Origin of the sequence: Pseudomonas sp. SCB32, assembly GCF_009189165.1 — a bacterium.
Lineage (GTDB): Bacteria > Pseudomonadota > Gammaproteobacteria > Pseudomonadales > Pseudomonadaceae > Pseudomonas.
Map to the genome: position 1 here is coordinate 3,154,876 of NZ_CP045118.1, position 57,514 is coordinate 3,212,389.

Annotated in this window: 50 protein-coding genes and 1 pseudogene (2 of these 51 running past the window's edge); 25 read left to right on the forward strand and 26 right to left on the reverse strand. The window is 66.0% G+C overall.

The genetic code is table 11. The features are described 5' to 3' along the window. The 8 genes in view from GA645_RS14580 to GA645_RS14615 are tightly spaced (at most 36 nt apart) and all read right to left on the reverse strand, a layout consistent with a single transcriptional unit that may run on beyond the window. Positions 1–657: the 5' portion of an SDR family oxidoreductase gene (locus GA645_RS14580; RefSeq protein ID WP_152223729.1), read on the reverse strand. It extends 261 nt beyond the left edge of the window; only the first 657 of its 918 coding nucleotides appear in the window; it begins with the start codon at positions 655–657; its stop codon lies off the left edge, out of view. A gap of 31 nt (positions 658–688) precedes the next feature. Beyond that, positions 689–1,843 (reverse strand): acyl-CoA dehydrogenase family protein, encoded by a 1,155-nt coding sequence (locus tag GA645_RS14585; RefSeq protein ID WP_152223730.1) that lies wholly within the window; start codon positions 1,841–1,843, stop codon positions 689–691. Between the two features lie 10 nt (positions 1,844–1,853). Beyond that, positions 1,854–2,657, reverse strand: a complete 804-nt coding sequence (locus GA645_RS14590) for an enoyl-CoA hydratase/isomerase family protein (protein ID WP_152223731.1) — start codon at positions 2,655–2,657, stop codon at positions 1,854–1,856. Between the two features lie 3 nt (positions 2,658–2,660). Next, positions 2,661–3,407 (reverse strand): 3-oxoacyl-ACP reductase FabG, encoded by a 747-nt coding sequence (gene fabG, locus GA645_RS14595; protein ID WP_152223732.1) that lies wholly within the window; start codon positions 3,405–3,407, stop codon positions 2,661–2,663. Positions 3,408–3,417: 10 nt separating this feature from the next. After that, entirely contained in the window at positions 3,418–4,563 is a 1,146-nt protein-coding gene (locus tag GA645_RS14600) for a thiolase family protein (protein ID WP_152223733.1), read from the reverse strand. After that, on the reverse strand, positions 4,560–4,958 hold the full coding sequence (locus tag GA645_RS14605; RefSeq protein ID WP_152223734.1) for an OB-fold domain-containing protein: 399 nt from the start codon (positions 4,956–4,958) through the stop codon (positions 4,560–4,562). Before GA645_RS14605 ends, GA645_RS14600 begins: the two co-directional genes overlap by 4 nt. A 15-nt stretch (positions 4,959–4,973) precedes the next feature. Beyond that, complete coding sequence (locus tag GA645_RS14610; RefSeq protein WP_152223735.1) at positions 4,974–6,173, reverse strand: acetyl-CoA C-acetyltransferase; 1,200 nt, start codon at positions 6,171–6,173, stop codon at positions 4,974–4,976. Positions 6,174–6,209: 36 nt separating this feature from the next. Continuing rightward, positions 6,210–7,364: a CaiB/BaiF CoA-transferase family protein gene (locus tag GA645_RS14615; protein WP_152223736.1), complete on the reverse strand. Its 1,155-nt coding sequence runs from the start codon at positions 7,362–7,364 to the stop codon at positions 6,210–6,212. 225 nt (positions 7,365–7,589) lie between these two features. Between GA645_RS14615 and GA645_RS14620 the strand changes: the two genes are divergently transcribed. The 15 genes and pseudogenes from GA645_RS14620 to GA645_RS14690 all read left to right on the forward strand — a co-directional run bounded on the left by GA645_RS14620 (position 7,590) and on the right by GA645_RS14690 (position 25,334). Beyond that, positions 7,590–10,421, forward strand: coding sequence for a LuxR C-terminal-related transcriptional regulator (locus GA645_RS14620; protein WP_152223737.1), 2,832 nt, complete (start codon positions 7,590–7,592; stop codon positions 10,419–10,421). 88 nt (positions 10,422–10,509) lie between these two features. Beyond that, on the forward strand, positions 10,510–11,337 hold the full coding sequence (locus tag GA645_RS14625) for an enoyl-CoA hydratase/isomerase family protein (RefSeq protein WP_152223738.1): 828 nt from the start codon (positions 10,510–10,512) through the stop codon (positions 11,335–11,337). 139 nt (positions 11,338–11,476) lie between these two features. Further along, positions 11,477–12,616, forward strand: a complete 1,140-nt coding sequence (locus tag GA645_RS14630) for an acyl-CoA dehydrogenase family protein (RefSeq protein ID WP_152223739.1) — start codon at positions 11,477–11,479, stop codon at positions 12,614–12,616. A 19-nt stretch (positions 12,617–12,635) separates the two neighbouring features. Then, on the forward strand, positions 12,636–13,823 hold the full coding sequence (locus GA645_RS14635) for a lipid-transfer protein (protein WP_152223740.1): 1,188 nt from the start codon (positions 12,636–12,638) through the stop codon (positions 13,821–13,823). 17 nt (positions 13,824–13,840) lie between these two features. Continuing rightward, a complete protein-coding gene (locus tag GA645_RS14640) occupies positions 13,841–14,281 on the forward strand; it encodes a MaoC family dehydratase N-terminal domain-containing protein (RefSeq protein WP_152223741.1) in 441 nt (146 codons plus the stop codon). Positions 14,282–14,292: 11 nt separating this feature from the next. Then, positions 14,293–14,712 carry a MaoC family dehydratase gene (locus GA645_RS14645; RefSeq protein ID WP_152223742.1) on the forward strand — a complete coding sequence of 140 codons (420 nt, stop codon included), beginning with the start codon at positions 14,293–14,295 and terminating at the stop codon, positions 14,710–14,712. An 11-nt stretch (positions 14,713–14,723) separates the two neighbouring features. Further along, a complete protein-coding gene (locus GA645_RS14650) occupies positions 14,724–15,548 on the forward strand; it encodes an SDR family NAD(P)-dependent oxidoreductase (RefSeq protein WP_152223743.1) in 825 nt (274 codons plus the stop codon). A 67-nt stretch (positions 15,549–15,615) separates the two neighbouring features. Continuing rightward, on the forward strand, positions 15,616–17,595 hold the full coding sequence (locus tag GA645_RS14655) for an alkyl sulfatase dimerization domain-containing protein (protein WP_152228115.1): 1,980 nt from the start codon (positions 15,616–15,618) through the stop codon (positions 17,593–17,595). 86 nt (positions 17,596–17,681) lie between these two features. Then, on the forward strand, positions 17,682–19,193 hold the full coding sequence (locus tag GA645_RS14660; protein ID WP_152223744.1) for a wax ester/triacylglycerol synthase family O-acyltransferase: 1,512 nt from the start codon (positions 17,682–17,684) through the stop codon (positions 19,191–19,193). Positions 19,194–19,266: 73 nt separating this feature from the next. Next, complete coding sequence (locus tag GA645_RS14665) at positions 19,267–20,703, forward strand: DUF3336 domain-containing protein (protein WP_152223745.1); 1,437 nt, start codon at positions 19,267–19,269, stop codon at positions 20,701–20,703. 144 nt (positions 20,704–20,847) lie between these two features. Next, entirely contained in the window at positions 20,848–22,641 is a 1,794-nt protein-coding gene (locus GA645_RS14670; protein ID WP_152223746.1) for an acyl-CoA dehydrogenase, read from the forward strand. A gap of 335 nt (positions 22,642–22,976) precedes the next feature. Next, positions 22,977–23,390, forward strand: a complete 414-nt coding sequence (locus GA645_RS14675) for a hypothetical protein (protein ID WP_152223747.1) — start codon at positions 22,977–22,979, stop codon at positions 23,388–23,390. Between the two features lie 154 nt (positions 23,391–23,544). After that, the gene (locus GA645_RS14680) at positions 23,545–23,724 is read left to right on the forward strand and encodes a hypothetical protein (RefSeq protein WP_152223748.1); all 180 of its coding nucleotides are present in this window, start codon (positions 23,545–23,547) and stop codon (positions 23,722–23,724) included. 178 nt (positions 23,725–23,902) lie between these two features. Further along, positions 23,903–24,576, forward strand: a pseudogene (locus GA645_RS14685) (polysaccharide lyase family 7 protein). A 161-nt stretch (positions 24,577–24,737) separates the two neighbouring features. Beyond that, positions 24,738–25,334 carry a GNAT family N-acetyltransferase gene (locus GA645_RS14690; protein ID WP_152223749.1) on the forward strand — a complete coding sequence of 199 codons (597 nt, stop codon included), beginning with the start codon at positions 24,738–24,740 and terminating at the stop codon, positions 25,332–25,334. On the opposite strand, the gene GA645_RS14695 is transcribed toward GA645_RS14690, so the two are convergent. The 10 genes from GA645_RS14695 to GA645_RS14740 form a co-directional block, all read right to left on the reverse strand. Next, positions 25,321–26,247 (reverse strand): NTP transferase domain-containing protein, encoded by a 927-nt coding sequence (locus GA645_RS14695; RefSeq protein WP_152223750.1) that lies wholly within the window; start codon positions 26,245–26,247, stop codon positions 25,321–25,323. The two genes, GA645_RS14690 and GA645_RS14695, sit on opposite strands and share 14 nt — an antisense overlap. A 166-nt stretch (positions 26,248–26,413) precedes the next feature. Then, positions 26,414–27,928: an aldehyde dehydrogenase gene (locus GA645_RS14700; protein ID WP_152223751.1), complete on the reverse strand. Its 1,515-nt coding sequence runs from the start codon at positions 27,926–27,928 to the stop codon at positions 26,414–26,416. Positions 27,929–27,946: 18 nt separating this feature from the next. Then, entirely contained in the window at positions 27,947–28,978 is a 1,032-nt protein-coding gene (locus GA645_RS14705) for an aminoglycoside phosphotransferase family protein (RefSeq protein WP_152223752.1), read from the reverse strand. 4 nt (positions 28,979–28,982) lie between these two features. Continuing rightward, a complete protein-coding gene (locus GA645_RS14710; RefSeq protein ID WP_152223753.1) occupies positions 28,983–29,327 on the reverse strand; it encodes a cupin domain-containing protein in 345 nt (114 codons plus the stop codon). A 161-nt stretch (positions 29,328–29,488) separates the two neighbouring features. Continuing rightward, positions 29,489–29,854 (reverse strand): cupin domain-containing protein, encoded by a 366-nt coding sequence (locus GA645_RS14715; protein WP_152223754.1) that lies wholly within the window; start codon positions 29,852–29,854, stop codon positions 29,489–29,491. Then, positions 29,847–31,133 (reverse strand): glycosyltransferase, encoded by a 1,287-nt coding sequence (locus GA645_RS14720; RefSeq protein WP_152223755.1) that lies wholly within the window; start codon positions 31,131–31,133, stop codon positions 29,847–29,849. Before GA645_RS14720 ends, GA645_RS14715 begins: the two co-directional genes overlap by 8 nt. Positions 31,134–31,167: 34 nt before the next feature. Next, on the reverse strand, positions 31,168–32,247 hold the full coding sequence (locus GA645_RS14725) for an ABC transporter ATP-binding protein (protein ID WP_152223756.1): 1,080 nt from the start codon (positions 32,245–32,247) through the stop codon (positions 31,168–31,170). Then, positions 32,240–33,046, reverse strand: coding sequence for an ABC transporter permease (locus GA645_RS14730; protein WP_152223757.1), 807 nt, complete (start codon positions 33,044–33,046; stop codon positions 32,240–32,242). The genes GA645_RS14725 and GA645_RS14730 overlap by 8 nt, the downstream gene beginning before the upstream one ends. Then, positions 33,039–33,911: an ABC transporter permease gene (locus GA645_RS14735; protein ID WP_152223758.1), complete on the reverse strand. Its 873-nt coding sequence runs from the start codon at positions 33,909–33,911 to the stop codon at positions 33,039–33,041. The genes GA645_RS14730 and GA645_RS14735 overlap by 8 nt, the downstream gene beginning before the upstream one ends. Before the next feature lie 97 nt (positions 33,912–34,008). Continuing rightward, the gene (locus tag GA645_RS14740) at positions 34,009–35,058 is read right to left on the reverse strand and encodes a spermidine/putrescine ABC transporter substrate-binding protein (protein ID WP_152223759.1); all 1,050 of its coding nucleotides are present in this window, start codon (positions 35,056–35,058) and stop codon (positions 34,009–34,011) included. A 188-nt stretch (positions 35,059–35,246) separates the two neighbouring features. Here GA645_RS14740 and GA645_RS14745 point away from each other — a divergent pair, with 188 nt between their 5' ends. The 3 genes from GA645_RS14745 (at position 35,247) to GA645_RS14755 (ending at position 38,209) form a co-directional block, all read left to right on the forward strand. Beyond that, complete coding sequence (locus tag GA645_RS14745) at positions 35,247–36,179, forward strand: GntR family transcriptional regulator (protein WP_152223760.1); 933 nt, start codon at positions 35,247–35,249, stop codon at positions 36,177–36,179. Positions 36,180–36,276: 97 nt separating this feature from the next. After that, on the forward strand, positions 36,277–37,563 hold the full coding sequence (locus GA645_RS14750; protein ID WP_152223761.1) for a glycosyltransferase: 1,287 nt from the start codon (positions 36,277–36,279) through the stop codon (positions 37,561–37,563). A gap of 94 nt (positions 37,564–37,657) precedes the next feature. Next, the gene (locus tag GA645_RS14755; protein ID WP_152223762.1) at positions 37,658–38,209 is read left to right on the forward strand and encodes a GNAT family N-acetyltransferase; all 552 of its coding nucleotides are present in this window, start codon (positions 37,658–37,660) and stop codon (positions 38,207–38,209) included. A gap of 40 nt (positions 38,210–38,249) precedes the next feature. Here GA645_RS14755 and GA645_RS14760 read toward each other — a convergent pair whose 3' ends face one another. Next, a complete protein-coding gene (locus tag GA645_RS14760) occupies positions 38,250–39,176 on the reverse strand; it encodes a cation diffusion facilitator family transporter (RefSeq protein ID WP_152223763.1) in 927 nt (308 codons plus the stop codon). 356 nt (positions 39,177–39,532) lie between these two features. Next, positions 39,533–40,993: a serine hydrolase gene (locus GA645_RS14765; RefSeq protein WP_152223764.1), complete on the reverse strand. Its 1,461-nt coding sequence runs from the start codon at positions 40,991–40,993 to the stop codon at positions 39,533–39,535. 200 nt (positions 40,994–41,193) lie between these two features. On the opposite strand from GA645_RS14765, the gene GA645_RS14770 reads away from it, so the two are divergent. Continuing rightward, the gene (locus GA645_RS14770; protein WP_178119550.1) at positions 41,194–42,144 is read left to right on the forward strand and encodes a LuxR C-terminal-related transcriptional regulator; all 951 of its coding nucleotides are present in this window, start codon (positions 41,194–41,196) and stop codon (positions 42,142–42,144) included. A 399-nt stretch (positions 42,145–42,543) separates the two neighbouring features. Continuing rightward, the gene (locus GA645_RS14775) at positions 42,544–43,428 is read left to right on the forward strand and encodes a DMT family transporter (RefSeq protein WP_152223766.1); all 885 of its coding nucleotides are present in this window, start codon (positions 42,544–42,546) and stop codon (positions 43,426–43,428) included. Here the strand turns inward: GA645_RS14775 and GA645_RS14780 are convergent. The 3 genes from GA645_RS14780 to GA645_RS14790 all read right to left on the reverse strand — a co-directional run bounded on the left by GA645_RS14780 (position 43,421) and on the right by GA645_RS14790 (position 47,760). Next, positions 43,421–44,761 carry an MFS transporter gene (locus GA645_RS14780; RefSeq protein WP_152223767.1) on the reverse strand — a complete coding sequence of 447 codons (1,341 nt, stop codon included), beginning with the start codon at positions 44,759–44,761 and terminating at the stop codon, positions 43,421–43,423. The two genes, GA645_RS14775 and GA645_RS14780, sit on opposite strands and share 8 nt — an antisense overlap. Before the next feature lie 91 nt (positions 44,762–44,852). Continuing rightward, entirely contained in the window at positions 44,853–45,932 is a 1,080-nt protein-coding gene (locus GA645_RS14785) for a C45 family peptidase (protein ID WP_152223768.1), read from the reverse strand. 106 nt (positions 45,933–46,038) lie between these two features. Then, on the reverse strand, positions 46,039–47,760 hold the full coding sequence (locus GA645_RS14790) for an amidohydrolase (protein WP_152223769.1): 1,722 nt from the start codon (positions 47,758–47,760) through the stop codon (positions 46,039–46,041). A gap of 106 nt (positions 47,761–47,866) precedes the next feature. On the opposite strand from GA645_RS14790, the gene GA645_RS14795 reads away from it, so the two are divergent. After that, positions 47,867–48,781 carry a LysR family transcriptional regulator gene (locus GA645_RS14795; protein ID WP_152223770.1) on the forward strand — a complete coding sequence of 305 codons (915 nt, stop codon included), beginning with the start codon at positions 47,867–47,869 and terminating at the stop codon, positions 48,779–48,781. Positions 48,782–48,799: 18 nt separating this feature from the next. Here the strand turns inward: GA645_RS14795 and GA645_RS14800 are convergent, their stop codons facing one another. Continuing rightward, positions 48,800–49,708 carry a LysR family transcriptional regulator gene (locus tag GA645_RS14800; RefSeq protein ID WP_152223771.1) on the reverse strand — a complete coding sequence of 303 codons (909 nt, stop codon included), beginning with the start codon at positions 49,706–49,708 and terminating at the stop codon, positions 48,800–48,802. 401 nt (positions 49,709–50,109) lie between these two features. Between GA645_RS14800 and GA645_RS14805 the strand changes: the two genes are divergently transcribed. After that, positions 50,110–51,747, forward strand: a complete 1,638-nt coding sequence (locus GA645_RS14805) for an amidohydrolase (RefSeq protein WP_178119551.1) — start codon at positions 50,110–50,112, stop codon at positions 51,745–51,747. A gap of 68 nt (positions 51,748–51,815) precedes the next feature. Continuing rightward, a complete protein-coding gene (locus GA645_RS14810; RefSeq protein WP_152223773.1) occupies positions 51,816–53,150 on the forward strand; it encodes an APC family permease in 1,335 nt (444 codons plus the stop codon). 136 nt (positions 53,151–53,286) lie between these two features. Here GA645_RS14810 and GA645_RS14815 read toward each other — a convergent pair whose 3' ends face one another. Further along, positions 53,287–54,759: an aldehyde dehydrogenase family protein gene (locus GA645_RS14815; RefSeq protein WP_152223774.1), complete on the reverse strand. Its 1,473-nt coding sequence runs from the start codon at positions 54,757–54,759 to the stop codon at positions 53,287–53,289. 223 nt (positions 54,760–54,982) lie between these two features. Next, positions 54,983–55,723: a helix-turn-helix domain-containing protein gene (locus GA645_RS14820; protein ID WP_372239807.1), complete on the reverse strand. Its 741-nt coding sequence runs from the start codon at positions 55,721–55,723 to the stop codon at positions 54,983–54,985. 239 nt (positions 55,724–55,962) lie between these two features. Between GA645_RS14820 and GA645_RS14825 the strand changes: the two genes are divergently transcribed. Next, a complete protein-coding gene (locus GA645_RS14825; protein WP_152223776.1) occupies positions 55,963–57,348 on the forward strand; it encodes an FAD-binding oxidoreductase in 1,386 nt (461 codons plus the stop codon). Between the two features lie 11 nt (positions 57,349–57,359). Further along, positions 57,360–57,514 carry the start of a cupin domain-containing protein gene (locus GA645_RS14830; RefSeq protein WP_152223777.1) on the forward strand. 205 nt of this gene lie beyond the right edge of the window, so the window shows 155 of its 360 coding nt (coding positions 1–155); its start codon is at positions 57,360–57,362; its stop codon lies beyond the right edge, outside the window.

The following is a 57,514-nucleotide window of genomic DNA, read 5'->3' on the forward strand; positions in this document are numbered from 1 at the left end:
CTTCTCCACCCGTGCGGCCTGGGCCGGATCGGCGGCAGGAATGGAACCAACCATGCGGCTCCAGGCGAATGGCGAGATGCAATTGGAGCGCACGCCGTAGCGCGCGCCATCCAGGGCGATGGACTTGGACAACCCGACGATGCCGAGCTTGGCGGCGGCGTAGTTGGCCTGGCCGACGTTGCCCACCAGGCCCGAGGTCGAGGTCATGTGCACGAAGGCGCCGGACTTCTGTTCGCGGAAGTGGGTGATGGCCGCGCGGCTCATGTAGAAACTGCCGTACAGGTGGACCTTGATCACCGCGTCGAACTCTTCCGGGGTCATCTGGTGGAAGATGCGGTCGCGCAGGATGCCAGCGTTGTTCACCACGCTGTCCAGGCGGCCGAAGTGATCCAGCGCGCACTGCACGATGCGCTGGGCGCTGTCCCATTCCGCCACGCTGTCGCGGCTGAGCACGGCTTCGCCGCCGGCGCTGCGGATCAGCTCGACCACTTCGCGGCCCGGATCTTCATCGTCAGCCTCACCGCTGACGCTGACGCCGACGTCGTTCACCACCACGCGGGCGCCCTGGCGCGCCATCTGCAGCGCCATCTCGCGGCCGATGCCACGGCCGGCGCCGGTGACGATGACGACCTTGCCTTCCATCATCTGGGTACTCATTGCTCGATCCTCTGCTTCTTGTTCTTCGGGCTCAGCGGAAGGCGCTGACACCAGTGATCTCGCGGCCCTGGATCAACGCCAGGATGCCGTTCATGCCATCGGGCACCTGGAACATGCGCGCGTCGCGCCACATCCGCTCGATGCCCAGCTCCTCGGTAATGCCCATGCCGCCATGGACCTGCATCGCCAGGTTCAACGCACGCTCGCAAGCCTGGGTGGCATAGCGCTTGGCCATGGCCGAGGTGCCGTTGGCGCGCTGCCCACGGTCCATCGCGTCCAGCGCCTGGTAACAGAGCAGCCGCGAGGTGACGATCAGGGTTTCCATGTCCGCCAGGTCCTGCTGCACCAGTTGGTGCGCCGCCAACGGCTTGCCGAACTGCTCGCGGACCTTGGCGTACTCCACCGACAGGTCGAAGGCCTTCTGCGCCAGATGCACGCACATCAGGCCGATCAGCGGACGATTGCCGTTCCAGCCGACAGTGAGGGTCTTGGCGGCATCCCCTGCCTCGCCGATCAGCTGGCTACGGGGAATACGGGTCTCCTCGAACACCACTTCGCTCAGGTGACCCTGTTGCAGACCGGTGACGCCGATCTCGCGCACATCCACCTCGGACTGGCTTCGGTCCACCAGCGCGCGCTGGGCGATGGGCCGGCCGCGCTCGTCGTTACCCAGGGTGCAGGAGACGTTGAGCACGTCGCACACCGAGGCGTTGGTGATCCAGATCTTGCGGCCGCTGATGTAGGCATGTTCGCCTTCGACGCGGAGGCGGGTCTTCACCGCGTTGGAGTCGGAGCCGGCGTTGACCTCGGAGTTTGCGGTGCAGGCGATCTTGCGCCCGGAGATCAGGTCCGGCAGGTACTGCGCGGCGATCTCCGCCGGGCAACCGGAGTAGATGCGCGCCACGGTGCCCTCGTGAGAAATCAGCGAGAGCGCGACGATGGCCGGCAGCTGTTCGAGGATCATCCCGTAGTCGAGCATCTTCAGCCCGCCGCCACCGACTTCGACCGGCAGGCGCGGCGCGGTGATGCCCAGTTCGGCCAGGGCGGCGTAGATTTCCAGCATGGCCGTCTTGGGCAGCGGCTTGTCCAGCGGATGACGGGCCAACACCGGGTCGATGCGGTCACGGACCATGCGCCGGGCCGCATCGATCATCATTTCCTGGGATTCATTGGGAGCGAAATTCATCGATGGGTCCTCAGGCGCCGGTGTACTTCGGCGGACGTTTCTCGGCGAAGGCCTTGCGGCCCTCGATACGGTCCTTGCTGTCGCGTAGCAGCCCCCAGTGCAGGTTCGACTGGGCGACGAAATCGCGCGGCGCCATATGGCTGGTCTCGACCGCCAGCTTCTTGATCGCCTGCACGGCCAGCGGGCCATTGGCGGCGATCTTCTCGGCCAACTCCATCGCCAGTGGCATCAGCGCCTCGCGGGGTACGCGGTCGCTGATCAGGCCGATGCGCAGGGCTTCCTCGGAGCTGATGCGCTCCCCGGTCAGGGCCAGCTTCATGGCATGGGCCGCGGGGATCGCCCGCAGCAGGTACTGCACACCGCCCACGGCCGGGATGCTCGCCACCTTGGACTCCGGCAGCGCGAAGGAAGCCTCCTCGCTGGCGATGCGCAGGTCACACTGCAGCGCCAGTTCCAGGCCGCCGCCCAGGCAGTAGCCGTCGATGGCGGCGATGATCGGCTTCCACAATTCCAGGTCGCCGAGATCGATCAGCCGCGTGTAGCCGCCCTCCTCGGCCTCGGCGCCGCGGCTCTTCAGTACGCCGCTGGCGAAGCCGGTCTGCGGCGGCAGGGTCGCCTTGAGGTTCGCCCCGGTGCAGAAGGCGCGCTCACCCTTGCCAGTGAGCACGATGGCGCGTACCTGCTCCTCGTCCTGGCAAGTCAGCAGTGCCTTGCGCAGGTGCGTCAGGTCACCGATGGTCAGGGCGTTGAGCGACTCCGGCGCGTCGAGCGTGATGACGGCGACATGGCCGATGATCTGCAACTGGATGGCCATCGGTCATGCGCTCGGGCTGGACAGGGAGCGGCCGCCGCAGACGTAGAGGGTCTGGCCGGTGATGTAGGACGCCTTCGGGTCGGCGAACATCAGTACCGCGTGGGCAATGTCCTCCGGCTTGCCGATGCGGCCGACGGGGATGGTCGACATGATCTTCGCGCGCTGCTCCTCGGAGAGCGGCGCGAGGATCGGCGTGTCGATGGCGCCGGGGGCGATGGCGTTGGCGGTGATACCGTGCTTGGCCAGTTCGATGGCCAGGGTGCGGGTCAGGCTGATCACGCCGCCCTTGGCCGCCGAGTAGTTGGCCTGGCCGAAGCCGCCCAGCCAGGCACGCGAGGAAATGTTGACGATGCGCCCGAAGCCCTGCTCGATCATGCCCGGCACCACGGCCTTGGCGCAGAGGAACTGCGACTTCAGGTTGACGTCCAGGACCAGGTCCCAGTCCGCCTCGCTCATGTTCACCAGGCGCTTGTCGCGGGTCAGGCCGGCGTTGTTCACCAGCAGGTCCGGGGTTTTCCAGCGCGCAGCGACCTGGGCCACTGCGGCGTTGACCTGCTCGGCGGAGGTCACGTCGACCTTTACGCCCATCAGGCTGTCCGCCTGGGCGCCGGCCTCGGCCACCAGTTTGTCCATGGCCTCGCCGTTCAGGTCGAACATGGCGACGGCGTAACCTGCATTCAGCAATGCCCGGGTCAGCCCCAGGCCGATGCCCTGGGCGCCGCCGGTGACGATGGCAACGTGTTTATTCATGGGGAACTCCTCAGACGCCCAGGATGTGTACGGCGGATGCCGCGTGGTCGACGCCGGCAATGCCGCCGCCGGTGCATTGGGTCAGGGCCAGCTCGGCCCCTTCGGCCTGGCGTTCGCCGGCACGGTTCTGCAACTGCCAGACGGCCTCGACCATCTGCGCGACGCCGGTGGCGCCCAGCGGATGCCCCTTGGCGAGCAAGCCGCCGGACGGGTTCACCACGGTCTTGCCGCCCAGGCTGGTGGCTCCGCTCTTCAGCAGTTCGTGCGCCTCGCCACGGCCGCAGAGGCCCAGGGCGTTGTAGTAGATGAGCTCGGCGATACTGAAGGCGTCGTGCAGTTCGATCACATCGATGTCGGCGGGCTTCACGCTGGCCTGCTGGTAAGCAAGCGTCGCCGCACGGGCAGTGATCTCCGCCGAGAGGATGTCGTCGTTCGGCTCCTCGGCCCGGCCCGACTGGATCACCGAGGCCAGCACGCGTACGGCACGGAATTGCTGCGGCTTGCGGGTGGTGAGCACCAGCGCCGCCGCGCCGTCCACCGCCGAGGGGCAACACTGCAGCAGGGTCAGGGGATCGAAGACCATGCGTGAAGCCATCACCTCGTCCAGGGTGACTTCGGTACGACTCTGGGCGAAAGAGTTCAGGGCGCCGTGACGACGGTTCTTGACCGCTACCTCGGCCAGCGCCTCCGCGCCCACGCCGAACTCGTGCAGGTAGCGGGTCGCGCGCATGGCGTAGATGGCCGGCAGCGCCATGCCGGCACGGGCATAGAGTTCGGTCATGTAATCGTTGCGCTGCAGCGGGATCGTGCCGCCGCCCAGGGCGGTGAGCTTCTCCACGCCGAACACAACCACGGTGTCGTAGATGCCGGCCTGCAACGCATGGCATGCCAGGTGCACGCCAGTGGCGCCGCTGGCGCAGGCATTCTCGACGTTGTAGATCGGCAGCCCGGACAGCCCCAGGTCGCGCAGCAGCACCTGGCCAAGCACCATGCCGCCAAATACGTTGCAGGCGTAGAAGGCCTGAGGCTCGTTCAGCTCGAGGCCGGCATCGGCGAGGGCCTTGAGCACGGCATCCTGGGTCAGGTCCTGCATCGAGGCAGCATGGCGGCCGAACGGCGTCATCGCTGCGCCGGCAATATAGACAGGCTTGCTCATGCGTCCTCCTGCGGACGGAAGGCGTAGATCGGGCCGTTGTCGGTCTGCACCAGGCACAGGCTCAGCGCCTCGCCGATGCGCGGCCGGCGGCCGGCCGGATAGTCCAGGCGGGCGAACACCCGCAGGCCTTCGGGGTAGTCGGCCAGGCCCAGCGGCTGCGGCGCCTTGTTCGCCTTTGGGCTGGAATGGACGACCGTGAAGCTGTACAGGCGCGGCGTCGACTCGACCTCGACCAGCTCGCACTGCCCATGCAGCGGCGAGGTTTCCGGCAGCGGCGGGAAATGCAGGCCAGGGTGGCCGGGGCGACGCTGGGCCAGCAGGACCACGCGACCGTCGCGATCGCGCCAGGGTTGTTCGGCGACGCTCGGCGCCAGTTCGTGTTGGGATGTGCTCATGGAAGCTCCTGTGCCTCAGACGCGTTCGAACACCGCGGCGAGCCCCTGGCCGCCGCCGATGCACATGGTTTCCAGCCCGTAGCGGGCATTGCGGCGCTGCATCTCGTGCAGCAGCGTGGTCATGATCCGCAGCCCGGTGGCACCGATGGGGTGGCCGAGGGAGATACCGGAACCGTTGACGTTCACCCTCGGGTCGTCCTCCAGCCCCCACTCACGCAGGACGGCCAGTACCTGGCCGGCAAAGGCCTCGTTCACCTCGATCAGGCCCATTTCCGCCAAATTCAGCTGCAGGCGCTGCATCAGCTTGGCCACCGCCGGCACCGGGCCGATGCCCATGCGCAGCGGATGGCAGCCCGCCGAGGCCCAGCCGGCCAGGCGCGCGCTCGGCCGCAGGTCGTGCTGGATGACGAAGCGTTCAGACACCACCAGGCAGCCCGCCGCCGCGTCATTCTGTTGGCTGGCGCTGCCGGCGGTGACGGTGCCGCCCTTGATCACCGGGGCCAAGCGGGCCATGGCGTCGAGGCTGGCGTCCTCGCGGATGCCTTCATCGCGGCTGAACAGCAGCGGCTCGCCCTTGCGCTGAGGCACCTCCACCGGCATCACCTCCGCATCGAAGCGGCCCTTGGCCCAGGCCGCGGCCGCTTTCAGGTGGCTCGCCACCGCCCAGCGGTCACAGGCCTCGCGACTGATGGCGTAGTCGCGCACCAGATTTTCCGCGGTCTCGACCGCACCACCGGAGCAATCGCCGTAGCGGCTTACCGGCTGGGAATTGACCCGGCCGCGATCCAGGCGGTCATGCAGCTTCACGTCGCCCAGACGCGCGCCCCAGCGCATGTGGGTGCTGTAGTACTCGATGTTGCTCATGCTCTCGACGCCGGCCACCAGCAGGCAGTCGGCGACGCCGGTCTGCACCTGCATTGCCGCGTCGATCAGCGCCTGCAGGCCGGACCCACAGCGGCGGTCCACTGTGTAGCCGGCGACCTCGTCCGGCAGGCCGGCGAGGGACGCGGCGTAGCGACCGATACAGGGCGCCTCGCTGGACTGGTAGGACTGGGCGAGGATCACCTCGTCGACGCAACCGGCGTCGACCTCGCTGCGCCGCAGCACTTCCTGCAGGATCAGTGCGGCCAGTTGCGCCGCCGGCACGGGTGCGAGGCTACCGCCGAACTTGCCGATCGGCGTACGCACCGGGGCGAGGATGTAAGCGTTGGACATGGCTGTCTCTTCTTGTCGTCGGAAAGGAAATGTCGGTCAGGCGTCGAGACCCAGGCCCCGTCGTCGCAGGCTGTCCATGGTTTCGGCGGACAGCCCCCAGTCCCGCAGGGCCGCCGCGCCGCCTTCGCCACGCCTGGGAGCGGCCCGCGGAATCGCACCGGGAGTACCGAGGAAACGCGGCGCCGGAGCCGGCTGCACCACGCCGCCCACCTCCATGAAGCTGCCACGGGCGCGGGCGTGGGGATGTCCGGCCGCTTCGGCGAAACCGAGCACCGGTGCCACGCAGGCATCGCTGCCGTCGAAGATCGCGCACCACTCGTCGCGAGTGCGTTGCAGGAAGGCGTGGATGAAGGCCTCGCGCAGGCGCGGCCAGCCCTTGCGGTCGTGCTGCGGCGGCAGATCGGCGGCGACCAGGCCGAGCTTGTCCAGAAGCTCGGCATAGAAGCGCCCCTCCACCGGGCCAATCGCCATGTAGCGACCATCCAGGGTCCGGTAGGTGTCGTACCAGGGCGCACCGCCATCCAGCAGGTTGCTGCCGCGCTCTTCGCGCCAGTTGCCGGAGGCGAGCAGGCCCCAGATCACCGAGCCGAGCTGCGCCGCGCCTTCGGCCATGGCGGCGTCGACCACCTGCCCCGCCCCGCCGCGCTGGACATTCAGCAGCGCGGCCAGCACGCCCATCGCCAGCAGCATGCCGCCGCCACCGTAGTCGCCGAGCAGGTTCAGCGGCGGCACCGGGCGACCGGCCACCGGACCGATGCCGGAGAGCACACCGGACAGCGCGATGTAGTTGATGTCATGGCCGGCGCGCTGGGCCAGCGGGCCATGCTGGCCCCAGCCGGTCATGCGGCCGTAGACCAGCTTCGGATTGCGCGCCAAGGCGTGCTCGGGGCCGAGCCCGAGTCGCTCCATGGTGCCGGGACGAAAGCCTTCGATCAGCACGTCGGCGTGCTCGATCAGGTCCAGGGCTACAGCGGCCGACCCGGGCCGCTTGAGGTCGAGGGTGACCGAGCGGCGGCCACGTCCGGTGATATCCACCTTCGGGCCGCTCATCTTCGGCCCGAGGTCGTCGTGGGCGAGCGGGCGGTCGATGCGGATCACGTCCGCCCCCATGTCGGCCAGCAGCATGGTGCCAAAGGGCGCGGGGCCGATCGCCTCGAATTCCAGCACCCGAATACCGCTCAACACACCCATTCGCATCGTCCTGCTCAAGAGTCCACCGGCGCCCTCGCGCCGCCTTTCCTCCATGGAACAATGCGTCAGGACCACCTCCGCCACCCGCGTTGGGTGGCACAGCCCGCCAGCCCGCGCCGATGCAGAAAGACACTGGTGAATGACGGGGAAACTGCGGCATGCTCTGGGCCATGCTCTGGCGACCCGACGATGGTCACGGGTTGCCGAACCTGCCTCGGAATGCCCATGGACAAGCCCAGCAGCACCACAACAAGAACAAGCCCTGCATACGCCAAGGCGCCCATCGAACCGGCCCTTGCCGCCGCACTGGACCGCTCCCGGCTTTCGCCGCCGCGTAGCGGCAGCCGCACCGTGGCTCGCGAGCGCCTGGCGACCCGCCTGGTGGAAGCACGCCGCCTGCGCTGCATCGTGATCAAGGGGCCCGCCGGTTGCGGCAAGACCACCACTCTGGTGGCCTGGCGCCAACAATTGCTGCCGCTGGGCTTCGACGTCGCCTGGCTGAGCCTGGGCAGCGACGACAACGAGCCGGGGCGCTTCATCGACTACCTGCTGGGCAGCCTGGCCCAGGTCGACCCGTCGATCGTGCGCGAGGCCTCGCTGCTGGAGGCTCACGGCTTCGACGGCGAGGCACTGGAGCGCACGGTGATTACCCTGGTGCGCGGCATCGCCGAACGCGGCCGTGAGCTGGTGCTGGTGCTCGATGACCTCCACACCCTCACCGACGTCGGCATTCACCAGGCGCTGCAGTGGCTGCTCGAATACGCCCCTTCCAACCTGCATCTGGTGCTGGGTACGCGCAGCGCCGTACCGCTCTCCCTCGCCCGCCTGCGCAGCCAGGAACAGATGCTGGAACTGGACCTGCGCGACCTTCGCTTCACCCCCGAGGAGACTGCGCTGTTCCTGCGTCAGCAGCTGGGCGAGCTGCCTACCGAGGAGGTCCGCGAGATCCACGAGATGACCGATGGCTGGATCGCCGGCCTGCAGCTGCTCGCCGCCGGCCGCCGTAAACCCGCGCCGCGGGATCTTGCCGTCGACGCCGCCCGTTCGCCCTTGCGCGACCATCAGGCGTTCGCCGACTACTTCGAATCCGCCGTGCTCTCGCACCTGGCCAGCAATGATGTCGAATTGCTGGTGCACACCGCCGTCTGCGACCGCTTCTGCCCTTCGCTATGCGCCGCGCTGGTCGACCGCCCGAGCGCGGTGGGCGAAGCGATGGCGCTTCTGGCGCGCCTGGAAAGCGACAACCTGTTCCTGATCGCGCTGGACGGCCCCGACCCGGAAACCTGGTACCGTTTGCACCCGCTGTTGCGCGAGACCCTGCTCAAGCTCCTGGCCCGACGCGATCCGGCGCACCAGCAGGCGGTGCATGCCCGTGCCTGGCGCTGGCTGCGCGAGCGCGGACAACTGACCGACGCGGTGCGCCACGCCGTCGCCGGCGGCGAAGCCCAGGCCGCCGCGCAATTGGTGGAGGAGCGCCTGGAAGCCCTGTATGCCCAGGGCGACCTGCGCGTGCTGGTGGAACTGGCGCGCCTGCTGCCCAGGGAGCAGATCCAGGCCAGCCTGCGCCTGCGCCTGCTGTTCGCCCGCATGCAGGTCTTCGCCCGTGACTTCAGCGCCTGCCTGGAGAGCATCGCCCACTTGGAGCGCGACATCCCTGCCGACGATCACGACGCCCGCTTCCGGGTGGCCATGCTGCGCGCGACGCTGGCCGTGCAGCGCGACAACACCGACGACGCCGTGCGGATTCTCCCGCAACTGCTCAACCCGCCACCGGGAGTCAACGCCGTGATGGTCGGCGGCAGCCTGAACATCCTCTCCTGGCTGTACATGAACCTGGGCGAGTACGAGCGTGCCCGTCAGGTGCAACTGGAGCGCCCGCAACTGCTGGTGGACGGCGCGCCGCTGCTCGGCACCGCCGGCGGTAGCCTGCAGGGCCGCTGCCTGATCGGCCTGAGCCTGGCGATGGAAGGCCAGATCGCCCAAGCCGAGCGCATCTACCGCGAAGTCATCTACGAAGCCCAGAAACACGGCCGCTCGTGTGCCGACGCCCTGCACCTGGCCACCGCGCTGCTCGGCGACACACTCTATGAAACCAACGAGATCGATGCCGCCCTGCAACTGCTGGAGCCGCAGATCGACGTACTGGAGCGCATCTCAATACCCGACTCGGTGCTGCGCGCGCTGGAGGTCCTGGGCAAGGCTCACTGGGTCGCCGGCAACCGCCGCGAGGCCTTCGCCTACCTGGAACGCCTGCACGAATACGCGCGCCAGCACAGTCTCGATCGCCTCATGGCCCACTCCCTGGTCTGGCAGGTGCACTGGCACCTCCTGCTGGGCGAGGTGGTGGCGGCCGAAACCAAGCTGGCCCGCCTGGACAGCATCGCCGCCCGCCACCCCGAGGCCGCCACCAGCCACCGCAAGGACATCTTCCTCATCGTCGAGAACGCCCATGTGCGCTGGGACGCCATGCGAGGCGACCTGCACAGCGCCACACTGCGCCTGAACCGCATGATCGAGGCTGGCGAAGCGGATGGCCGGCAGCTCGCGGTGACGCGCCTGAAGGTACTCGGCGCGGTGTTCGACGCCCAGCGCGGCCAACTCGACCTGGCCCGCGACAAGGTGCTCGCTGCGCTGCGCACTGCCCAGCGCTACGGCCAGCTGCGCAGCGTGGTGGACGCCCACCCCACGGCGCTTGAACTGATCGAGGCGGTGACCCGCGACCAGGCGCTCGATCCGATCCTGGCGTTCTACATCGACCGCCTGCGCAGCACCCGCCGCACCGTCGTCGAGCCAACGGCCGCCGACGAAGCCCCGCGCGGAGCCCTGAACCTCGGCAGCGCCATGGAGCCGCTGAGCGAACGCGAACTGGAAGTGCTGCGCCTGCTCGCCCAGGCCTTGCCGAACAAGAAGATCGCCCGCGCCCTGGGGCTCTCCCACGAAACGGTGAAATGGCACCTGCGGCACATCTACAGCAAGCTCGGCGTCGGCAGCCGCGACGAAGCGGTGGCCCGCCTGCGCGATGCAGAAACCGCCGGCATGGCAGGCGCCGGCCGCTGATCCAGGCGACGCCGCCACCCGCAAAGGGGGGAGGCGCTGGCTGGGCCGCCACCGAGCATGGACGGGTCACCTCCGCCGAGAGCCCGTCATGACTACCGAACTCATCACGTTCCGCGAATCCCAGCTGGGCATTGCCGATGGCATCGCCACCTTCACCCACCAGAAGCCCGCGGCACGCAACGCCCTGTCCCTGGAGCTGCGCGAAGACTACGCCGACCTGCTGGACCGTCTGGAAACCGACCGCAGCATTCGCGCCCTGATCATCACCGGCTCGGGCGGCAGCTTCTGCGCCGGCGGCGACCTCAAATCGCTGCGCGAGCGCCAGACCAGCACCGATCCCGAGATCAACTCGGCCAATGCCATGCGCCTGCGCATCCGCCGCCTGCATGGCTGGCTGGAGCGCCTGCGCGGCCTGGAGATCCCGGTGATCGCCGCGGTAGACGGCCCGGCCTACGGCGCCGGCTTCGCCATCGCCCTGCTCGCGGACTTCATCCTCGCCTCCAACCGCGCCTCGTTCTGCATGCCCTTCGCCAAGCTCGGCCTGGTCCCGGACTCCGGTGCGCTCTACACCCTGCCCCGCCTCGTCGGCCTGCAGATGGCCAAGGAGCTGCTGTTCAGCGCCCGCCGCGTGGACATCGAGGAAGCGCAGAACCTGCGCATCGTGCACGCGATATACAGCTCGGAAGCGTTACCGGCCGAAGCCGAGAAGCTCGCCCGACGCTTCCTTGCCGCCCCTCGCGATGCCCTGGCAATGAGCAAGCGCCTGCTCAACCAGAGCTTCGAGACCTCCTGGGGCAATCTCGCCGAGCTGGAAAGCCTAGCCCAGGGCGTGGCCTCCACCGCGCCTTACCACGGCGAAGCGGTGTCGGCCTTCCTCGGCGGCGAACCCTCCCGCTTCGACTGGGACCGCGGCTGAAGCTGCCACCCACCAAGGGTGGAGTGCCCGCCAAGGCGCCCCCTCTACCGTAGAACCCACCCCACCGCGCCAGCCGCGCGGGACGACAACCACGACCGGCGCCGCCGGTCGGCAGCCTTGCCTGCCCGAGGAGCTATCCGTGCAGATCGAACGCACCGTCTTCCGCGACGACCATGAAATCTTCCGCACCACCGTGCGCCGCTTCTTCGAGCGCGAATGCGTGCCGCGCCAGGAGGCCTGGAACAAGGCCGGCCAGTGGGACCGCGAGATCTGGCTCAAAGCCGGCCGCGAAGGCCTGCTGTGCATCACCCTGCCCGTCGAGTACGGCGGTGGCGGCGGTGATTTCGGCCACAGCGCCGTGTACAACGAGGAGTTCAACCGTGCCGGCCTGTCCGGAAACGGCCTGGGCATGCACTCGGACATCATCGCCCCCTACATCGCCCGTTGCGGCAGCGAGGAACAGAAGCAGCGCTGGTTGCCGCGCGCCTGTTCCGGCGAGCTGATCCTGGCCATCGCCATGACCGAACCGGGCACCGGCAGCGACCTCAAGGCCGTGCGCACCACCGCCGTTCGTGACGCTGACGACTACGTCATCAATGGCAGCAAAACTTTCATCAGCAACGGCCTGACCGCCGACCTGGTAATCGTGGTGTGCAAGACCGACCCGGAAGCCGGCGCCAAGGGCATCAGCCTGATCGCGGTGGAAACCGACCGCCCCGGCTTCCAGCGCGGGCGCAAGCTGGACAAGGTCGGCCAGCACGCCCAGGACACCGCCGAGTTGTACTTCGACAACGTCCGCGTCCCGGTCGGCAACCGCCTGGGCGAGGAAGGCAAGGGCTTCGCCTACCTGATGGGCGAACTGCCCCAGGAGCGCTTCTCCATCGCCGTTTCCGCCGCCGCGCGCCTTGAGGTGCTGCTGGAGCACACCCTCGACTACGTGAAGAACCGCAAGGCCTTCGGCCAGAGCGTCTGGGACTTCCAGAACACCCGTTTCAAGCTGGCCGACATCAAGGCCCAGGCCACCGCCGTGCGCCTGATGATCGACCACTACCTCGCCGAGCACATGCGCCGCCGCCTGACCCTGGAGGAGGCGGCGATCGCCAAGCTGTTCGCCACCGAGACCCTGGGCAAGGCGCTGGACGAGATGGTCCAGCTGCACGGCGGCTACGGCTACATGCTCGAGTACCCGGTGGCCCGCGCCTTCGTCGACATGCGGGTGAACCGCATCTATGGCGGCACCAGCGAAGTCATGCGCGAGCTGATCTCCCGCAAGCTCTGATCACACAAGGACAATAACGATGAGCCAGAAAGCATTCGTCGCCGGCGTCGGCATGATCCAGTTCAAGAAGCCCGGCACCAGCGATTTCTACGACGTCATGGCGCGCGACGCCATCCGCCAGGCCCTGGACGACGCAGGCATCGACTACCGCCTGGTGCAGCAGGCCTACGCCGGCTACGTCTACGGCGACTCCTGCTGCGGCCAGAAGGCCGTATACCACGAGGGCATGACCGGCATCCCGGTGCTCAACGTCAACAACAACTGCGCCACCGGCTCCTCCGCCCTCTTCCTCGCCCGCCAGGCGGTGCAGAGCGGCGCGGTGGAATGCGCCCTGGCGGTGGGCTTCGAGCAGATGAACCCCGGCGCGCTGAAGTCCGCCTGGACCGACCGCCCGGCTGCGCTGGAGCGCGCCAACGCCATCGTCGACGAGCTGGTGACCGGCGTCGACGTGCCCAGCAACGCCATCCGCCAGTTCGCCGGCGCCGGCCGCGCGCACATGCAGAAGTACGGCACCCAGCTGGAAACCTTCGCCGCTATCCGCGCCAAGGCCAGCCGCCACGCGGCACGCAACCCGCTGGCGGTGTTCCGCAACGTGGTCACCACCGAGCAGGTGATGAACGACGTGGTGCTCTGGCCGGGCGTGCTCACCCGCCTGATGGCCTGCCCGCCCACTTGCGGCGCGGCGGCGGCCATCGTGGTTTCCGAGGCCTTTGCGAAGAAGCACGGCCTGCGCACCGACGTGCTGATCGCAGGTCAGGCAATGGCCACTGACGTACCGGACTCCTTCGAGACCCGCGACATGATCCGCGTGGTCGGCTTCGAGGTCACCCGCCTGGCGGCCCGCCTGGCGTACGAACAGGCCGGGATCGGCGTGAACGACATCGACGTCATCGAACTGCACGACTGCTTCGCCCAGAACGAACTGCTGACCTACGAGGGCCTCGGACTCTGCGCCGAAGGCCAGGGCGAAAAGCTGGTGCGCGACGGCGACAACACCTACGGCGGACGCTGGGTGGTCAACCCGTCCGGTGGCCTGCTCTCCAAGGGCCATCCGCTGGGCGCCACCGGCCTTGCCCAGTGCTACGAGCTGACCCACCAGCTGCGCGGCAGCGCCGGTGACCGGCAGGTGGCCAATGCGCGCATCGCGGTGCAGCACAACCTCGGCCTCGGCGGTGCCGGCGTGGTCACCGTGTACCAGAAGAACTGACCTGCGGAGCCAGTCCCATGATCGACAAGAAACATATCGGCAAGGTCCTGCCGTCCTTCAGCGCCACCGCCGAAGCCGGGCAACTGCGCTTCTTCGCCAAGACCATCGGCGAGACCGACCCGATCTACTTCGACGAGCAGGCCGCGCGCGATGCCGGGCACCCCACCCTGCCGCTGCCGCCGACCTTCCTCTTCTCCCTGGCCTTCCAGATGCCCAACCAGGCCTGGCGCGACGAACTGGGGATCATCTCATCGCGCATTCTGCATGGCGAGGAGTCCTTCACCTACCAGCGCATGGCCTATGCCGGCGACACCCTGCACTACGACGTACGCATCACCGACATCTACGACAAGAAAGGCGGCGCGCTGAGCTTCGTGGTGCGCGAATCGAAGGTCACCAACCAGCGCGGCGAGCACATGGCGACCCTGCGCACCACCCTCGTCCACCGCAACGGCTGACCGGAGGTCCCATGAGCACTGTCCACTTCGATTCCATCCAGGTTGGCGACCAGTTGCCAGCGCTGGCCCTGGCGCCGATCAACCGCACCACCCTGGCGCTGTTCGCCGGCGCCTCCGGCGACCACAACCCGATCCACATCGACATCGACTACGCGCGCAAGGCCGGCATGGCCGACGTGTTCGCCCACGGCATGCTGTCCATGGCCTACCTCGGCCGCCTGCTCACCCAGTGGGTCGACCAGCGCCAGCTGCGCGGCTTCAGCGTGCGCTTCGCCGGCATCACCCACCTCGGCCACCAGATCACCTGCACCGGCAAGGTGGTGGAGAAGTTCGAGGCCGAGGGCGAGCGCCGCGTGAAGCTGGAAATCCAGACCGCCAATCAATACGGCGAAACCAAGATCGTCGGCGACGCCATCGTCGCCCTGCAGTGAGGACCCCGAACATGGCAAAACTCGACGGCAAGGTGGCCCTGGTCACCGGCTCCGGACGCGGCATCGGCCAAGCCATCGCGCTGAAGCTGGCCAGCGAAGGCGCACGCATCGTGATCAACGACCTGGACCTTGAACCGGCGCAGGAAACCGCCTCGATGATCCGTGACCTCGGCGGGCAGGCGGCGATCTGCCACGGCAACGTCAGCGCGCCGGACTTCGCCGAGCGCTACATCCGTACCGCGATGGAGAACTTCAAGGCCATCGACATCATCGTCAACAACGCCGGCTACACCTGGGATGACGTGGTGCAGAAGATGAGCGACGAGCAGTGGTACGCCATCCTCGATTGCCACATGACCGCGCCCTTCCGCATCTTCCGCGCCGCCTACCCGATCATCAAGGCCCAAGCCCAGGCTGACGCCGAAGCCGGCCGCGAGGTGTTCCGCAAGGTGGTGAATATCTCCTCGGTGTCCGCCCTCAACGGCAACGCCGGGCAACTCAACTACAGCGGCGCCAAGGCCGGCGTCGCCGGCATGACCCGTGCCCTGGCCCGCGAATGGGGGCGCTTCAAGGTCAACGTCAACGCGGTGGCCTTCGGCTTCATCGAGACCCGCATGACCCGCGCCGACGCCCACGCCGGCGCCACGGTAAGCATCGACGGACGCGACATCCGCGTAGGCATCAGCCCGGAAGTGGCCAAGTCGTTCGCCCAGCGCAACCCGCTGGGGCGCCCCGGCACCGTGCAGGAAGCCGCCGACGCGGTGTACCTGTTCTGCTCCCCCGAGTCGAACTACATCACCGCACAGACCGTCGCCGTGGCCGGCAACCTGCAGTAAACCCGGCGCCGCGGGCTTCCGCCTGCGGGCCACTAGAGAACAAGAATAAGGAGTCCCCATGAAGTCCATGTTCGTCCGCTATCTGCCCCGCACCCTGCTGGCCGGCACCATCGCCGCCAGCCTCGGCCAGCCCCTGTTCGCAGAGGAAAAGCCTGCCAGCCAGCCGGCCAGCACCTTCACTGCGGCAAAGAATGCCGAAGTGCTCAAGGTCCTGCCCTTCACCGACCGTACCGACTACGAGTCGGTTACCCGTGGCCTGGTCGCGCCCTTCAAGGGGCAGGTGAAGAACGCCGCCGGCAAGGTGGTCTGGGACAGCCAGAGCCACGACTTCCTCGATGCGGACAAGGCTCCCGACACCATCAATCCAAGCCTCTGGCGCGTGGCCCAGCTGAACAACCACGCCGGCTTGTTCCAGGTGGCGGACGGCATCTACCAGCTGCGCGGAATGGACGTGTCGAACATGACCATCATCGAGGGCAAGGACGGGCTCTTCGTCATCGACCCCCTCACCTATGCCGAGACGGCCCGCAACGCCCTGGAGCTGTATTACCAGCACCGTCCGAAGAAACCGATCATCGGCGTGGGCTACAGCCATAGCCACGGCGACCACTTCGGCGGCGTGCGCGGCATCGTCGACGAAGCCGACGTGAAGAGCGGCAAGGTGAAGATCTTCGCGCCGTCGGGCTTCATGGAGCATGCCATCAGCGAGAACATTTTCGCTGGCAACGCCATGAGCCGCCGTTCGCAGTACCAGTTCGGCACCTTCCTGCCGCGCGGAGAGCGCGGCCAGGTCGACGTCGGTATGGGCAAGGCGCTGCCCTCGGGCGGCACCTTCACCCTGATCGCGCCGACCGACCTGATCCAGAAGGAATACGAAACCCACACCGTTGGCGACATCGAGATCGAGTTCCAGCTCACGCCCGGCACCGAAGCGCCGGCGGAGATGAACTTCTACTTCCCGCAGCATCGCGCCCTGTGCATGTCCGAGAACAGCACGCAGATGATGCACAACATCCTCACCCCGCGTGGCGCGCTGGTGCGCGATGCCAAGGCCTGGTCGCAATACCTCGACGCGAGCCTGGAGCATTACGGCGACAAGACCGACGTGATGTTCGTCTCCCACAACTGGCCGACCTGGGGCGCCGAGCGCATCCGCACCCTGCTGGCCGACCAGCGCGACATGTACGCCTATCTCAACGACCGCACCCTGCACCTGATGAACCAGGGCCTGACCTCCACCGAGATCGCCCAGAAGATGGACAAACTGCCGGGCGACCTCGACAAGAAGTGGTACACCCGCGGCTACTACGGCTCCCTCAGCCACAACTCGCGCGCGGTCTACCAGCGCTACCTGGGTTACTACGACGGCAACCCGGCCAACCTGGACCCGCTCACGCCGACCGACGCTGCCCAGCACTATGTCGAGGCGCTCGGCGGCGCGGAAGCGGTGAGCAAGCTGATCCATGCGGCTCTGGACAAGGGCGACTACCGCTGGGCGGCGACGCTGGGCAACCACCTGGTGTTCGCCCAGCCGGACAACAAGGAAGCCAAGGCGCTGCAGGCCGAAGCCCTGGAGCAGCTCGGCTACCAGTCGGAAAACGCCCTGTGGCGCAACATCTACCTCACCGGCGCCATGGAGCTGCGCGGCGGCGTGCCGGTCTATGACGCCGGCGCCACCAAGGCCGACGTGGTGAAGAGCATGGACCCCAGCCAGTTCTTCGACTTCCTGGCGATCCGCCTGGATTCGGACAAGGCCCAGGGCCACGACATGGTGATGAACTGGGAGTTCACCGACATCGGCAAGGACTACGCCGTGACGCTGCGTAATGGTGTACTCACCCACCGCAATGACGAGAAGAGCGCCAACGCAAACGTGACCATCAGGCTGGCCAAGGCGACCCTCGACCAGATCAGCCTGCGCAAGCTGGACTTCCCCACCGCGATCAAGCAGGGCGACATCAAGCTGGAAGGCGACAGCAAGGTGCTGGCCGGCCTGCTCGGTATGGTCGACAGCTTCCCGCCGCAGTTCAACATCGTCACGCCGTAAGGCCGCGCCCGCCGCCTCCTCTGCAAAGCTGGCGGTGGGAGCGCTCCCCGAGAGCAACGCTCTCGACTCCTCACAGGACATACAGCATGAAGCAACTCACCCCCATGGATGCGCAGTTCTTCTACTCCGATGCCCCACACCAGCCCATGGTCATCGGTGGCCTGTGGATCTGCGACCAGAACACGGCGCCCAACGGCCTGGTCCGGCACAAGGACATCATCCGCTTCATCGACAGCCGCCTGAGCAGCACCTCGCTGTTCCGCCGCCGGCTGCACCACGCGCCCTTCCGCCTGGACGATCCGTACTGGCTGGAGGACAAGCACTTCGACCTGGAATACCACATCCGCCACGTCGGCCTGCCGCAACCGGGGGACTGGCGTCAGCTGTGCATCTTCACCGCACGGGCGATGTCGCGCAGCCTGGACATGGAACGCGCGCCCTGGGAAATCACCATCATCGAAGGGCTGAACAATGTCGAGGGCGTACCGCCAGGCAGCTTCGCCCTGCTGCTGCGCTTCCACCACGCCTACGTCGATGGCAAGTCCGGGGTCGAGATCGCCACCCTGCTGATGGACGACCAGATCGAGTTCGACGAACACACCTATCGCCAGCCCATCAACGAACGTGTGCCCACCCGCGCGCAGATGTGGGCCAAGACCATGCCGCGCCTTCTCAGCCAGTCGCTGCGCAGTGCCAAGGCGGGCTACAGCGTGGCGCGCAAGAGCATGCAACTGATGACCCAGTTGCGCGGTGACGCCAGCCCCGACCAGCACCGTGTGCCCACCACCTTGTTCAACGCCCAGGTCTCGCCGCATCGCAGCTATGGCGCCACGCGCTGGCCGATCGAGGAGCTGAAGCAGATCCGCCGCTGCGCCCAGGGGGCCACCCTGAACGACGTGATCATCGCGATCATTTCCGGCGGCCTGCGCCGCTACCTGCTGCGCCGCGAAGCGCTGCCGGTAGACCAGTCGCTGGTCGCGCTGTGCCCGGTGGCGATGCGCCCGGACGCCGCCCGGCGCGACATGGGCAACCTCATCTCGATGATGCTGATCGGCATGGGCACCGACATGGCCGACCCGCAGTCGCGCCTGCAGGCCATAACCGAACGCACCCAGCGCGGCGCACCGCTGGCCAAGGAAGTGATGCACGAGCTGATCACCTCCATGGGCGAAATGCTGCCGGCGCCAATGCGCATGCTCGGCGGCTGGCTGCAGAACCAGGTCCGCTACGTCAGCCGCTTCCACCTGCAGAACACCCTGATCACCAACGTGCCGGGGCCGGCCAATGGCATCGAAAAGAAGTACTTCGCCGGCGCCGAGATCCTCGCCACCTTCCCCATCGTCCCGGTGTTCGACGGCATGGGCCTGAGCCACGGCATCACCAGCCTCTACGGGCAGATCATCCTCGGGGTGCTGGCCGACCGGCAGATGCTGCCGGACATGGACGTGTACATGGATTGCCTGCAGGAATCGCTCGACGAGCACCTGGGGCTGGCACGCGCCCAGCTCCCCCCACCAGCCGAAGAAGGGACCAGCCGGCCAGCCGCTCCCCGCAGGCGTCAAGCGGCAGCCAGCCCAACCGAGCCTGCCAGCGAATAACCCCTGGGCGACGGGCGGCACGCACGGATGCCCCGCCCGACCGCCGTCACCGCAGCCTACAGGAAGAATTCCCATGTTCAGGCACAAGACAGCGGCCCAGCAGTGGCGCGAGAAAATGGATCACGCCCACAGCTACCAGGACTGGAGGAGACATGCCGCTGCCCTCGACCAGGCGACCGGCATGAACAATTGGCGCCACAACGAGGTCTCGTCCGACTATGACTACCGCACCGTACGCCAGCGCTACGAACGCCTGCGCGGCATGCGTAGTGCAGGCAGCTACGCCAGCCTGATGTTCGCGCTCAACGAGGGCATCCACGGCAACCTCGCCGGCATGGGTAAAGCCTCGCTCTATGGCCAGTCCCACCTCGGCACCAAACACCTGATCCATCAGTACATCGAAGAAGTCTGTCTGTCTCTGGAAACCATCGACGGGCTTGATGACAATGTCATTCCCCTGGAGGAGCGCAGGGACTTCTTCCTTCGCGCCAGCCACTGCTTCGGCCGCTCGGCGCTGATGCTCAGCGGCGGTGCGGTGCTCGGTTACTTCCATGCCGGCGTACTCAAGGCGCTGTTCGAGCAGAACCTTCTACCCGCCATCATTTCCGGTTCCAGCGCCGGCTCGATCCTCGCGTCCATCGCCTGTACCCACAGCGATGCCGAACTGCTGGACAAGCTGCAGCCTGAGATCCTGCTGATCCAGCCGGAGGGGGCGACCCGCCAGCGCCGCCTGCGGACACGACCCGCGCTTGAAGCCGGCGACCTGGCCGGCTACCTGGAGCGACTGATCCCCGACCTGACCTTCGCCGAGGCCTACAAGATCAGCGGTCGGCACCTGAACATCACCGTCACCGGCCTGGAACCGAGCCAGGCACCGCGCCTGCTCAATGCGATTACCGCGCCCACGGTGCTGGTGCGCTCGGCGGTCATGGCATCCTGCGCCATCGCCGGCCTTTATCCGCCGGTGACCCTCCAGGCGAAGAATGCAGCGGGCCAGCAGGTCCACTACCTGCCGGAACAGCAATGGATCGACGGTTCCTTCCTCGACGACCTGCCGGCCAAGCGCTTGGGTCGCCTGTATGGAGTCAACCACTTCATCTCCAGCATGGCCAACCCCGCCGCCTTGCTCTTCACGCCCAACCCCAATGCCCACCACAACCTGCTACAGAGCGCGGTGAACCAGCAGATTCGCCTCGGCAAGGGTGTCGCCACCCAGCTGCTGCGCCTTGGCCGCGACCACCTGCGCATCCGCAACCCCACACTGGCCCGCTGGCAGCATCTGAGTTACAGCGTACTGGTGCAGGACTACATCGCCGATATCAACATCTTCCTCGGCAAGCGCTGGCACAACCCGCTCAAGCTACTGGCACCCATGCCTCTGGGAGAGCTGAAACAACTGGTGCACGAAGGCGAACAGGCGACCTGGGAACGCATGGAGATGGTGCGCAATTGCACGGCCATCAGCCGGACCCTGGACCGCATCCTGCGTGATCGCAAATGGATTGGGTGACCGGGCTTCCGCCCTCACGCCGCACAGGCTCCTTCTAATCAGTCCCCTCACGGCACCTTCGGCCGCAAGGACCAGTCAGATGTCCTGAGGGCGGCGCGCGTCCGCTACCGACACCGGGCTCATCTTTCGAACAGGAGTTCCACCATGAGTGAGTACATTGCCCCGCTGCGCGACATGCAGTTCATCCTGCGCGAGTTGCACCTGCTGGATGCGCTGGCCGAGTTGCCCGGACAGCAGGAGATGAACGCCGAACTGGTGGCGGCGATCCTCACCGAGGCCGGTCGCTTCGCCCAGGGCGTGCTGGCACCGCTGAACGTCGTCGGCGACCGCCAGGGCGCGCGCTGGCAGGATGGCCAGGTGAGCACGGCCCCAGGCTGGGGCAACGCCTACGAACAGTTCGTCGCCAATGGCTGGAATGCCCTCTCCTGCCCGTCCGACTTCGGCGGCCAGGGCGCGCCTCGACTGGTTTCGGCACTGGTGGAAGAAATGTGGAACGCCGCCAACGTAGCCTTCGGCCTCTGCCCGATGCTCACCCGGGGCGCCATCGAAGCCATCGAGCTGCGCGGTTCCGACGAGCTCAAGCGCACCTGGCTGCCAAAGATGGTGAGCGGCGAGTGGACTGGAACCATGAACCTCACCGAACCCCAGGCCGGCTCCGACCTCTCCGCCGTCCGCAGCCGTGCCGAGCCAACCGGCGAAGGCACCTACCGGCTGTTCGGTCAGAAGATCTTCATCACCTACGGCGAGCACGATCTCACCGAGAACATCGTCCATCTGGTCCTGGCCCGCGTACCCGGCGCACCGGAGGGCGTGAAAGGCATCTCGCTGTTCGTGGTGCCCAAGGTGCTGCTGAACGCCGATGGCAGCCCGGGCCGGCGCAACGACGTGCGCTGTGTGTCCATCGAACACAAACTCGGCATCCACGGGAGTCCCACCGCCGTACTGGCCTTTGGCGACCACGGTGGCGCCACCGGCTGGCTGGTGGGCGAAGAGAACCGTGGCCTGGAATACATGTTCATCATGATGAACGCCGCGCGCTTCTCGGTGGGCATCGAGGGCATCGGCCTCGCTGAACGGGCCTACCAGCGCGCGGTGGCCTACGCCCGCCAGCGCATCCAGGGTGGCGAAACCGGCAGTTCCAGTCGCGAAAAAGTGGCCATCCTCCGCCATCCGGATGTGCGCCGCATGTTGATGTCGATGCGTTCGCGCATTGAGGCCATGCGCGCGCTGGCCTGCGAAGTGGCGCTGGCCATGGATCAGGCCCACAGCCATCCGGCCGCGACCGTACGCAGCAATCGGCAGGCGTTCGTCGAGCTGATGATTCCCGTGATCAAGGGCTGGTGTACGGAAAACGCCGTGGACATCGCCTCCCTGGGCGTGCAGGTTCACGGAGGCATGGGCTTCATCGAGGAAACGGGCGCCGCCCAGCACCTGCGCGACGCACGGATCACCCCGATCTATGAAGGCACCACCGGCATCCAGGCCAGTGACCTGGTCGGCCGCAAGATTGCCCGCGACCGGGGCGAGGCAGCGGCCTCGCTGATCGCGGCGATGCGGGAGACCCAGCGCGGCCTGCCGGACGAGGATACGCAGCTGGCGGGCATACGCCACCACCTGTTCCTGGCCATCAACGCCCTGGATGACGCCGTCAGCTTCGTCGTCAACCACTACGACCACCAGGTGCGGCAGGTGGCACTCGGCTCCGTGCCGCTGCTGGAGCTGTTCGGCATCGTCGCCGGCGGCTGGCAGCTCGCCCGTGCCGCGCGCATCGCTCAGCAGCATCTGAGCGCCGGCAGTGGCGATGCCGCCTTCTACCGCGCCAAGCTGCGCACTGCGCAGTTCTATGCCGGACATCTCCTGACCCGCGCGCCGGGACTGGCGCAGAGCATCATCGATGGCAGTGATGCCGCCCTGGCCATGGATGACTTTGCGTTCTGAGCATACCAACGCGCAGCCGCCCGTCCGGACTCCGGGCGGGCGGACACGATGTGTAAAGCCGGCTTTACACCCCTCCGACAATCCGCCGCCCTTGCCCCTCTCCGCGTCCGCGGCATGCCGCAGAGCGCTTGGCTATTTGCGTCCTCACCCTTATGCGGGATTGCTCATTGACAGTCCGACCCCACTTAAGTGAGATGGCGATTCGTTCGGGCAAATGGCATTGCCGGTCGACCGATGTGTGCGTTGTATTCCCTGCAATGCCGCGATGACGGAACCCAGGCGATCCCGACGGTCGCGCGGGTTTCAATGATTCATCGAGACAGGAGATGCCGGCGATGCACAACCAGGCAACCCGGAATACCCCGGAAGTCGATTTCGACGAGCAGTTCTTCCTCGCCTTCGAGATCCAGGTCCTGCAGAAGGCCCTGCCCGCTTTCGAAGAAGCCTCGCGCTTCGCCCGCGACCGAGGCCTGCGCTGTAGCGTGGAGCTGGTCACCAACGCCGATGGCCACCCCGAATTGAGCCTGAATGCCAGGCAACGCGATGACCTGCCGGACAGTTGTTATCGTCTTATCGCCGATCCCCAGACCCAGGGCATCGTCCATGAAGAGTTCACCGCCGTGAGCCGACGCACGCGGCGTCAACCCTCGCACCTGGCATCGCTGAACCCGCAGATGCTGGAGATACAACTGGAGGCATTCTTCATGCGTGCCTTCGGTATGCGCCTGGACTACGCGATAGCGCGCTGACCTCCTTTTGACCCGCCGGTCATCGGCCGGACCAGGTCGTTCCGTCGGAGCAGCCCGGCAAAGGATGATTTATGGCAACGCCAAGACAGCGGGAGTCGCTATCATTTGCGGCCTGTGCGCCACTTTGTGCGTGTTTCTCCGCTGTCGTTTCGCCATGAATGAATTCCTCGTCCACTTCAAGGACGGTCACTGCCTGGGCAAGACCGTGCTGCGCTCGTTCTCCCGCCACATGACACTGTCCGAGGCGCGCGTGCGCCTGCAGGCGTGCTACCCACTGCGCGTCCCGCACCTCTTGAGCATCCTGCACCTTACCCCGATGCTGCCGGGCCGCTGAGTCCACCCGTACGGTTTTCCTCCGCTACCGTGCCTGCCGGGTATCCCCCGGTGTGGCGGCTATCGTTCGTGCCGACTTCATGACGGTCGAGGCTCCACGACCGCCTGGCCGAAATATCGACACGCCGAGGCAGGCACCGGTCAAAGCCAGCACCCCCGACCGTAGAAGGAGTGCCGGCATGAGCGTGAACATCGACAACCTCGACATCGCCCTGCCCGTGGCCAGGTCCACGACCAACCCCGTGCCCCTGGAGCTGCCAAGCCCTGAAGCGCAGGCGTTGTACCCGGAGCTGGTCCTGCGGCTATCGAACGGCAGCCTGCAGCTCACCGCCCCAACCCGGGGCGCATCGAACAAGGGCACCCACCGTACCCGCTGCGAGTGGAAGGAGCCGTTCTACTGGAGCCTGAGCAGCGCCACCGAGCATGTAAATCACCAGCAGATGAAGGTCACCCAGGTGAACTCCGCGCAGGAGGTGGTGGTCACGCAGATGCGCGTGAAGAACGATGACAGCCCACTGATCAAGGTGTTCTGGCAGAAAGGCAGGCTGGGCATGGGGTTCCGCCAGAACTTCAACCAGACCACTTCGGTGGACGCCACGGTACTGGACGACGTGCCGCTGGGGGCGGACTTCGACATCCTGATCCTGGTCACCTCCAGCCTGATGCTCAAGTACAGGCGAGCTGCAATGGCCGCACCTCGAACATTCTGCCGATTCCCCTGGATGCCAGCTGGGCGGTACAGACGTTCGACTTCCACGGCGGGGTCTACAACCAGCTGGACTATACCGACGCGACCCTGCCGACCGATGCCTCGGTGTGCGAGATCAAGGATCTGCAGATCTGGCATATCTGAGATCAACCCCCTGCAGCGCTTGCAGGCCCCAACGTGGGCGCCGCAGGAGCAGACCTGACCCGCGCGAGGGATATCACGCCACACCCGACGTCCACGGTACAAAACCAGCCGTGCTTTGGTTACGCTGCGGAAACACCTCAGCATCGCCCAGAGCCGCCGCCATGCCCTCCCCGACCTGCCCGCACCTGATCGGCGAACACGTCGAACTCCTTCCGCTGCGCACCGAACAGGCCGACGCCCTGCTCATGGCCGCCGCCGATGGCGCGCTGTGGAGCCTCAAGGTCACCGTGGTACCGGGGCCGGACAGCATCGCCAGCTATATCGCCAAGGCACTGGCCGGACTGGAAGCGGGGACGGTAATGCCCTTCGCCATTCTCGACCGGCACAGTGGCAGGATCGTCGGCAGCACGCGCTTCTGGAAGATCGACCCGGCCAACCGCAAGCTGGAAATCGGCCATACCTGGCTGGCTCTGTCGGCGCAGCGCACGCCGATCAACACCGAGGCCAAGCTCCTGCTGCTGCGCCATGCCTTCGAGGTCATGAACTGCGTGCGGGTGCAATTCACCACCGACGAGCTGAATGAGAAGTCCCGCGCAGCGATCCTTCGCCTGGGCGCGGTTCAGGAAGGCATTGTCCGCCATGAACGGATCATGCCTGACGGGCGCAAACGCAATTCGGTGCGTTTCAGCATCATCGACAGCGAATGGCCCGAGGTCAGGGGCCGACTGATCGCGCGCCTGGGGCTCACTCCAGGCTGATCGCCTCCAGCCGGCTGAAGGCGGGTACCCTGACGCCGGACGCCACCCGCACACCAGGGCCGAACACCACACAGGGCTCCACCAGCACGTCGGCATCCAGCTCGGTGTCGGCGCTGAAATACACCGATTGCGCATCGGCCAGGGTCACCCCGGCGCGCATCGCCTGCTGGCGACGGCGGCGCTGGAACACCTGCTCGGCGGCGTGCAGTTGCTCGCGATCATTGACGCCGAGGATGTCCTCTTCGTCCACCTCCACCGCCGTCACCAGCAGCCCCGCACGGTTCGCCACTTCCACCGCGTCGGTCAGGTAGTACTCGCCCTGGGCGTTGGCGTTGCCGATGCGTTCCAGCAACCACAGGCAATGATCGGCGCGCAGACCCATCACCCCGCCGTTGCACAAGCGCACCTGCAACTCCTCCTCGGTACAGTCCTTGGCTTCGCGGATGGCGCGCAGGTTGCCGTCTTCCACCAGCAATCGGCCGTAGCCGCCGGGCCGCTCAGTGGTGAATCCCGCCACAGCCACTGCCGCGCCGTCGATCAGCGCGGCACGCAGCCTGGCCAGGGTTTCGACGCTGACCAGTGGCGAGTCGCCAAACAACACCAGCACGCAGCCTTCGCCGTGCTCTTCCAGAACCCTGCGAGCAGCAAGCAGCGCGTGGGCGGTGCCCAGGCGCTCGCGCTGGACGAAGCGCCGTGCTCCCGGCGCATGCTCCGCCAGATACTCACCCACCGCGGGGGCGTCAGGCCCGTGCACCACCGCCACCTGGTTGACCCGCGCGGCCTCGCAGGTGGCCAGCACATGGCCAAGCAACGGCCGGTGGCCGACGCAATGCATTACCTTGGGCAGTGACGAACGCATGCGCGTGCCCTGCCCGGCGGCGAGAATCACCGCCAGAGTCGAGTAGCTATTCATAGGCCCTCCTCGGCGCCTGTCCGGAATCGAGCCAGGTCGTGCCGCGGCACAGCAGGTGCGCCGCAGCGGCTCGAAAAAACGGGCGCTGATTTACCACAGCCCAACCGCATGCCCTTGCGGACATGCGACGGCCTGCACGCGCCCCAACAGAACCTTGAACGGCTTCTCAGCCCTGGTAGAACACCTCGTCCCCGTAGGGGTACCACCAGGAGTGGATCTGCGGCTGGTGATCGATGATCACCATCTTCGAGCGGCGGAATGCATCCAGGCCCTGACGGCCCAGCTCACGGCCCATGCCGGACATCTTCCAGCCGCCGAAGGGCAAGGCGTCGTTGTCGATCAGCGGGTTGTTGACCCAGACCATGCCGGCTTCCAGGCGGTCGGCCGCCTCCATCGCCTCGGCCAGGTCGGTGGAGAACAGCGAGGCGCCCAGGCCGAAGGGTGAATCATTGGCCAGGCGCACGGCCTCGTCGAAGTCCTTCACCTTGCAGATTGCCGCCACCGGGCCGAAGCACTCCTCGTGGAAGATCGCCATGGCCGGGGTGACGTCGGTGAGGATGGTCGGCTCGTAGTACCAGCCCACCGGCAGTTGCGGCGGAATCCGCCCGCCGCAGACCAGCGTGGCGCCCTTGGCCACGGCATCGTCCACCAGGCGGATGACCTTGGCGCGGGCCGCTTCGCTGACCAACGGGCCGATCTCCGAGCGTTCCAGGCCATGGCCGATGCGCAACGCGCGGGTGCGCTCGGCGAAGCGGGCGACGAACGCGTCGTGAATCTCGTCGACGACGAAGAAGCGCTCGGCCGAGGTGCAGATCTGCCCCGTCAGGTGGAACGCCGCCGTCACCGCGCCGGCCGCCGCCACTTCCAGCGGCGCGTGGCGGGAGATGATCATCGGGTCGCTGCCACCCGCTTCGATCACCGCCGGTTTCATCCGTTCGGCGCAGGCCACTGCCACCGCCTTGCCGGCCGCCACGCTGCCGGTGAAGGCCACGGCGTGGGTGCGCTCGGACTGCACCAGGCGCTGCGCGGTGCTCGCGTCGCCCGGCACGCAGCTGACCATGCCCGCCGGCAGCACCTTGAAGTGCTCCATGAATTTCAGCGTGCACAGCGTGGTGCTTTCCGCCGGTTTGACGATGCAGGCGTTGCCGGCGGCCAGCGAGGCGGCCAGGGTCCAGCACATCAGCAGGATGGGGAAGTTGAACGGCATGATGTGCACGCTGACGCCATAGGGCTCGTAGCGCACATGCTGGAACGAGCCGAGCTGGGTGGTGCCGGCCACCTTGCCGGCCTCGTCGCGAGCCATCTCGGCGTAATAGCGGAAGATCGGCGCGCAGTTGGCCAGCTCGCCCATGGCCTCGGGGAACGGCTTGCCCATCTCCAGGGTCATCAGCCGCGCCACTTCGCGGAGGGTCGCCTGGTCGGTCTCGATGGTGTTGGCCAACTGGTGGAGAATCGCCGCGCGGGATTTCGCATCCACGCGCTTCCACTCGCGCTGGGCGGCGTTGGCGGCGTCGATGGCGGCATCGACGTCCTCGGCGTCGCACAGGGCGATGCGGCCGACCGTGGTCAGGTCGGCGGGGTTGATGATGTCGCGCAGGCGGCTGCTCGTTGCAGCCTGGTAGTGCGGGCCGATGAAACGCAGGGGTGAATCGGGATGGAACGCGCTGTGAAACTCGGTCATGGAATGCTCCGCAAGGATTCAGTGGGCGGCCAGGCGCTCGGCGAGCAGTTCGCCGTTCAGCGGCTGGCGCCAGGAAGGGAGTTCGGCATCGAGCAGGTCACGCAAGGGAGTCAGAGGCTCGCTGTGCAGCGCCCGCTGGAACAGTCCGAGCACCCGCGGCAGGTGTGCCAGGTAACCGGACTTGCCGTCGCGCCGGGCCAGGCGCACGAAGATGCCCAGCACCTTGGCGTGGCGCTGCGCGGCCAGCGCCTGGTAGTCGGCCATGAAGCGGCGGCCGGCGACTTCCGGACGCTGGCTCAGGTATTGAGTCAGCAGCGACACCCGCAGCGCCTCGGGCACATCGCGGCGGGCGTCTTCGAGTAGGGACATCAGGTCATAGGCGGGTGAGCCGCAGAGCGCATCCTGGAAATCCAGCAGGCCGCAGGCGGCGACACCTTCGCGACCGTCCAGCAGCATCAGGTTGTCGACGTGGTAGTCGCGCAGTACCAGCACCTCGCGGCGCATGGCGACTTCACGGCATGCCGTGGCGAAAGCCTCGAGGTAGGCCTCGCGCAGTCGCGCGGCGTGCTGCGCACCGACCAGTAACGGCGCATACCAGTCGATGAACAGCGCCGCCTCATCGCCCAGCTTCTGCCCGTCATACGCCGGCACGCCCTCGGCGGCCTGGGGGCCGGCCCGATGCAGGCGCACCAGGGCATCCACGGCGAGGCGATACAGCGCCTCCTCGTCGTGGCCGGTGGCGAGCAACCGGGTATAGGTGGCATGACCGAAGTCTTCCACCAGCGCCAGGCCGAGCTCGACATCCGAGGCCAGTACCTTCGGCGCCGACAGCCCGCAGCCGCGCAGCAACTGCGCCACCCGCAGGTAAGGCGCCAGCGGCTCGGCGCCGGGCGGCGAATCCATCAGCAGCAGGCCTTGCCCTTCCAGGCGGAAGTAGCGCCGGGCGGAGGCATCCGCCGGCAGCGCATGCAGAGGCCGGCCGGCATGGCCGCAGCCTGCGAGAAACATCTCGCGGGCTGCGGCACGGGTGGTTTCCAGGGTCAGGCTCATGGCATCACCGAATCATGTAGACCTTTTTCACCGTCTCATGGACGGTGCACACGCCCTTCCAGTCCTTGGGGAAGAAGGCTGCGGTGTCCGGGGTGATCTCGATCACCTCGCCGGACTCGTGCACATAGGTGCAGCGGCCTTCGAGGAAGTGGCAGAACTCGTCGCTGGTGACGTGGCAGAACCACTTGCCCGGCGTGCAATGCCAGATACCGCATTCGGACTGGCCTTCCGGCCCCTTGTACAGGACCACGCCGCTGACGCGGGATTCGCCCTCGAGCATGGTCGGGATCACGCCCCAGTCCTTGAGTTCGGTGACTTGCAGCGGGCGATGGATAACGGGGGTCTTCATTGTTCACTCCTGAATAAACGTCTTCATAAACTCGGGCCCGGCAATGGGCGCCCGAGTCAACGTAGGGCGAATAACCGCTTGCGGTTATCCGCCGATGGATTGGGCTGGAAATCGATGGCGGATAACGCTTGCAGCGTTATGCGCCCTACGAACCGAGCGGATCACGCCAGCATGTAAAGGTTGCGAAGGGTGGTATGCACGGTGCATTCGCCGGTCCAGCCGGCCGGGAACAGCACCAGGGTGTCGGGCTCCACCTCGATCACCTCGCCCGCGTCCGAGCGGTAGGTGGCGCGTCCGGCGACGAAGTGGCACAGCTCGTCGCGCGGGATCGACAACCGCCACCGGCCGGGGGTGCAGACCCACAAGCCGGTCTCGGGGCTGTTGTTCAGCCCCTTGAACAGCAGGCGGCCGCTGGAGTGCGAGACGCCTTCGAGGGCGTCGGACTGCACGCCCCAGTCCACCAGGTCGTCGTAGTCGCGGGCGCCAACGATGTGCGGCGCGGTCGAATCGGACTTGAACTCAGGCATTGCTCATCACCTTGTGCAGAATCTGTGCAGCATCTTCCGGGCCCTTGCGGGAACGCATGTAAGTGCTGGTGCGTTGCAGGCGCTCACCCATGCGCGAATCGGTGAGCAGCTGGGCGAGGTTCCGCGCCAGGTCTTCCTCGCTCCAGTCGTAGCGGTCCATGCGCAGGCCGTGGCCGCTTTCCTGGGCGCGCATGGCGTTGTCGTGACCGTCCCAGACGTAGGGCATGACGATGGCCGGTTTGCCGAAGAACAGGCACTCGGTGAAGCTGTTGTTGCCGCCGTGGTGGATTACCGCGTCGACCTGGGCGATCACCGAGGGCTGCGGGTACCAGTTGGAGACGATCACGTTGTCCGGCAGCTCGGTGTACTTCTCCAGGTGCTCGCCGACGTTGAACAGCGCGCGGTATGGCAGCTTGCCGACGGCGGTGACCAGGCGCTTGAGCAGGTCCACGTCGCCCGAACCGAGGCTGCCGAAGCTCACGTAGAGCAGAGGCTTGTCGTTGTTCGCCTTGAACTGCGGGATGTCATACGGCTTGTCGGTACGCACGCAGCCCTGCAAGTAGTGGAACTGCCGGGCCGGCAGCGGATGGCGGCGATCGAACTTCACCGGGTCCGGGTACAGCAGCAGGTTCATGTAGGGCGACTCTTCGAAGAACACCCCCAGCGGATACGGCCGCTCGCCGCACTGGCCGAGGAAGTCGTTGAAGTCGGCATGGATGGGCGCGATCACTTCCTCGAAGCGCTTCTGGAAGCGCGCGTGGCCGGCCTTGTCGTCCACGCTCATGCCCGACAGGTACGGCGGGATGTCCGGGTCGTGCACTTCGTTCTCCGAGCAGGAGATGATGCGCACCCAGGGCTTGCCGTACTGCTTGATGGCCGGGAAGAGGATCACGTTGTCGACGCAGATCAGGTCCGGCTTGATCTTGTCGAGGATCGCCGGCAGCTCCTTCTGCGCCCACTTGGAGGTGGAGACGATGGCCTCCCAGCACTCCTTCACGTAGTTATCCAGCTGGTCGATCGGCGCCTTGCGGAAGTTGGGGATGTGGCCGTTGATGAAGTCGGTCCAGTAGCGCGCCATCTCCTCGGCCGGCATCGGCTCGGACATGTTCACGTAGTGTTCCTCGAAGCCGTAGGCCGAATAGACCCCGGTCATGCCCGGGTCGGTGAGGAACACCGCCTTGTGCCCCAGCGCCTCGCAGGCCTGGGCGATGCCGACGGAGTTGAGGGCCGGGCCGTAGGCGGCCTCGGGGAAGAATGCGATGACTTTGCGTTCACTCATGGTGCTCTCCTGTAGGTCTTGTTGTTCTAGGCAGTCAGTGAGTCAGCACGCGGGCATGCCGCGCATCCCAGCCCAGGCGCACCGGCATGCCGGCGGCAAGGCGCAAGAAGTCGTAGTCAGAAGACGGCACGCGGACGATCAGCGGCTTGCTTGAAAGCGCCGTGTTCACGTGCAGGTTGGTGTCCAGGCCGTGGTAGGCCACTTCGGCCACTTCTCCCTGGATCTGGTTGTCAGTGGCGGGAGTCGCGTCGGTGAGTACGCGCAAACGTTCCGGGCGCAGGGCCAGGGTCACGCTTTCGGGGCTCGATTCGGCGGTGGTTTCGATATGCAGAATCTGCTCGCCGGCCTGCAGGCGGTTGGTGCCCACGCGGCGGCCGTCAATCAGGTTGCTGACGCCGATGAAGTCGGCGACGAAGCGGTTGCCCGGGTTCTCGTACAGCTCGCTCGGGCTGCCGCACTGGCAGACCTTGCCGTCGCGCAGCACGGCCATGCGGTCGGACATGACCAGGGCTTCTTCCTGGTCGTGGGTGACCATGATGAAGGTGATGCCGCTCTCGAGCTGCAGACGCTTGAGTTCGAGCTGCATCTTCTCGCGCAGCTTCTTGTCCAGTGCGCCGAGCGGTTCGTCCAGCAGCAGCACGCGCGGACGCTTGACCAGCGCGCGGGCCAGGGCGACGCGCTGGCGCTGGCCGCCGGAGAGCTGGTCCGGGCGGCGGTTGGCCAGTTGGCCGAGCTGTGCGGTCTCCAATACCTGGTCCACGCGCTGGCGGATTTCGCTGGCCGGCAGCTTCTCCATCTCCAGGCCGTAGGCGATGTTGCTGCGCACGGTCATGTTGGGAAACAGCGCGTAGGACTGGAACATCAGGTTCAGCGGGCGCTTGTTCGGCGGCAGCGGCGAGATGTCCTGGCCGCCCAGATAGATGGCGCCGGAGGTCGGCGTCTCGAAGCCGGCGATCATCCGCATCAGGGTGGTCTTGCCGCAGCCGGAGGGGCCGAGCAGCGCGAAGAACTCGTTCTCGCGGATCGCCAGGGAAACCTGGTCCACGGCGGTCATACCCTCGCCATAGGATTTGCTCACCTGGTCCAGCACGAGCAGGTCGGAAGACTTATTCATGGGCTTTGGGCACCTTGTTCAGACGTTGGGAAGCGAACAGCGCGGTGAAGCTGACCAGCATCACCAGGGTGGCGAGGGCATTGATTTCAGGGGTCACGCCGAAGCGGATCATCGAGTAGATCTGCATCGGCAGCGTGGTAGAGGCGCTGCCGGAGCCGGCGTTGAAGAAGGCGATGATGAATTCGTCCACCGACAGGGTGAACGCCAGCAGCCCGCCCGCCAGCACGCCGGGGAAGATCGCCGGCAGCAGCACCCGGCGCGCGGTGGTGAACCAGCCGGCGCCCAGGTCGATGCTGGCTTCGAGGATCGAGTAATCGAAGTGCTTGAGCCGGGTGCGCACCACCGCGCAGACGAAGGCGATGTTGAACACCACGTGACTGAGGATGATGGAGTGCAGCCCCAGGCTCATCTTCAGCAGGTTGAAGAAGCTCAGCAGCGCGATGGCCAGGACGATGTCGGGGATGATCATCGGCGCCATCAGCAAGGTGTCGGCGAGGTTGCCGCCCTTCTTGCCGCCGCTGCTACGCGAGCGCATCTCCACGCCCAGGGCGAGCAGCGTGCCGAGCATGCAGGCGATGACGGTCGAGGTCAGCGCAACGATCAGGGTGTTCAGCGCGGCGTGCTGGATCGAGGTATTGGCCAGGAGCTTGGCGTACCACTTCAGCGAAGCGCCGCCCCAGGCGGTGGGCAGGCCGCTGGCGTTGAACGACAGCAGGATCAGCACCAGGATCGGTACATAAAGGAAGGCGTACACCAGCCAGAGGTGCGCACCCAGGGCGATACCGGAAGAATTACGCATGGCGTTCGCCCTCCGCGCCCTGGGCCCGGCGCGAAACCAGGGCCTGGATGAACAGCAGCAGCAACATGATGCCGATCAGGAAGAAGCTCAGCGCCGAGCCGAAGGGCCAGTCCCGCGCGGTGAGGAACTGCGCGTAGATCAGGTTGCCGACCATCTGCACCTGCTTGCCGCCGAGCAGGTCGGCGGTGATGAAGTTGCCGATCGACAGCACGAAGACGAACACCGCGCCGGCCGCAACGCCTGGCACCGACAGCGGCAGGATCACCCGGCGGAAGGTGGTCCAGCCGGAGGCGCCGAGGTCCCGCGAGGCTTCCCAGAGTTCGTTGTCGATGCGCGACAGCGAGCTGTAGATAGCGAGGATGACGAAGGGGATGTAGTTGTAGACCAGCCCCAGCACTACGGTGGCGTCGGTGTAGAGCAGGTTGATCGGCTCGCCGCTGTAGCCCAGCAGGTTGAACAGGCGGTTGAGCAGACCCTCGCGGTTGAGCAGGACGATCCAGGCGTAGGTGCGGATCAGGTAGTTGCTCCAGAACGGCAGCATCACCAGGAACAGGTAGGCCCCCTGCCGACGCGGCGTGGCGCGGGTGATGGCGTAGGCCGCCGGGTAGCCGATGAGCACCGCGAAGAGCATCGCCAGGCCGGCGATCTTCGCCGAGCGCAGGAGGATGTCGAGGTACAGCGGGTCCACCGCGCGGCGGTAGTTCTCCCAGGTGAACACATAGTCGATGCCGCCGTAGGCACCGCGTTCGAGGAAGCTGTAGAGCAATACCAGCAGGCACGGCAGCAGCAGGAACAGGGCCAGCCAGCCCAGACCGGGCGCGAGCAGCCAGGCCGACAGTTTTCGGTCGGCGGACAAAGCGGTCATGCGTAGTTCCCCCAACCCCGCGAGGCGGAGTGGTTCAGGGTTGTCGTATCGAGTGAGAAGCCGGGGCGCGATTGCAGCGCCCCGCTGACAGGGGCTACTACTGCGCCGCCATGATTTCCGTCACAGCGCGGGTATAGGCCTTCTGCGTGGAACCGCCGACGTCACGCAACTGCTGCTGCTTGACCAGCTCGGCCGGCGTGGTGGTGAGGTTGGGGTACTTGGCCAGCAGGTCGGGCTTGAGCGTGGCCATCGCCGCCTGGTTGGGCACCTTGTAGAGGATGTTCTCCGCGACCCATGCGTGGTTGGCCGGTTCGAGCATGTAGTTGATGAAGCGGTAGGCCGCCTCGGGGTTCTTCGAGCTCTTGAGCACCACCATGGTGTCCACCCAGAGGTCGGAGCCCTCTTTCGGCACGACGAACTTGATCGAGTCGTTGGCCTGGGTGCCGTAGTTACACCAGCCGTCCCAGGCGTGGGCCATCAGCGCCTCGCCCGAGGCGAGCTTGGAGTAGAAGGTGGTGTCGTCGAAGGACAGCAGGCGCTTCTTGGTGGTGATCAACTGGTCGCGCACCGCATTGATCTGGTCCGGATTGCCGTCGTTCACCGACCAACCGTTGGCGAGGAAGCCCGCGCCCAGCAGCCAGCGATCGGTGGCGAGCATGGTGGTCTTGCCCTTGAGCGCATCGGACGGCTTGAGCAGGTCGCTCCAGCTCGACGGGGCCGGGTTGACCTTGTCGGCGCGATAGCAGATGCCGGTGGTGCCCCAGGTGTAGGGCACGGAGAAGTGGTTGCCCGGGTCGTACTCGAGCTTCTGCGCTTCGGGGTAGAGGTTCTTGAGGTTCGGCACCTTGGCCGGATCGATGTCGGCGAGCAGGCCCTGCTTGTGCAGGATCTCGGCGAAAGGAGAGGAAACGAACACCACGTCGTAACCTTCGCCGCCGGAGGCCATGAGCTTGCCCATGATCTCCTCGTTGGTGGCGTGGAGCGACTTGTCGGCTTCAAGGCCCGTGGCCTTCTGGAACTTCTCGAGGGTATCCGGGGCCATGTAGCCGTCCCAGATGGAGATCACGAGGTCCTTGGCGCTGGCAGTTGTGGCCGACAGCGTAAGCGCGAGGGTAGCCCCCGCGTAGAGCATGGTCTTCAGCTTCATGTTGCGCACCTAACGATGGTTGTTGTTGTTTCGAAGGCAGCGGATCGAAAAGCGTGTTACATGTCTTTTTTTCAAAATAAATACCGAACGAATGGCGAAGTCAACAACTTCCCGCATCCTTGTTGCACCACCCGCCCTGTGGCATAAGGGGCTCGCATCGCTGAAACCCCTGTCGGAGAGAGAACGGTTTGAGCAAGGACATCGAAAAAAAACCGCGCACCAATCATCTGGAATTGGCCCGACGGATCATCGAACACGCCCAGGACAGTGGCCTGGGTGAAGGTGCCGCACTGTCCGAGCAGCAGTTGGCGCGCACTTTCGGTGTGTCGCGCACGCTGATCCGTGCCGGCCTCGACCTGCTGCTGGAGCAGCAACTGGTGGCCCACGAGCCGGGCAAGGGCTATCGCCTGTGTGCCGACCCGTCCGCCCAGGTGCTGGGCCCCGCCCTGCCCCAGGCCGAGGAACAGGCCCTGGCCGCCTCGGTGTTGCGCGACCGCATGGCCGGCCGGCTGGGCAACAGCCTCAGTGCCAGCGAACTGATGCGCCGCTACGACATCAATCGCGCTGCCGCGCAGAAGGTGCTGGCGCAGCTCAGCGAAGACCAGGTGCTGGAACGCGGCGCCGGGCAGAGCTGGTCGTTCCGCCCGCTGCTGAACAACCTCGCGGCACTGGAAGACAGCCTGCGCTACCGGTTGATCCTCGAGCCCGAAGCCCTCCTCGCCCCCGGCTTCGACCCGGACCTGGCGCGCCTGGCGCTGCTCCGTGGCGCCATGGAAGAGCTACTGGCGGTGCCAATCGAGCGCTTCGACGTGGTGCAGTTCCGCGAGCTGGATATCAGCTTCCACGAGCTGATCGCCCTGGGCTGTGGCAACCGCTTCGTCGGTGATGCGCTGCTGCAGCACCAACGCCTGCGCCGCCTGCCCAACCTGCTGCCGATGGTCAGCGTGCACCGTTTGCAGGAAGCGCTGCGCGAGCATTTGCGAATCATCGAGCAGATCGAACGCGGCCAGCTGGAAGTCGCCGCGGACCTGATGCGCCTGCACCTGCGGCTGTCCGCGGCGCAGCGTCCGCAGACGGCCAACCGCGGAATTCCGCAGTCGTTTGCCGGGACACGCCGGTAAATTTTTTCGAGCACGGTGTTTTTTTTATCAAAAAAATGCACTATCCATTTTACGCAGTGCCCTTACAGCACCCGTGACCCGCACCGTGGATGTGCCCATGACGCAAAGAACCAGAACCATCGCCTTCTTCCCTGAAGCCAGCTTCGGCGCCGCGCTGAACTGCATCGGCATCGCCCAGGCGCTGCGCGAACTCGGCGCGCGCCCGGTGTTCATCTGCCACTCGCACTTCCAGGGCATCTTTGCCGAGTACGGCTTCGCCGAGTATCCGCTACAGCTGGACTCACCGCTGTCCGCCGCTGACCACCAGCACTACTGGGAACGCTTCATCGAGCGCAACGTGCCGTACTTCGACCAGACGCCGCTCGAGCAGATCGACAGCTACGTGGCGCCGGCCTGGGAAGCCATCATCGACACCGCCATCGAGTCGGAGCGACCGCTTCAGCAGCTGCTCGCACGGCTCAAGCCGGACGCCATCGTGCTGGACAACGTGGTCGCCTTCCCGGCCATCGCCGCCGCCGGCTGCCCCTGGGTGCGCATGGTTTCCTGCGCCGAGACCGAACTGCCTGACCCGGCGGTGCCGCCCTACCTGTCCGGGGCCAGCAGCCAGGACCCGCAGGCCTGCGCGGCCTTCCGCGAGCGCTACCTGCAGGCGGTCAAACCCATCCACGACCGCTTCGCCCGCTTCCTCGCCGAGTGCGGCCACCCCGCCCTGCCCCCCGGCCAGTTCCTTGAGGACTCGCCCTGGCTGAACCTGCTGCTGTCGCCGACACCGGTACGCTACGAGCGGACCAACCCGCTGCCGGCCGAACGCTACCTGTACCTCGACGGCTGCGTGCGCAGCGAGGCGCCCTACATCCCGCCGCAGTTCCCCCGGCACAACGACGCACCGCTGATCTACGTGAGCTTCGGCAGCCTCGGTGCCGCCGATGTGGCGATGATGCGCCGGCTGATCGATGCCCTGGCGCAACTGCCCTACCGCTTCCTGATCAACGTCGGTGCCTACCGCGAGCACTACGACACGGTGCCGGACAACGTCTACCTCGACAGCTGGTTCCCGCAGCCAGTGGTGCTGCGCGAATGCCAGCTGTTCGTCCACCACGGTGGCAACAACAGCTTCTGCGAAGCGCTCTACCATGGGCTGCCGTCGGTGATCATCCCCTACTGCTGGGACGGCCACGACAATGCCCGACACGCCGAGGAAGTCGGTGTGGCGCGCTACCTGCCGCGCTACCAGGACCCGATTGCAGCACTGCCCGAAGCCCTGGCCGAACTGCTCGCCGACCAGGCCATGGGCCATCGTCTCGCCGCCGTGCGCGAGCAGATGCAGGCCTCGCGTGGCACCGAAATGGCAGCACGAGCCATCCTCGGCATCTGCGCCGACTGATCGGCGATTGGTACCTTCGAAGCCTGCCCCAATGGCCCTCTACAACAGGCCAATCCAGCCGTAAGCTGGGCTCCAGACAACCCCGGAGCCCGGCATGAACACCTTCGACGACCAGCCGACATTGATCGGCGAAATCCTGCAACTGCGCCCGTTGCGGGCCGATGATCTCGACGCGCTCCATGCCGCCGCCAGCGACCCGCGGACCTGGGCGGGCCACCCGGCGACCGAACGCTATCGCCGCGAGGTCTTCGAGCCCTACTTCCAGTTCCTGGTCCAGGCCGGTGGCTGCCTGCTGATTCTCGATCGCACCTCCGGCCAGGCCATCGGTTGTTCGCGCTACTACCCGGTACCGGACCAGCCGGATGACATCGGCATCGGCTTCACCTTCATCAACCACCGCTACTGGGGCGGCGTGACCAACCGCGAGCTGAAGACCCTGATGCTCAGCCACGCCTTCCAGCATTTCGCGCGCGTGTGGTTCCACATCGCGCCGAGCAACATCCGCTCGCAGAAAGGCACGGCGAAACTGGGTGCGGAACTGGCCTACGAGGCCGCACTGGACCTCTCCGGCACACCCGAGCAATGGCTTTGCTATGTGTTGCCGCGCGAGCGTTGGGCAGCCCGCGCTGGCAGCCAGGAAAGATGATCGCGGCCTGAATCGCCACGATCCAGCGAGCAGAGGGCGGTCAGCGGGTCCAGAGCGGATCGCTGGTGAAGGCGATCGTCAGCCAGCGGTTCGGGCCTTCGTCCCCGATGGCCTCGCCGATCTCGTCGCGCAGCCGATCCCATTCGTCCAGGGTCTGCGCCGGCCACTTCGGCGGCACGATGAAATACAGCTCGATCTGCTGCGCCCGCCCGACCTTGGCGACATAGGCCTGGTACGCCACGAAGCCGTGCTGCGAGACGAAGGCCGAGGCCACTTCGTCGACGTGCTGTTTGAGCTCCGGCGGGGTGACCAGGAGGATGTCCTTGAAGGCCTGGCGAATGGTCAGGAAGGGAATCGGCAGGATCACCAGACAGATCAATGCCAGCACCGCCGGGTCGACGTAGGGACCGATCTGCGCGTACCCGCTCACGGTGGCCAGGTCGCCGACCAGGAAGGCAATCAACAAGGCCAGGGAGATGCTGCCGGACATCACCCAGGACTTGGCGTCGAGAGCGACGAAGTCCGAGCCGATGCGTCGGTTGGCGCGAAACTGCACCGCGGCCAGGGCGAAACAGACCAGCGTGGCGACCGCCGCATAGAGGATGGCGAAACCGAACTCCAGCGCATGACCGCCGCTGAGCAGCCGGCCGATGGCGTTGATCAGCGCGTACAGCGTCACGCCGCACAACAGCGTGCCGTTGAGTGCCAGCACCATCGGTTCCAGGTGCCAGAAGCCCATATTGAACCGCTCGGCAAGGCGCCGGCTGGCGTCGCCTTCGGTCGTATGGCGACGGATCAGCGTCGCCACCATCAGTGCCAGGCCGCTCATGCTGGCATCCGCCAGCGAGTAGACACCGTCGAAGACGATGGAAAAGGATCCCGAAAGCAGGCCGACGACAATACCGAAACCGGCCAACAGCACAGTCACGATGATGGAAAGCCGCAGGATGCCCTGTTCTGTTTTCATTGCTGGCGTGCTCCTCGCGCCTGAAGGGTTGCGTCGCCGGACGCAGGCCTGGACGGCACTGGCGGCTTCGCTGGGGGGCGCGACTATAAGCCAGGGCCCAGGCCAAGGCTATTGGTACCTGGGCAATGTTGCTCTGCACTTTTGCAAGGACGCTGGCCGGGTCGGCTATCGCTATGCAGGTAATCCAATGCCACCCGGAGGCAACGCTCGCCACAGGCAACTCGTCAGAACATATGCGGAGGGGCGATTGCTCACCTAATCCCGGCTGGAACCGGCCAGCGGTAAAATCGAGGCTCTCTCGGCCACTTGCGCTGAAAAATGCAGGGGCGCATTTATTGGCGCCCCCTGCCCGTGGATCAATGCAACGCTGCAAGCATTGCATTCAGGAAGGTCGATTCCTCGCCATAGGGGTTGCTGGCGATATAGCTTGTCTCCGATGAGTCACAGCAGGTCGGGTCCGGCTTGTCCCAGACCGACCATTGAACAACCACCAGGTTCTCCTTCTGGTTGATCGCAATCATCTGGCCGAAAACCCCGATAGCCGCGAACGTCCAGTCGGACGCCGAGCCGGGCTGCCCCTGAACGGCTGCGCGCCCCTGGATCGGAACCGCACCTGCCGGATTGGTTGTGTTTTGCAGCGGGGCGCCAATATTGGCGAACAGGGGCGATGGCTTGTGGACTCCATCATCGTTTGCGGGACTGAACCACCACATGTATCCGTATTGGCCATTGTCCGAAACCTTGGGTTCGGCCGAGGCCAACGTCCAGGTCGTGGCGTCCCGGACCCAATTCTCCGGAAGCACGGCTGAGCCGTCGGACAGGAGTCCGTTGTTCAGGACAAACAGCCCGAAGCGGCCATAGTCTCGCAGCGTTGCATTGAACCCGCCGCCGCCGAAGGACACACCGTTGGAGGTCCAGTAGTTGCCATCGGCCTCCATGCCAAAGGGCTGCCATATCTTCTGCTCAAGGTATTGGGCAAGGGACTTTCCGGTGGCGCGTTGAACCACCAGGCCACTCAAATAGGCCTCACCGGTGCTGTAGTTGAAGACGTCCCCCGGCGCGACGGGCTTTCCCGTTGCAGGATCAACAGTACGTTTCAACGTCCGCATATGATTCAGCATGCAACTCGGTGTGTCGGCCTTGTTACGCTGACAAGCCAGTTGCGCCACGATGTCTGATTTCGGGTTCAGATAGTTTTCATCCCAGCTCACACCTGACGTCATCCGCAGCATGTTGCGAAGGGACACCCCCTCATAGGCCGACCCTTTGAGTTCAGGGATGTACTTGTCCACGGTGTCGTCCAGGCTTTTGATGTAGCCGTCCTTGAGGGCGACACCCATCAACGTGGAGGTAACCGACTTACCGACCGATTTGCTGTCCCACAAGGTGGCCGCGTTGATACCCATCGCGTACTTCTCGAGGACGACGGCACCATCTTTGATTACCAACAGGCCCGTGGCCTTGCTGTGATCCATGTAGTCATCGACCGTGTTGTCACGTTTCGGCGTGCCATCGGCGCTGCTCCCATATTGATAGGTAACGGCCTGGGCGCGCGTCATCAAGGCACTGCTTCCCGAGGGCAGCGCGAGAACATTGGCCCCTCGCCGAAACGCCTCGGTACCGTATAAGTCGGCGCTATGGCTGAACCCGGCAACCTTTTCCTGAGTCGTCCATGAGAACAGATTCTTCGGGTCGGGCAGCTGCTGATTGAGCGCCGGCGTCGTGACGCCATCGCCGCCACCATAGGCGTTTAACGCACCGAGTGCCGAAATAGACGCAGCCAACAGCGTCGTGATGCTACGGGTTCTCACGTTCATAGCTTCCTTGTTCCTTCGCGGGTTCAGTTGTTGTCCGCTCAACCAGAGTCATGGGAGCGGGAGGCGCAAGTTCAGCAAGACACAGGCACTGCGCCAACCCTGCAATTGCAGTGGGCAATGGTGTGTTTGCGCCCCAACTTCAGCTGCGTAGAATCGTGGAATCATCATCTCACTGGCCTGGGGAAGGGACCCGCGAAGACATGCAACTCTCAACCCTGTCATCCCTGCTCCTGGCATGGCACCGACTCTCCGCACAGTCGACACTCGAGAATTTCCGGAGCGGCGCCCTGGCATTGCTGGAAGCCCATCTACCCATCAGCGCCGCGTGGTGGGGAGTAGCGCACTTGAGAAGTGGCTCACCCAGGGTGCTCCAGAGCTATCTTCATCGGCTCCCGGCCGGTTTCGCCGATGACTGGCTCTCGAGCGCCGAGATCGACGATCTGGCACAGACCGTCATCGAGCATCCCGGGGTCACGGTGAGATACAACGGCTACGAGACGCCGGAGGAGTTCGACGCGAACTACGGAATTGTGTCAGCGCTGTCGACGGCGGCGCCTGCCGAAGACACTGGGCTCGTGCATTTTCTATCAATCTACCGCGACGACTCGCTGCCGTTATTCACGGAGGAAGACCGCGCACTGGTCGAACTACTGATGCCCCACCTGTTCCTGGCCGAAGAGAAACAGGCACTGGCAACCTGGCAAAGCGAGCAGGCCAACGCCCGCCAGTTGACAGCGACAGTGAGCAAGCACGCCTGGCTGGAGCAAGCCACGCCCGCCTTCTGCCAGGTGTTCATGGCCGAGTTTCCCGAGTGGTTTGGGGGGCACTTACCCAATACGCTGCGCCGCATGATTCATATCGGCGCAGGGCAGTGGCAAGGGCGCACGCTGGATGTGTCGGTATCCCAAGGCAAGGATGGAGGCTGCCAATTGAGCCTGCAGCGTCGCGCCAGCCTGGGGCTTACCCGCCGGGAGGAAACGGTGGCGCGCGCCTATGCTGCCGGCGGCTCGCACAAGGAGATTGCACGCGACCTTGGGCTTAAGCCGGCTACGGTTCGCGGCTACCTTCAACAGTGCTACCTGAAGCTCAATGTATCGAACAAGGTCTCGTTGGGAGATGCATTGCGAGGTGGCAGCGGGCACCGCCCATAAATCACCCAACGCCTGAATATTTCCGGCCACGAGAGAATTCAAGCTCGGAGGCGAAGGCGCAAGACGCGCGGATGTTGATCGCACAGGAATCCAAAGGGCCTGGCGGCGCGCTTGCTGCTGCCCAGGCGTGCATCGCCGAAGGCAGCCGGGGACGGTTCGAGAACGCGCCGACCACCCGTCGCAGGGCAGCAGCAAATAGCGACTTGTCGCTCCCCGGCAGGCGCGCGCAATGGCCTCGCCAGGGCGAAAGCCGGATGGCGACGCCGACAGATAGAAAAACGTCGGTGCGCCGCCTTCCCAAGCGTCACGGGCGACCGGCAAGATAGCCGCACTCGTCATAGCCGTATTGGCCGCCGCACTTGGGTGGCCCACTTTCTGCCTTTGCGCTCCGGGATCCTTATGCAACCGCGCGACCTCGCCGCCTACCTGTTCCTCGCGATTGGCTGGGGGCTGTCCTTTCTCGTTCTGCTCAAGGCCATCGCCGGCTTCGGCTGGGCCGGGACGGTAACCTTCCGTGCGCTGATCGCCAGCTTCACCCTCTTCGCGGTGGCCAGGCTATCCGGGCGCAAGCTGAATTTCGAAGGCTTGTGGAAGCCGCTGTGCGTGGTCGGCGCCACCACGGTCGCCGGCCAACTGATCGGCCTGAGCTATGCCACCCCGCGCATCGGCACTGCCATGGCGGCGATCTTCGTTGCCGGGATTCCGCTGTTTTCCATGTTGATCGGCCGCATCTGGGGACTGGAGCGGATCACCTGGAGCGGTCTGGGCGGGCTCGTCCTGGGCTTCTTCGGCATGGTGCTGCTGGTGGGTTTCCCCACTGTGCCGATCACTCACGAGTTCATCCTCGGTTGCGTAGCCTCGGTGTTCGGCGCGGTGTGCGCGGCCTTCGGCAGCAACTATGCGAGCCTGCGCCTGCGCACTGCCGGCCCCTGGGAGGTGACCTGTGGCGCCTTCCTCATCGGCGGCCTGCTGACCCTGCCGCTACTGATCTGGGTGCCGGTACCGGGCACGCCGCAGCCGCTGGAATTCATCTATCTGCTGCTGTGTGGCTGCGTACTGAGCGCGGTGAACTACGTGGTCTATTTCCAACTGGTTGGACGAATCGGAGCCACCAGGACCATCAGCGTGGAGTTCGTCGTCACCGTGGTCGCCGTGCTGGTCGGCGCACTGGTGCTGGGCGAAAGCCTGTCGCTGATGCAGGGTCTGGGCGCGCTGATCATCCTCATCGGCTGTGCCCTGGTGCTCGGTCTGGTACCGGGCACCAGGGCACGCGCGATCAGTTGATCGCCTGCACGGACGCGGCGCCCGGCACCGCATCGTCGCGGTCGATCACGTCCATCGGCAGGCGCGAGGTTTCACGCAGCATCCACGAGCAGAACGCCACCAGCGCCAGTGCCGCCGCGCCGTACAGGGAAACGCCGAAGGGATTGCGTCCGGTGGCGATGAGGATCGCGGTAGCGATGCTCGACGCCGTGCCGCCGCCCAGTGCCGCACCGATCTGGTAGCTGAAGGAAATCCCCGAATAACGCATCTCGCGCGGGAACTGCTCGGCCAGGAACGCCGGGATCGGCCCCTGGGTCGCGCCCATGAAGAAGCCCACGGCGACGTACGCCAGCAGTGCCAGCGGCAAGCTGTGCAGGCCGATCATCGGGAAGAAGGCGAACAGTCCCACGGCCATGATGGCGGCGCCCGCGATCATCACCGTACGACGACCGAAACGGTCCGACAGGTGCCCAAAGAACGGCGCCGAGATGACGATGGCCACCGACAGGGAGAAGTCGAACAGCAAGGCTTCGCTGCTGCTGTAACCGATGTCGGTCGCATAGGCGAGGAAGAAGGTGCTGCCGATGTAGGCGATGGTGACGTAGCCGAAGGCGATGCCGATGCACAGCAGCAGCTCGCGCGGACGACGGCGGAAGGCTTCCATCAGCGGCATGCGCGCTTCGGCCTTGGGAGCGGCCTTGGGTTGCGGCTCCGCGGCGTTCTGCAGACGCGCGTAGAGGCCGATCAGTACCAGCACGCCACCGAGCCAGAACGGGATGCGCCAGCCGATGCCGGTGAGGTCGTCATTGAAGGCGAAGCTGACGATGGCGAACACCGCCGAGCCGAAGATACCACCAATGCCGATGCCCATGCTGGTGAAGCTGCCCCACAGGCCGCGACGACCCTTGGGCGCCACTTCAATGCCGAACAGCGCCGCGCCGCCCCACTCGCCGCCAGCGGCGAAGCCTTGGACCAGTCGCAGCACCACCAGCAGGAAGGGTGCGGCGGCACCGAGCGCCGCATGGGTCGGCAGGAAGCCGATCAGCAAAGTGCTGCTACCCATCAGCACCAGTGTGGCAACCAACGCCTTCTGACGACCGTAGCGGTCGCCCAGGTGGCCGAAGACCACACCACCCAGGGGGCGGGCGAAGAAACCCGCGCCGAAGGCGGCGAAGGCGATCAGCACGGCGGTGAGGCGATCCAGACCGGGGAAGAACAGTTGCGGGAAGACCAGCGCGGCGGCATAGCCGTAGATGATGAAGTCGTAGAACTCCAGCGCGGTGCCCATGCCGGAGACGCAGAAGGTGCGAAAGGCCGAACGGGACCCCGGCGCAGCGGGTGTGTGATCGATCATGGCGGCTCACTCTTGTTTTTGTGGCAAACGAAACCCGCGCAGCGGCCGGAAGGCCGCCGCGGGGCGCATGGATCGGAACTACAGGGTTACGTCAGAAACGCAGGAAACCTTCTTCCGCCAGCTTCTTCGGCGTGCCGGCGATGTACTCCAGGGCACAGCTCCGGGTGTCGATGCCGACGCTCAGCAGGGTCTCCCAGCGTTCGGTGTCGGGCATCGACAGGTCCGGGTGGAAGCACACGATGGCCTGGTCGCCCTCGGCGCCGCAGAAAGCGTCGGCGCGCTCGCGCAGGGCCACTGCGGTCATCCCGGCGATGCTGGCCTTGAGATGGTCCAGGCGCGCATAGGTGGTGGAAACGTCGGCGGTGCGCTCGCCCCAGCTCAGTTCGCCGTCGAGGAAGTGGTTGGTATGCAGCAGCCAGCCATCCTCGCGCGGCACCACCACGGAGGTGTGCGCCGGGCTCATTTCGATGCTGGCGGCGCGGGCGCGCACGTCTTCACGGGTGAACACGCTGAGCACGGTGGACGCGCTGACCCGCGCCGAACGCGCCATCTCGACGGCCTCGGTGACACTGGTGGCTTCTTCCAGCACGCGGCGGGCGATGGCATGGACCGGCACGCCGGCACTGCCGTTGTCGCTGGCGTGATGCAGGATGTTGAAGTGCACGCCCAGGCCAGCGCTGTTGACGCCGATCTTGCCGAGCATGCCGAACTCGGTGAACAGCTTGGCGGTCAGGCCGGTGGCGCCGGGGAACTGCAGCAGCAGGCCGTGGGGCACCAGGCTGTCGTGCCAGTCCCAGGTTTGCAGGCTGCGCGGCGCGGTGGCGCCTGCGGGCGCGTGAATGGAGGTGGAGCACTCGCCTTCCACCGGCTGCTGCGGCATCACCGCCAGCACTTCGGTGCGCGCGTTCAGCGCAGCCAGTTGCCACAGCGGCAGGCCAACGCCCAGGGCGAGGCCTTCGACTTCCTGCGCCAGTGCCGGGCACCAGTCGGCCAGCGCACTGAGGCTGCCTTCACCGATGGAACGGGCCTTGTCGATTTCCACACCTACGCGCGGGAAGAACTCCAGGTACAGCGCCACGGTCTGGCGGATCTGCTCGGCGAAGGTTTCGCCGATCTGCCGGCCACGCTGCAGCGGGTCGCGGATGTCGGTGGTGAAGGTGTGAAGAATCACGGCAAGGCTCCTGCAATTGCTTTTTTAAACGGATACTTTTTCAACGGCTACTGGTTCAACGAAAGTGGAGCGCCGGGGGCGCTCCGGATGGATCAGAGCTTCACGCTCAACGACTATAGACTTCGCGGCCGGCGAACCAGGTCTTGAGCACCTGGGTGTCACGCAGCGCTTCGGGCTCGACGGTGAACACGTCGCGGTCGACCAGGATCAGGTCAGCCTGCTTGCCCGGCTTGAGCGAACCGATGCTGTCTTCCAGCCGGATGGTGCGCGCGGCGTTGAGGGTGTAGGCCTGGAACATGGTCAGGCGGTCAATGTCCTCGGCGGCATTGAGCACACCCTTGGAACCGACGCGCTTGACTGCCTGGTAGATGGCCTTCCACGGATCGGGGGTGGTGATCGGCCAGTCGCTGGCGCCGGCAATGGTCGCGCCGTTCTTCAGCAGCGAGCGCGCCGGGTACATGTGCATGAAGGCCATGGCGCTGACGTAGGGCTTGACCAGATCCACGCTGTTCTCGTCGGCGGCGGCCCAATAGAGCTGCATCGAAGCGATCACGTTGAGCGGCTTGAAGCGGGGGAAGTCCTTCGGGTTGACCATCTGCAGGTGGGTAATGGAGTGCGGGATGCCGCTGTTGCGGTCCTTGCGCGCCTGCTCGATGCCATTGAGGGACTCGCGCACCGCGCGGTCGCCGATGGCGTGGATGTGCACCAGCCAGCCGCGTGCGTCGGCGGCGCTGACCAGCTCGCCGAAGTGCTTCGGATCGATCAGCAGTTCGCCGAACTTCTTCGAGTTGCTGTAGGGTTCGAGCATCGCCGCGCTCTGCGCCGGCATCTCGGCCACGCCATCGGCGAAGACCTTGATACCCGGCAGGGTCAGGTTCTTCACGCCGAGGAACTGCTGGCGCACCTTGTCCAGTTCGTCGAGGTCGGCCGGGGTGGCCTTGGAGTCGGCCATCAGCAAGGCGGCGACGTGAGCGGTCAGCCCGCCCTGCTCCGACAGCGCCTTGTAGGCCGGCAGCACACCCACCGAGTCGTTATGAATGTCGCCACCGGGGTTCTCGTTTGCCAGGGGTTCCATCCAGGCGGTGATGCCCAGCTCGTGGTAATAGCTTTGGGCGCCCTTCAGGGCTTTGAGCAACTCGTCGTTGGTCGGCAGCGGCAGCAATGCCTGTACCGGGTAGAGGCCGGCATCCACCAGGAAACCGTTGGGCGTGCCGTCGGCGGCATGGCCGATGGTGGCCTGCTCCTCTCCCTGCAGCGACTTGACTTTGGCGGCGTCGACCCCGGCCAGCTCCAGCAATGCCTTGTTGGCCCAACCGGTGTGGTAGTCGCCGCCAGCCAGGAGGATCGGCTGCGTGGCCCACTCGCCCTGGTTGAAACGCTGCTGCAGTTCGCCGACCTGGTCCCAGTAGGACGTGGGGATGCCTCCGACATAGAGGAACTTCCCACGGCGCGCACGGCCATCGTCGCGCCACCCGCGCAGCTTGCTCTCGAACTCGGCGAGCGGCATGTCCTGGTTGTTCAGGTTGGCCTGGAGCATCTGCAGGCCAGCCTTGACCAGGTGGGTATGGGAGTCGATGAAGCCGGGCATCAGCACCTGGCCGTGGAGGTCGATGACCTGGGTCGCCGGCTGCTGGAGCTTGAGGATCTGCGCGTCGGAACCGACAGCGAGAATGCGGCCGTTCTCCACCGCCACAGCCTGCTGCAGCGGCTGGCCGGGTTCGGCGGTGTAGACCTTGCCGCCGTGGAAGATGAGATCGGCGGCAGCCATACTTTCCATCGAGGAAAAAGCGCACGCCATGGAAAGTAGCGTCGGAATCAGTAGTTTCATCGCAGATCCTTAGTTATTGTTGATCTGCAGCGAAGGTTAAGCAAAAGCTCCGATTGCTTTAACACTGATTTCCCGCACAACTTCTATTCCTATCAGGAAGTAATCCTTGGACAAGATGACTGCGCTCACCATGTTCGTCGCCACTGCCGACCACGGCGGCTTCAGCCGCGCCGCCGAGCAGCTGGGCAAGACCCCTTCGGCGATCACCAAGGGCGTGGCACAGTTGGAGGCCGAGCTGGGGCAGCGCCTGTTCGAGCGCACCACCCGCAGCATGGCGCTGACCGAAGCCGGGCACATCTACCTGGAGGGGGCACGCCAGGCGTTGATGCAACTGCAGCGCGCCGGCGAGGAAGTCGAGCAACTGCAGCACGAGCTACGCGGCAGCCTGCGCATCGCCGCCCCGCCCTCCTTTGCCCCGGCCTTCTTCAACGCCGTGTGCTGCCGCTTCCTGCGCGAGCACCCGCAGGTGCGCCTGGAGGTGGACCTGGCCGACGAATTCGCCGACCTGGTGGAAGGCGGCTACGACCTCGCCCTGCGCGACGGCCCCATCGACCTGCCCGACGTGATCGCCCAGCCGCTGCTGGAAAACCGCCTGATGCTCTGCGCCACCCCGGCCTACCTGGCCAGCAAGGGCATCGACGTGACGCTGGACAACTACGAGCAGCACGACTGGCTGATCTTCCGCCACCCGCTGCTGAACCGGAACTTCTGGTGGGTACAGCGCGATGGCGAACGCATCCGCATCCGCCAGCCGGTGCCACGCGTCGCCAGCGACAACTATGACTTCCTGCTCTCCTGCCTGCTGGACGGCCAGGGGCTGCAGTTCCTCCCGCAATGGAGCGCGCAGCCCTACCTCTCCCGTGGCGAACTGGTGGAGCTGCTACCGGACTGCTGGCGCGACCAGAGCGCCTTCGGGCCCTGGGTGCATGTGCTGTACCTGCCGCACCGCAGGAGCACACGCAAGGTGCGGGTATTCATCGAGTATCTACGGGAGCATTTGCAAGGCAAAGGGTTGATCTGAGCCCCATCACGGGTAGCCCTACACCAGCCGCTGCTCCTTCAGGTATTCCCGCAGGTGCTCGATGAAAGCGAAGATCTTCCGCGTCGCGCGCCTTGTACTCGGATAGACCGCCAACAGCTCCGAGCCGAGCGCCTTGGGGTCGAAATGGCAATCATCGAGAATCGTCCGCAACCGCCCATCCCGCAGGTACGGCAACACGCTCCAGTACGGGCAGGGCAATATCCCCTGCCCGGCCAGGCAGGCTTCCAGCAACAGCTCCTGGTTGTCGCTGTTCAGCCGGCCGCTACGCGGCAATAGAGTCCGCTCGCCAGCCCGTTCGATCAGCCAGCTTTCCCCCAGCGCCGGATGGCGATAGACCAGGCACTCATGCTCCGCCAACTGCTCCGGACGCTCCGGCACGCCGTGGCGCTCCAGGTACCCGGGACTGGCGCAGAACACCACCCGGCTCTCGCCGACAGGTTGGGCGATCAGCCCCGGCAGATCGCTGTGCCCCAGGCGCAGCGCAAGGTCGTAGCGGCCGTCGAGCATATCGATGTACGCATCGCTCAAATCCACCTGCAGGCGCATCTCCGGATGCTTCTGCAGGAAGCTCGCACAGGCACCGTTGAGGAAGGGCCGGCCGAATGCCAGCGGGCCATTGATGCGCAGCCGCCCCTTGAGACTATGGTGCAGCTGCGCGATCTCCTCCTCTGATTCGCGCATCCGCTCCAACACTTCCCGCGCGGTTTCCAGGTAGAGCTGGCCCGCCTCGGTGAGGGCCATGCTGCGTGTGGTGCGCTCGAACAGCCGCGCACCGATCTCGATTTCCAGCTGGCCGACCGACTTGGCCACCGCCGAAGGCGTCTTTCCCAACTCGTCCGCGGCACGGCTGAAACTGCCGAGTTCGGCGCTGACCACGAATATCTGCAGGCTGCTGAGCTTGTCCACGATTCAGTCCGAAGTTTCGCAAGTGTTATTCCAGGCGGCAGCTTATTCACCGAGCCAAACGACCGTAGCCTCCTCGACAAGCCAACAAGAATCAAGGGATCGGCAAGCACCCCGCTGGAACACCTCCTGTCCAGCTGCCCAGCATTTTGAACCCAAAAATGAAAATGAGCCGCCCCGCCCGCTACCGGGCACTTCGTCCATCGCACCCCGCCAACCAATCGGTGACGGGGTTGGCAAGTGCTCACCGAACCTGCCCCGACACCTCCTCTTCCGTGGACGGTCCGGCGCCATCCGGGCGATACGCAGCTCCCGTGATGACGCTTCGCCGGTCGCCGCACCATCCCGCCCTCGCTGATGCAGGGTTCGAACCGTCATCCACCCGCTGCCTGCCTGGAGTCACCATGCCCACCACCGCCGAGCTGATCATCACCCACGCCGACATCCGCACCCAGGATGAGCGCAACCCGCGTGCCGAAGCCATTGCCATCGCTGATGGACGAATCCTCGCCGTGGGCAGCAATGGCGAGATCGAACGCCTGGCCGGCCCCACCACCCGCCGCATCGACGCCGGCGGGCGGCTGATGCTGCCGGGCCTGCAGGACACCCATGTGCATTTCCAGCTGAGCGCGGCAGACCTCTATCACAACGCCTCCTTGTACGACGCCACGACGGTCGAAGAACTGCTGGCGACCATCCGCGCCTTCGCCCAGGCGCATCCTGAGAAGCCCTGGATTCGTGGCGTCGGCTTCTCCTCCGCGCGCTTCAACCACGAACAGCTCACCCGGGAACTGCTGGACAGCGTCACCGACGGCCGCCCGGCGCTGATGTTCGCCAGCGACTACCACAACGGCTGGGCCAACAGCGCTGCCTTCGAGCGGGCCGGTGTACGCCCCGGTAGCGCCGAGCCGGACAACGGCGAATACATGCGCCTGGCTGACGGCACGCCGAAAGGCTGGCTGGTGGAAGACGCCATCTGGGCCATGAACCGCATCGCCCCCGGCTACAGCGACGACGACTACCTGCAGGCCATGGCGCACTACAGCAAGGCCTTCAACGCCCGCGGCATCACCGGCGTGCTGGATGCCATGGCCGCACGCAACTACCTGAAGAACTACCAGGCCTCCCATGCGCGCGGCGACCTGACCCTGCGCGTTTGCGCGACCTCGAAAGTCTTCGCGCACAAATCACTGGCCGAGCAGATGGCCGAACTCAAGGACCTGCGCACCACCTATCCGGGCGACCGCGTGCGCCTGCATTCCGCGAAGTTCTTCCTCGACGGTGTACTGGAGAACGGCACCGCCGTGCTGGCCGCGCCGCGCAGCGACACCGGCGGCAATGCAGAACTGATGTTCAGCCAGGAGCAGATCGACGAGTTCTTCACGGCCTTCGACAAGGAAGGCTTCCAGATTCACGTGCACAGCATCGGCGACGGCACAGTGCGCGCGGCGCTCAACGGCCTGGAGATCGCCCGCGAGCGCAACGGCAAGTGGGATTCGCGCCACCAGCTGGCGCACCTTCAGGTCGTCGCGCCGGAGGACATCCCGCGCTTCCGGCAACTGGGCGCGCTGGCGAACTACCAGACGCTCTGGGCGCAGCCCAACCCGGAAGCCGACGCCATCGTCGAAGCCATGATCGGCCCCGAGCGCAGCCAGTACATCTATCCGCTGGGCGAGTTCGTCCGCCAGGGCGTGACCTGCATGCTCAGCAGCGACTGGGGCGTGACCGGCTACGACCCGTTCCAGATCATCCAGTGCGCCCTCACCCGGCAGAACCCCGCGCTGGGCAGCGACAGCCCGGTGCAGACCGCCCAGCACCGCATCGGCATCGAAGACGCGGTCAGGGGCTACACGATCAACGCCGCCCACGCGGCCTGGCGCGACGACTGCACCGGCAGCCTCGAACCGGGCAAGTATGCCGACCTGATCCTGCTGGACCGCGACCTCTACGCCATCTCGCCCTACGAGATCGGCCAGACCCAGGTCCTGCTGACCCTGCTCGAAGGCCGCGAAGTCCACCGTGACGCCGCCTTCACCGGCTGAGCCTCGCAGCCACTACGCCCGTCGCATGGACGGGCATCCCTCAAGAACAACAAGATCGGAGCCTGATCATGGGCGTTGCAAACCTGCAGAGCGGAGCGCAACTCAAGCGCACCCTCGGCCTGAAAGACCTGGTGGCCTATGGCATGGCCTACATCGCGCCGATGGCGCCGCTGACCACCTTCGGCTTCGTCTGGGACGCCTCTGGCGGATTGATCGCCCTGGCCTACCTGCTGGGGGCGATCTGCATGTACTTCACCGCGCAGAGCTACGCCACGTTGTCCGGTGAAGTGCAGAGCGCCGGCTCGGTCTATGGCTTCGCCCGCCTCTGCCTGGGCGAACTGCCCGGGTTCGTCGCCGGCTGGCTCATCTTGCTGGACTACCTGCTGATCCCGGCTCTGGTATTCCTGATCATGTCGGTGGGCCTGCAGATCCTGATCCCCGGCCTCGACCGCGCGCCCTGCCTGGTGCTGCTGGTGGCGGTGTCGCTGGGCATCAACTGGTTCGGCGTCGCCGTCACCACGCGGGTGAGCATGGTCTCGGTGGTGTTGCAGTTCACCGCGATGTTCAGCCTGCTGGGCCTCGCGCTGTTCGCGCTGTCCCAGGGCAAGGGCGCGGGCACGCTGACGGCTGCGCCGTTCTTCGACGCCGGCGCCTTCGATGTCGCCAAGGTGTTCACCGCGACGTCCATCTGCGTGCTGTCATTCCTGGGTTTCGATGCCATTTCCACCCTCGCCGAGGAGGTGAAGGACAACGACCGCCGGCTGGTCGGGCGCGCCATCCTCACCGTGCTGTTCATCTGCGCGGCGCTGTTCGTGGTGACGACCTGGGTGCTGGGCAACCTGATGCCGGGCGTGACCATCAAGGATGCCTCCGCCGCCATCTATGAGCTGACCTCGACGCAGATCGGCCCCTGGCTCGCATTGGTGCTGGCCTGGGTGATCGCAGTGATGGTCGGCCTGACCAACGCGCTGCCGATGCAGGTCGGCGTATCCCGCGTGCTGTTCGCCATGAGCCGCGACCGTCAATTGCCGTCGCTGTTCGCCCGCCTGCACCGCAGGCATGGCACGCCGCACGTGGCGCTGGTGCTGTCGACGCTGCTGTCGCTGGGAATCGCGCTGGTGATGCGGGAGAAAATCGACACCCTCGCCTCCTTCGTCAACTTCGGCGCACTCACTGCCTTCGTCCTGCTGCACCTGTCGGTACTGATCAAGCTCGGCATCAAGGGGCGCAGCCGCCGCTGGTTCGCCCACTGGCTGGTGCCCATCGTCGGCATCGCGGTGGTGCTGACGGTGCTCGACGGCATGGACGTGCATGCACTGACCATGGGCAGTATCTGGCTGGCGGCCGGCGTGGTCTACGGCCTGTATCTGCGCGGCAAGGGGCGGGTCGCACTGAGCGTTTGATCCAACATGAGGCCCGAGATGCCTGGCGAGCGTAGGAGCGGACTACGTCCGCGATTTGCCACCGGGCAGCTCTGAGCTGCCGGGAAGCGATCGCGGACGGAGTCCGCTCCTACACAACGGCTTTCCGCTCCCGAGCTTATTTGATGTACCAACCCCAAGGCTGGTCGCTGAGGTACTCGGTGACCTGCTTGGTCTCCAGATAGTTGTCCAGCCCCCACACGCCCAGCTCGCGGCCGATGCCGCTCTGCTTGTAGCCGCCCCAGGGCGCCTGGGTGAAGGTCGGCTGCGAGCAGTTGACCCAGACGATTCCGGCGCGCAGGCCACGGCTCACCCGCTGGCAACGCGCCGGGTCGGCGGACATCACCGCCGCCGCCAGGCCGAACTGGCTGTCGTTCGCCAGGCGCAGTGCCTCGGCTTCGTCCTTGAAGCGGCGGACGGCGAGGACCGGGCCGAAGATTTCCTCGCGCCACAGGGCACTCTCCAGCGGCGCGTCGATGAATACCGTCGGTTCGACGAACCAGCCCTTCTCGCGATGGGCCGGGCGCTTGCCGCCAGTGGCCAGCTTCGCGCCGTCGCGCACGCCGGCCTCGATGGCCTGCAGCACCTTGGCATGTTGCCCGGCGCTGACCAGCGGGCCGAGCAGGACGCCCGGTTCCAGGCCATTGCCGATAGTGATGCGGCGCGTCTCTTCCACCAGTCGCTCCACCAGCCGGTCGTGCAGGCCATCCTGCACCAGCAGTCGCGAAGTGGCGCTGCACACCTGGCCCTGGTTCCAGAAGATGCCGAACAGAATCCACTCCACGGCGGCTTCGACATCAGCATCATCGAACACGATGAAGGCCGACTTGCCGCCCAGCTCCAGGCTGACGTTCTTGATGTCCTGGGCGGCCGCCTGCATGATCGCGCGCCCGGTCGGCACGCTGCCGGTGAAGGCCAGCTTGTCCACGCCCGGATGCGCCGAGAGCGGCGAACCAGCCTCTCGACCGAGACCGGTGACCACGTTGAGCACGCCCTCGGGCAGGCCCACGGCGTCGGCGGCGGCGGCCAGTTCCAAGGCGGTCAGCGGAGTCAGTTCGGAAGGCTTGAGCACCGCGGTGCAGCCTGCGGCCAGCGCCGGCGCGACCTTCCACGACGCCATCAGCAACGGGTAGTTCCACGGGATGATCTGCCCGGCCACTCCCACCGGCTCGCGCAGCACGCGGCAGGCGAAGCGCTCGTCCGGCAGCGCGACCACTTCACCCTCGCCGTTCAGCCCTTCGGCCAGCTCGGCGTAGTAATCGAAGCAGCCGATGGCGTCATCGATATCCCACTGCGCCTCGGGAAGCGGCTTGCCGTTGTCCTGCACTTCCAGGCAGGCCAGGTCCTCGCGACGGCCACGCAGGTTGTCGGCGATGGCGCGCAGGTAGCCGGCGCGCTCCTTGCCCGTGCTGCGGCCCCACTCGCCTTCATCGAAAGCACGGCGGGCGGACTGCACGGCACGATCGACATCCTCGCCAGTGGCGGCGGCGACCTCGGTCAGCACGGCTTCGCTGGAAGGTTCGTATACCTCGAAGCGGCCGCCCTGAGCGGGCGCCCGCCATTGGCCATCGATGTAGAGCTGGTCGCGCATGCGAAGGTCTCCTGAGCGTGTTGGAATGCTTGTGGGCCGAGCATAGGGGGACGGGCGCCGGGTTGATAACGCGGGCGCCGTACATGCGGGCACGCGCGGAGCGGACCATGCCCGAGCGCATGGCACCTCGTAGGATGGGTGGAGCTTGCGATACCCATCGCCAGTGTCACCAGCGATTGATGGGTATCGCTTCGCTCCACGCCATCCTACAAAAGCGGCCCGATCACGAAGCCGCCTTCTGCTCCAGATAGGCCTTGGGCGACAACCCCGTCTCCTCACGGAAGCAGCGGTAGAAGGTCGACAGCGAGCGGAACCCCGCCGCCCGCGCCAATTCGTCGATACGGGTGACGCTGGTGGCATCGCCCAGTTGGCTCAACAGGTGACGCAGGCGCAGCTGGTTCAGGTACTGGTAGAAGCTCAGGCCCAGCACCTGGTTGAGGAAATAGGAAATCTGGTTGCGCGTATAGCCGGTGGCCGACGCGACCTGGGGCATGTCCAGGTCCGGGTTGAGGAACGGCCGGGTCTGCTGGAAGTACTGCTGGATATCGCCACCCAGCAGGCTCAACTGCCGAGCGGAAAGCCCCAGCCGGCTGTCAGCCATGCGCGGTTGCGGCTCACTGGCGGGCTTTTGCGGCTGGCCGACCAGCGCAGCGTGTTCGTTGACGCGGATGATCCGGCGATCACGCACGGTGTACGCCTCGGTGGTGCGGAAGGACACCAGCCCCTGGGTGCCGCGCAGGGTCACCTGGTACTGCAGGAAAGCCGTGTCGCCGTCCACCCGCAAGCGGTCGGTGTAGACCTGCGATTCGTCCCCTGCTGCCGGCATGCTGGTCTGGAGGTATTCGCGCAGCTCCGCCGGATCGATCCGACGCCCCTGGAAGAAGTCGTTGTATTCCACCTGTGGGTCAAACAGCGCCATCAGCGCGTCGACGTCATGGCGGCGCCAGGCCTGGTGGTAGCGCATCACCACGGCATGGGTAGCGGCGCTCGCCGGATCGGGCTGGTAGGTCGCACCTTCGAGGGTGGCGCTCCAGCCCTGTTCATCACTCATTCAGATTCCCCTGCCGGTCTGTGCCGGCTCCGATGCTCCGGGCGTGCCCGCAAAGAGCGGCGGACCGTATGCCTGGCCCCCGTGAGCGTTACAAGATTTCGGACGCGGCCCGAAGACCGCTTTTTCTTCCGACATTCTGCCGGAGTTTTCCGATGACATCCGCCCAACTTGCACGCGCCACTCCCAGACCCTTCTGGCTCGATACCCTCGGCCCCGCTCCTGCCGCCCCTCCGCTGGAGGCCGATCGCAGCTTCGACCTGGTGGTGGTCGGCGGCGGCTTCACCGGCCTCTGGACCGCTTTGCAAGCCCGCCAGCGCCGACCCGGTGCGAGCATCGCAGTGGTCGAGGCACGCCGTTGCGGCGGCGAGGCCAGCGGACGCAATGGCGGTTTCTGCGCACCCAGCATTTCCCACGGTGTAGGCAACGCCCTGCGCCGCTGGCCGGAGGAAGCCGAAACGCTGGTGCGCCTGGGCCGACAGAACCTCGATGAGTTCGAGGCGGACCTGAAGCGCTTCGGCATGAACGTGGAGTTCGAGCGCCGTGGCAAGCTCAGCGTCGCCATGCAGCCCTGGCAGGTCGATGGCCTGCGCGGCATGCAGCGCAACTACCAGCGCTTCGGCATCGACTGCGAGTGGCTGGAAGGTTCGGAACTGGCGCAGCGGCTGGACTCGCCGATGTACAAGGCCGGCGTGTTCGAGCCCAACTACGCCCTGCTCAACCCGGCGAAGATGGCCGCCGAGCTGCGTCGGGTTTGCCTGGATCAAGGCATCGAACTGTTCGAGAACACCCCCGTGCACGAGATGCACCAGCGCGGCGACCGCCTGATGCTGCGCTGCGACCGTGGTGAGCTGGAAGCCGGGCAGATCGCCCTGGCGACCAATATCGCGCCGCCGTTGCTCGGCCACCTGAATTCCAGCGTGATTCCGGTGTACGACTACTCGCTGGTCACCCAGCCGCTCTCCGACGACCAGTTGCGAGCTATCGGCTGGGTCGACCGCTACGGCATCGCCGATGCCGGCAACCAGTTCCACTACCTGCGCAAGACCGCCGACAACCGCATCCTCTGGGCCGGCTTCGACGCCATCTACCACTTCGGCAGCCGCCGCGACGAGTCTCTGACCCAGCGCCCGGAAAGCTTCCAGCGCCTGGCCGAGCAGTTCCGCGAAGCCTTCCCCCAGCTAGGCCCGGTGCAGTTCAGCCATGCCTGGGGCGGCATCATCGACACTTCGGCGCGCACCACGCTGTTCACCGGCTGCGTGCTCGGCAACCGCGTCGCCTATGCGCTGGGCTTCACCGGCCAGGGTGTAGCGGCCAGCCGCTTCGCCGCACTGAACATGCTCGACCAGCTGGCCGGAGAACGCACCGAGCGCACCCAGCTGCGCATGACCTCGCAGAAGCCCTTCCCCTTCCCGCCCGAGCCGCTGCGCTACCTCGGCGTGCGCCTGGCCCAGCGTTCGCTGGCCAAGGAAGACCGCACCGGCCGCCGCGACCTGCTGCTCAAGACCTTCGATGCCTTCGGCGTCGGTTTCGATTCCTGATGGAGAACCCCATGTCCAGCCTGCCCCGCCACGTCATCGACTTCGCCAACCCCGACCTCGCCCCGCAGGAACGCGAGATCAACGATCCGGCCATCGTCGATGCGCCGTACCAGAGCCGCAGCTGGCGGCACTTCAGCGCTCCGGAAAAGAACGCCATCGCTGGCAT

What these genes read in the sequence shown, in the direction of transcription:
- GA645_RS14585 (WP_152223730.1), bottom strand. Translation starts at nt 1,843, where the DNA reads ATGAATTTCGCTCCCAATGAATCCCAGGAAATGATGATCGATGCGGCC.
- GA645_RS14590 (WP_152223731.1), bottom strand. Translation starts at nt 2,657, where the DNA reads ATGGCCATCCAGTTGCAGATCATCGGCCATGTCGCCGTCATCACGCTC.
- fabG (WP_152223732.1), bottom strand. Translation starts at nt 3,407, where the DNA reads ATGAATAAACACGTTGCCATCGTCACCGGCGGCGCCCAGGGCATCGGC.
- GA645_RS14600 (WP_152223733.1), bottom strand. Translation starts at nt 4,563, where the DNA reads ATGAGCAAGCCTGTCTATATTGCCGGCGCAGCGATGACGCCGTTCGGC.
- GA645_RS14605 (WP_152223734.1), bottom strand. Translation starts at nt 4,958, where the DNA reads ATGAGCACATCCCAACACGAACTGGCGCCGAGCGTCGCCGAACAACCC.
- GA645_RS14610 (WP_152223735.1), bottom strand. Translation starts at nt 6,173, where the DNA reads ATGTCCAACGCTTACATCCTCGCCCCGGTGCGTACGCCGATCGGCAAG.
- GA645_RS14615 (WP_152223736.1), bottom strand. Translation starts at nt 7,364, where the DNA reads ATGGGTGTGTTGAGCGGTATTCGGGTGCTGGAATTCGAGGCGATCGGC.
- GA645_RS14620 (WP_152223737.1), top strand. Translation starts at nt 7,590, where the DNA reads ATGGACAAGCCCAGCAGCACCACAACAAGAACAAGCCCTGCATACGCC.
- GA645_RS14625 (WP_152223738.1), top strand. Translation starts at nt 10,510, where the DNA reads ATGACTACCGAACTCATCACGTTCCGCGAATCCCAGCTGGGCATTGCC.
- GA645_RS14635 (WP_152223740.1), top strand. Translation starts at nt 12,636, where the DNA reads ATGAGCCAGAAAGCATTCGTCGCCGGCGTCGGCATGATCCAGTTCAAG.
- GA645_RS14640 (WP_152223741.1), top strand. Translation starts at nt 13,841, where the DNA reads ATGATCGACAAGAAACATATCGGCAAGGTCCTGCCGTCCTTCAGCGCC.
- GA645_RS14645 (WP_152223742.1), top strand. Translation starts at nt 14,293, where the DNA reads ATGAGCACTGTCCACTTCGATTCCATCCAGGTTGGCGACCAGTTGCCA.
- GA645_RS14650 (WP_152223743.1), top strand. Translation starts at nt 14,724, where the DNA reads ATGGCAAAACTCGACGGCAAGGTGGCCCTGGTCACCGGCTCCGGACGC.
- GA645_RS14655 (WP_152228115.1), top strand. Translation starts at nt 15,616, where the DNA reads ATGTTCGTCCGCTATCTGCCCCGCACCCTGCTGGCCGGCACCATCGCC.
- GA645_RS14660 (WP_152223744.1), top strand. Translation starts at nt 17,682, where the DNA reads ATGAAGCAACTCACCCCCATGGATGCGCAGTTCTTCTACTCCGATGCC.
- GA645_RS14665 (WP_152223745.1), top strand. Translation starts at nt 19,267, where the DNA reads ATGTTCAGGCACAAGACAGCGGCCCAGCAGTGGCGCGAGAAAATGGAT.
- GA645_RS14670 (WP_152223746.1), top strand. Translation starts at nt 20,848, where the DNA reads ATGAGTGAGTACATTGCCCCGCTGCGCGACATGCAGTTCATCCTGCGC.
- GA645_RS14675 (WP_152223747.1), top strand. Translation starts at nt 22,977, where the DNA reads ATGCACAACCAGGCAACCCGGAATACCCCGGAAGTCGATTTCGACGAG.
- GA645_RS14680 (WP_152223748.1), top strand. Translation starts at nt 23,545, where the DNA reads ATGAATGAATTCCTCGTCCACTTCAAGGACGGTCACTGCCTGGGCAAG.
- GA645_RS14690 (WP_152223749.1), top strand. Translation starts at nt 24,738, where the DNA reads ATGCCCTCCCCGACCTGCCCGCACCTGATCGGCGAACACGTCGAACTC.
- GA645_RS14695 (WP_152223750.1), bottom strand. Translation starts at nt 26,247, where the DNA reads ATGAATAGCTACTCGACTCTGGCGGTGATTCTCGCCGCCGGGCAGGGC.
- GA645_RS14700 (WP_152223751.1), bottom strand. Translation starts at nt 27,928, where the DNA reads ATGACCGAGTTTCACAGCGCGTTCCATCCCGATTCACCCCTGCGTTTC.
- GA645_RS14705 (WP_152223752.1), bottom strand. Translation starts at nt 28,978, where the DNA reads ATGAGCCTGACCCTGGAAACCACCCGTGCCGCAGCCCGCGAGATGTTT.
- GA645_RS14710 (WP_152223753.1), bottom strand. Translation starts at nt 29,327, where the DNA reads ATGAAGACCCCCGTTATCCATCGCCCGCTGCAAGTCACCGAACTCAAG.
- GA645_RS14715 (WP_152223754.1), bottom strand. Translation starts at nt 29,854, where the DNA reads ATGCCTGAGTTCAAGTCCGATTCGACCGCGCCGCACATCGTTGGCGCC.
- GA645_RS14720 (WP_152223755.1), bottom strand. Translation starts at nt 31,133, where the DNA reads ATGAGTGAACGCAAAGTCATCGCATTCTTCCCCGAGGCCGCCTACGGC.
- GA645_RS14725 (WP_152223756.1), bottom strand. Translation starts at nt 32,247, where the DNA reads ATGAATAAGTCTTCCGACCTGCTCGTGCTGGACCAGGTGAGCAAATCC.
- GA645_RS14730 (WP_152223757.1), bottom strand. Translation starts at nt 33,046, where the DNA reads ATGCGTAATTCTTCCGGTATCGCCCTGGGTGCGCACCTCTGGCTGGTG.
- GA645_RS14735 (WP_152223758.1), bottom strand. Translation starts at nt 33,911, where the DNA reads ATGACCGCTTTGTCCGCCGACCGAAAACTGTCGGCCTGGCTGCTCGCG.
- GA645_RS14740 (WP_152223759.1), bottom strand. Translation starts at nt 35,058, where the DNA reads ATGAAGCTGAAGACCATGCTCTACGCGGGGGCTACCCTCGCGCTTACG.
- GA645_RS14750 (WP_152223761.1), top strand. Translation starts at nt 36,277, where the DNA reads ATGACGCAAAGAACCAGAACCATCGCCTTCTTCCCTGAAGCCAGCTTC.
- GA645_RS14755 (WP_152223762.1), top strand. Translation starts at nt 37,658, where the DNA reads ATGAACACCTTCGACGACCAGCCGACATTGATCGGCGAAATCCTGCAA.
- GA645_RS14760 (WP_152223763.1), bottom strand. Translation starts at nt 39,176, where the DNA reads ATGAAAACAGAACAGGGCATCCTGCGGCTTTCCATCATCGTGACTGTG.
- GA645_RS14765 (WP_152223764.1), bottom strand. Translation starts at nt 40,993, where the DNA reads ATGAACGTGAGAACCCGTAGCATCACGACGCTGTTGGCTGCGTCTATT.
- GA645_RS14770 (WP_178119550.1), top strand. Translation starts at nt 41,194, where the DNA reads ATGCAACTCTCAACCCTGTCATCCCTGCTCCTGGCATGGCACCGACTC.
- GA645_RS14775 (WP_152223766.1), top strand. Translation starts at nt 42,544, where the DNA reads ATGCAACCGCGCGACCTCGCCGCCTACCTGTTCCTCGCGATTGGCTGG.
- GA645_RS14780 (WP_152223767.1), bottom strand. Translation starts at nt 44,761, where the DNA reads ATGATCGATCACACACCCGCTGCGCCGGGGTCCCGTTCGGCCTTTCGC.
- GA645_RS14790 (WP_152223769.1), bottom strand. Translation starts at nt 47,760, where the DNA reads ATGAAACTACTGATTCCGACGCTACTTTCCATGGCGTGCGCTTTTTCC.
- GA645_RS14805 (WP_178119551.1), top strand. Translation starts at nt 50,110, where the DNA reads ATGCCCACCACCGCCGAGCTGATCATCACCCACGCCGACATCCGCACC.
- GA645_RS14810 (WP_152223773.1), top strand. Translation starts at nt 51,816, where the DNA reads ATGGGCGTTGCAAACCTGCAGAGCGGAGCGCAACTCAAGCGCACCCTC.
- GA645_RS14815 (WP_152223774.1), bottom strand. Translation starts at nt 54,759, where the DNA reads ATGCGCGACCAGCTCTACATCGATGGCCAATGGCGGGCGCCCGCTCAG.
- GA645_RS14820 (WP_372239807.1), bottom strand. Translation starts at nt 55,723, where the DNA reads ATGCGCTACCACCAGGCCTGGCGCCGCCATGACGTCGACGCGCTGATG.
- GA645_RS14825 (WP_152223776.1), top strand. Translation starts at nt 55,963, where the DNA reads ATGACATCCGCCCAACTTGCACGCGCCACTCCCAGACCCTTCTGGCTC.